This window comes from Nocardia sp. bgisy134 (genome assembly GCF_057708325.1).
Map to the genome: position 1 here is coordinate 114,770 of NZ_JBYIRW010000005.1, position 57,671 is coordinate 172,440.

44 protein-coding genes (2 of these 44 running past the window's edge) are annotated in these 57,671 nt (G+C 68.6%); 27 read left to right on the forward strand and 17 right to left on the reverse strand.

The window, feature by feature from the left end:
* The 20 genes from AC3ERS_RS11405 to AC3ERS_RS11500 all read left to right on the forward strand — a co-directional run.
* Positions 1–392, forward strand: the 3' portion of a protein-coding gene (locus AC3ERS_RS11405; RefSeq protein WP_431966387.1) for a hypothetical protein. 85 nt of this gene lie to the left of the window's left edge; 392 of the gene's 477 nt are visible here — the last part of the coding sequence; the start codon falls outside the window, past its left edge; the stop codon is at positions 390–392.
* A gap of 167 nt (positions 393–559) precedes the next feature.
* On the forward strand, positions 560–1,339 hold the full coding sequence (locus tag AC3ERS_RS11410) for a VOC family protein (protein ID WP_431966389.1): 780 nt from the start codon (positions 560–562) through the stop codon (positions 1,337–1,339).
* A gap of 193 nt (positions 1,340–1,532) precedes the next feature.
* Positions 1,533–1,913: an SDR family oxidoreductase gene (locus tag AC3ERS_RS11415; RefSeq protein ID WP_431966391.1), complete on the forward strand. Its 381-nt coding sequence runs from the start codon at positions 1,533–1,535 to the stop codon at positions 1,911–1,913.
* A gap of 640 nt (positions 1,914–2,553) precedes the next feature.
* Entirely contained in the window at positions 2,554–3,780 is a 1,227-nt protein-coding gene (gene glf, locus AC3ERS_RS11420) for a UDP-galactopyranose mutase (RefSeq protein ID WP_431966393.1), read from the forward strand.
* A 77-nt stretch (positions 3,781–3,857) separates the two neighbouring features.
* Complete coding sequence (locus AC3ERS_RS11425) at positions 3,858–5,789, forward strand: glycosyltransferase (protein WP_431966395.1); 1,932 nt, start codon at positions 3,858–3,860, stop codon at positions 5,787–5,789.
* A 56-nt stretch (positions 5,790–5,845) separates the two neighbouring features.
* Entirely contained in the window at positions 5,846–6,358 is a 513-nt protein-coding gene (locus tag AC3ERS_RS11430; protein WP_431966777.1) for a phosphatase PAP2 family protein, read from the forward strand.
* Position 6,359: 1 nt separating this feature from the next.
* On the forward strand, positions 6,360–7,286 hold the full coding sequence (locus AC3ERS_RS11435) for a decaprenyl-phosphate phosphoribosyltransferase (RefSeq protein ID WP_431966397.1): 927 nt from the start codon (positions 6,360–6,362) through the stop codon (positions 7,284–7,286).
* A gap of 4 nt (positions 7,287–7,290) precedes the next feature.
* Positions 7,291–9,219 carry an arabinofuranosyltransferase AftB family protein gene (locus AC3ERS_RS11440; RefSeq protein WP_431966399.1) on the forward strand — a complete coding sequence of 643 codons (1,929 nt, stop codon included), beginning with the start codon at positions 7,291–7,293 and terminating at the stop codon, positions 9,217–9,219.
* Positions 9,220–9,491: 272 nt separating this feature from the next.
* A complete protein-coding gene (locus AC3ERS_RS11445; protein WP_431966401.1) occupies positions 9,492–10,577 on the forward strand; it encodes an alpha/beta hydrolase in 1,086 nt (361 codons plus the stop codon).
* 300 nt (positions 10,578–10,877) lie between these two features.
* Positions 10,878–11,933 carry an alpha/beta hydrolase gene (locus AC3ERS_RS11450; protein ID WP_431966403.1) on the forward strand — a complete coding sequence of 352 codons (1,056 nt, stop codon included), beginning with the start codon at positions 10,878–10,880 and terminating at the stop codon, positions 11,931–11,933.
* 413 nt (positions 11,934–12,346) lie between these two features.
* Positions 12,347–13,345, forward strand: a complete 999-nt coding sequence (locus AC3ERS_RS11455) for an alpha/beta hydrolase (RefSeq protein WP_431966405.1) — start codon at positions 12,347–12,349, stop codon at positions 13,343–13,345.
* A 58-nt stretch (positions 13,346–13,403) separates the two neighbouring features.
* The gene (locus AC3ERS_RS11460) at positions 13,404–13,631 is read left to right on the forward strand and encodes an alpha/beta hydrolase-fold protein (RefSeq protein ID WP_431966407.1); all 228 of its coding nucleotides are present in this window, start codon (positions 13,404–13,406) and stop codon (positions 13,629–13,631) included.
* A gap of 334 nt (positions 13,632–13,965) precedes the next feature.
* Positions 13,966–15,000, forward strand: coding sequence for an alpha/beta hydrolase (locus tag AC3ERS_RS11465; RefSeq protein ID WP_431966409.1), 1,035 nt, complete (start codon positions 13,966–13,968; stop codon positions 14,998–15,000).
* Positions 15,001–15,175: 175 nt separating this feature from the next.
* Positions 15,176–17,053, forward strand: a complete 1,878-nt coding sequence (locus tag AC3ERS_RS11470; RefSeq protein ID WP_431966411.1) for an alpha/beta hydrolase-fold protein — start codon at positions 15,176–15,178, stop codon at positions 17,051–17,053.
* 101 nt (positions 17,054–17,154) lie between these two features.
* Entirely contained in the window at positions 17,155–17,703 is a 549-nt protein-coding gene (locus tag AC3ERS_RS11475; protein WP_431966413.1) for a DUF732 domain-containing protein, read from the forward strand.
* Positions 17,700–18,683, forward strand: coding sequence for a cutinase family protein (locus tag AC3ERS_RS11480; protein ID WP_431966415.1), 984 nt, complete (start codon positions 17,700–17,702; stop codon positions 18,681–18,683). Before AC3ERS_RS11475 ends, AC3ERS_RS11480 begins: the two co-directional genes overlap by 4 nt.
* Positions 18,684–18,850: 167 nt before the next feature.
* Entirely contained in the window at positions 18,851–19,870 is a 1,020-nt protein-coding gene (locus AC3ERS_RS11485) for an LLM class F420-dependent oxidoreductase (protein ID WP_431966417.1), read from the forward strand.
* A gap of 197 nt (positions 19,871–20,067) precedes the next feature.
* Positions 20,068–21,987, forward strand: coding sequence for a long-chain-fatty-acid--AMP ligase FadD32 (gene fadD32, locus AC3ERS_RS11490; protein ID WP_431966419.1), 1,920 nt, complete (start codon positions 20,068–20,070; stop codon positions 21,985–21,987).
* 110 nt (positions 21,988–22,097) lie between these two features.
* Entirely contained in the window at positions 22,098–27,392 is a 5,295-nt protein-coding gene (gene pks13 / locus AC3ERS_RS11495) for a polyketide synthase Pks13 (protein ID WP_431966421.1), read from the forward strand.
* Positions 27,389–28,936, forward strand: a complete 1,548-nt coding sequence (locus AC3ERS_RS11500; protein WP_431966779.1) for an acyl-CoA carboxylase subunit beta — start codon at positions 27,389–27,391, stop codon at positions 28,934–28,936. The genes pks13 and AC3ERS_RS11500 overlap by 4 nt, the downstream gene beginning before the upstream one ends.
* 67 nt (positions 28,937–29,003) lie before the next feature.
* Here the strand turns inward: AC3ERS_RS11500 and AC3ERS_RS11505 are convergent, their stop codons facing one another.
* Positions 29,004–29,501 (reverse strand): peptidylprolyl isomerase, encoded by a 498-nt coding sequence (locus tag AC3ERS_RS11505; protein ID WP_431966423.1) that lies wholly within the window; start codon positions 29,499–29,501, stop codon positions 29,004–29,006.
* A 146-nt stretch (positions 29,502–29,647) separates the two neighbouring features.
* Here AC3ERS_RS11505 and AC3ERS_RS11510 point away from each other — a divergent pair, with 146 nt between their 5' ends.
* Entirely contained in the window at positions 29,648–32,983 is a 3,336-nt protein-coding gene (locus tag AC3ERS_RS11510; RefSeq protein ID WP_431966425.1) for an arabinosyltransferase domain-containing protein, read from the forward strand.
* 173 nt (positions 32,984–33,156) lie between these two features.
* Here the strand turns inward: AC3ERS_RS11510 and AC3ERS_RS11515 are convergent, their stop codons facing one another.
* The 8 genes from AC3ERS_RS11515 to dprE1 form a co-directional block, all read right to left on the reverse strand.
* The gene (locus AC3ERS_RS11515; RefSeq protein WP_169810867.1) at positions 33,157–33,318 is read right to left on the reverse strand and encodes a hypothetical protein; all 162 of its coding nucleotides are present in this window, start codon (positions 33,316–33,318) and stop codon (positions 33,157–33,159) included.
* Between the two features lie 234 nt (positions 33,319–33,552).
* Positions 33,553–36,807, reverse strand: coding sequence for an arabinosyltransferase domain-containing protein (locus tag AC3ERS_RS11520; RefSeq protein WP_431966427.1), 3,255 nt, complete (start codon positions 36,805–36,807; stop codon positions 33,553–33,555).
* A gap of 88 nt (positions 36,808–36,895) precedes the next feature.
* Positions 36,896–38,734: a glycosyl transferase gene (locus tag AC3ERS_RS11525; protein ID WP_431966429.1), complete on the reverse strand. Its 1,839-nt coding sequence runs from the start codon at positions 38,732–38,734 to the stop codon at positions 36,896–36,898.
* Positions 38,735–38,960: 226 nt separating this feature from the next.
* Complete coding sequence (locus AC3ERS_RS11530) at positions 38,961–40,886, reverse strand: galactan 5-O-arabinofuranosyltransferase (RefSeq protein ID WP_431966781.1); 1,926 nt, start codon at positions 40,884–40,886, stop codon at positions 38,961–38,963.
* A gap of 446 nt (positions 40,887–41,332) precedes the next feature.
* On the reverse strand, positions 41,333–41,761 hold the full coding sequence (locus tag AC3ERS_RS11535) for a PIN domain-containing protein (protein ID WP_431966431.1): 429 nt from the start codon (positions 41,759–41,761) through the stop codon (positions 41,333–41,335).
* Positions 41,758–41,982: a type II toxin-antitoxin system VapB family antitoxin gene (locus tag AC3ERS_RS11540; protein WP_431966433.1), complete on the reverse strand. Its 225-nt coding sequence runs from the start codon at positions 41,980–41,982 to the stop codon at positions 41,758–41,760. The genes AC3ERS_RS11535 and AC3ERS_RS11540 overlap by 4 nt, the downstream gene beginning before the upstream one ends.
* Before the next feature lie 128 nt (positions 41,983–42,110).
* The gene (gene dprE2, locus AC3ERS_RS11545) at positions 42,111–42,890 is read right to left on the reverse strand and encodes a decaprenylphospho-beta-D-erythro-pentofuranosid-2-ulose 2-reductase (RefSeq protein WP_431966435.1); all 780 of its coding nucleotides are present in this window, start codon (positions 42,888–42,890) and stop codon (positions 42,111–42,113) included.
* Positions 42,887–44,374 (reverse strand): decaprenylphosphoryl-beta-D-ribose oxidase, encoded by a 1,488-nt coding sequence (dprE1, locus tag AC3ERS_RS11550; protein WP_431966437.1) that lies wholly within the window; start codon positions 44,372–44,374, stop codon positions 42,887–42,889. The genes dprE2 and dprE1 overlap by 4 nt, the downstream gene beginning before the upstream one ends.
* A gap of 234 nt (positions 44,375–44,608) precedes the next feature.
* Between dprE1 and AC3ERS_RS11555 the strand changes: the two genes are divergently transcribed.
* Positions 44,609–45,136: a GtrA family protein gene (locus AC3ERS_RS11555; protein ID WP_431966439.1), complete on the forward strand. Its 528-nt coding sequence runs from the start codon at positions 44,609–44,611 to the stop codon at positions 45,134–45,136.
* 15 nt (positions 45,137–45,151) lie between these two features.
* Here AC3ERS_RS11555 and AC3ERS_RS11560 read toward each other — a convergent pair whose 3' ends face one another.
* From AC3ERS_RS11560 to AC3ERS_RS11570, 3 genes are all read right to left on the reverse strand, one after another.
* Positions 45,152–45,799, reverse strand: coding sequence for a pyridoxamine 5'-phosphate oxidase family protein (locus tag AC3ERS_RS11560; protein ID WP_431966441.1), 648 nt, complete (start codon positions 45,797–45,799; stop codon positions 45,152–45,154).
* A gap of 218 nt (positions 45,800–46,017) precedes the next feature.
* On the reverse strand, positions 46,018–48,207 hold the full coding sequence (locus AC3ERS_RS11565) for a molybdopterin oxidoreductase family protein (protein ID WP_431966443.1): 2,190 nt from the start codon (positions 48,205–48,207) through the stop codon (positions 46,018–46,020).
* Positions 48,208–48,380: 173 nt separating this feature from the next.
* On the reverse strand, positions 48,381–48,872 hold the full coding sequence (locus AC3ERS_RS11570; RefSeq protein ID WP_431966445.1) for a hypothetical protein: 492 nt from the start codon (positions 48,870–48,872) through the stop codon (positions 48,381–48,383).
* A 255-nt stretch (positions 48,873–49,127) separates the two neighbouring features.
* Here AC3ERS_RS11570 and AC3ERS_RS11575 point away from each other — a divergent pair, with 255 nt between their 5' ends.
* On the forward strand, positions 49,128–49,688 hold the full coding sequence (locus AC3ERS_RS11575; protein ID WP_431966447.1) for a DUF4282 domain-containing protein: 561 nt from the start codon (positions 49,128–49,130) through the stop codon (positions 49,686–49,688).
* A gap of 256 nt (positions 49,689–49,944) precedes the next feature.
* On the forward strand, positions 49,945–50,790 hold the full coding sequence (locus AC3ERS_RS11580) for a helix-turn-helix domain-containing protein (protein WP_431966783.1): 846 nt from the start codon (positions 49,945–49,947) through the stop codon (positions 50,788–50,790).
* A 68-nt stretch (positions 50,791–50,858) separates the two neighbouring features.
* Here the strand turns inward: AC3ERS_RS11580 and AC3ERS_RS11585 are convergent, their stop codons facing one another.
* Complete coding sequence (locus AC3ERS_RS11585; RefSeq protein ID WP_431966448.1) at positions 50,859–51,263, reverse strand: MarR family winged helix-turn-helix transcriptional regulator; 405 nt, start codon at positions 51,261–51,263, stop codon at positions 50,859–50,861.
* A gap of 85 nt (positions 51,264–51,348) precedes the next feature.
* On the opposite strand from AC3ERS_RS11585, the gene AC3ERS_RS11590 reads away from it, so the two are divergent.
* Positions 51,349–52,809 carry an MFS transporter gene (locus tag AC3ERS_RS11590; protein WP_431966450.1) on the forward strand — a complete coding sequence of 487 codons (1,461 nt, stop codon included), beginning with the start codon at positions 51,349–51,351 and terminating at the stop codon, positions 52,807–52,809.
* Positions 52,810–52,888: 79 nt separating this feature from the next.
* Here the strand turns inward: AC3ERS_RS11590 and AC3ERS_RS11595 are convergent, their stop codons facing one another.
* Together AC3ERS_RS11595 and rfbA are read right to left on the reverse strand one after the other, a co-directional pair.
* Positions 52,889–53,437: a dTDP-4-dehydrorhamnose 3,5-epimerase family protein gene (locus AC3ERS_RS11595; protein ID WP_431966452.1), complete on the reverse strand. Its 549-nt coding sequence runs from the start codon at positions 53,435–53,437 to the stop codon at positions 52,889–52,891.
* A gap of 1 nt (position 53,438) precedes the next feature.
* Complete coding sequence (gene rfbA / locus AC3ERS_RS11600) at positions 53,439–54,311, reverse strand: glucose-1-phosphate thymidylyltransferase RfbA (RefSeq protein WP_431966454.1); 873 nt, start codon at positions 54,309–54,311, stop codon at positions 53,439–53,441.
* Between the two features lie 319 nt (positions 54,312–54,630).
* Here rfbA and AC3ERS_RS11605 point away from each other — a divergent pair, with 319 nt between their 5' ends.
* Positions 54,631–55,623 (forward strand): alpha/beta hydrolase, encoded by a 993-nt coding sequence (locus AC3ERS_RS11605; protein WP_431966456.1) that lies wholly within the window; start codon positions 54,631–54,633, stop codon positions 55,621–55,623.
* A gap of 114 nt (positions 55,624–55,737) precedes the next feature.
* Positions 55,738–56,160 (forward strand): hypothetical protein, encoded by a 423-nt coding sequence (locus tag AC3ERS_RS11610; RefSeq protein ID WP_431966458.1) that lies wholly within the window; start codon positions 55,738–55,740, stop codon positions 56,158–56,160.
* On the opposite strand, the gene AC3ERS_RS11615 is transcribed toward AC3ERS_RS11610, so the two are convergent.
* Together AC3ERS_RS11615 and AC3ERS_RS11620 are read right to left on the reverse strand one after the other, a co-directional pair.
* On the reverse strand, positions 56,135–56,836 hold the full coding sequence (locus AC3ERS_RS11615; RefSeq protein ID WP_431966460.1) for a DUF8020 domain-containing protein: 702 nt from the start codon (positions 56,834–56,836) through the stop codon (positions 56,135–56,137). The two genes, AC3ERS_RS11610 and AC3ERS_RS11615, sit on opposite strands and share 26 nt — an antisense overlap.
* A 372-nt stretch (positions 56,837–57,208) precedes the next feature.
* Positions 57,209–57,671 carry the 3' portion of a DUF8020 domain-containing protein gene (locus tag AC3ERS_RS11620; protein WP_431966462.1) on the reverse strand. It continues 257 nt past the right edge of the window, so only the last 463 of its 720 coding nucleotides appear in the window; its start codon lies off the right edge, out of view — the gene reads right to left on this strand; its stop codon occupies positions 57,209–57,211.

Consider the following 57,671-nt stretch of genomic DNA (forward strand, 5'->3'; position numbering starts at 1 on the left):
CGACGCTCGTCGGCCTGCTCGGCATGGTCGGCGTGGCCATCGGCCTCGTCGAGGCGCTCGATGCGAGCAACGACGTGGAGCCCGCCGCGTTCATCGGCATCGGTGTCGGCGCGCTGGTGGCGCTGCTCTGGCTGCTCGGTGCGCTGCTGCTGTTCATGCGGCAGACGGCGGGGCGCGTCATCGTCATCGGGATGTCCTCGATCGCCCTGCTCGGCGCGCTCGTGCTGGTCGCCCTCGGCGGCATCGCGGGCGGACTGCCACTCGTCCTGTCCGCCACCATCTTCGGCCTCGCCGTCGCCAGCCCCACGGGCCGATGGATCGCCGCCCGCCGCCAACCGGCCTACCCGCCCGCGTATCCGCCCTACGGCCACCCGCCGTACCCGTACTACTGAGCGCGAACCGGATTCGGTCATCGAGCGATTCCCGAGTGGATCGCCGGACGATCGAACGACGCGGGTTCCGGATTACCCAATGACGGCCCGCGGGATACGTAGGCTTTGCGGTGCCGATTCCGTCGGCCGGGAGTCGGTCACCGTCGATCCTCGAGAGGAGCCGCGTCATGCCGCAGTTGAGCTCGTACGAACCAGGGGTACCTTGCTGGGTCGATCTCGCCACGACCGACCTGGAAGCCGCCAAAGCCTTCTACGGAGACTTGTTCGGCTGGCACGCACAAACCTCGCCGGATCCGCAGTACGGCGGCTACACCATGTTCACGCTGGAGGGCGCCGAAGGCCACGAGGTCTCCGCCGCGATGCCGACATCGGCGGAGGCGCAGCCGCCCGCGTGGAACAGCTACGTCAGCGTCACCGACGCCGACGCTACCGCCAAAGCTGTGCAATCCGCGGGTGGGCAGGTCGTCATGGAGCCCACGGACATCCCAGATCAGGGCCGGATGGCTGTCTTCGCCGACCCGCTCGGCGCGATGATCAGTGTCTGGCAGCCGCGCGCGTTCCAAGGCGCGGGGTACGTGAACGAACCGAACACCTACTGCTGGAGTGAACTCAACTGCCGCGATATCTCTGCCGCCAAGTCCTTTTACGGCGAGGTGTTCGGTTGGGAGGGCGAGACAAGCGAGTTCGGCGATACCACCTACACCGAATGGAAGGTCGGTGGCCGGTCCATCGCGGGCATGGTCGAGATGAACGAGCAGTGGCCCGCCGAAGTACCGCCGCATTGGATGGTCTATTTCGCGGTGTCCGATTGCGACGCGTCCGCGAACCGAACATCCCAGCTGGGCGGGACGGTCTCGGTTCCCCCGACCGACATCCCGGTCGGACGCTTCGCAGTGCTGGGAGACCCACAGGGCGCGTACTTTTCGATCATCCGCTTGAACGGCTGAGCCACTGAAACGGCGCGCCACCGTGCACGGTCGACTTCAACCCGACCGCCGATGCGAGGATGGCCGCGTGGTTTCGCAATCACTCGCTACCGGATTGCGGTAGCGAGTGATTCTGCCGACGGAGGAGGAGCCCGCTACTTCCGAAGTGCCCGCATCAGTTGGGCTTCGGTGATCGGGGGGACCGGGAGGGGGTGTGCGGCGGGGGCGTCGGCACCGCGCGCTGCTCCCCGCGATGCTCGAGCGCGGCGAAGGCACGCTGCTGTTCTCCTCGGGCTCCTCCGAACACCACCTGCTGCCCTACCTGGCCAACTTCGGCGTCGCCCTCGCCGCGCAGCGCACCTACATCCGTCAGCTGCACGCCGAGCTGCGCGGCACCGGCGTCTACGTCGGCCTGCTCAACATCGGCGCGCTGATCGGCGACAGCAAGGCCGAACGTCTCCTCGCGGAAAACCCCGAGCTCGCGCCGCCCGGCGTCGAAATCCCGCGCATGACCAACGCCGAACTGGGCGAACACTACTGGCGCATGTACACCGAGCGCACCCACGACGAACTCGATGTCGGCTTCCCGTCCTGATCTTGCAGTCCTTCGCTACTCCTCGCAGCGGCCGCAACTTCTGCGAGGAGTCCGCGAAGAGACCGCTCAGGCGGCGCACATGGACTGCATGACTCCCTTTGAGGATCGGCGCGCCGTACGTGGCAGGGGAGAAGGCCAGCGTTTGGATGATCGAGAGCGGTGTGGTCACGCTGGAGGCCACGCCGGTGAAGCCGAGGGTCATGTTGCCCGCGGTGAGCAGCAGGCTTGTGACGTCGAAGGTGAGGGTGGCCAGGTCGAACGCGTGATCGACGCGCACCTCGGCGAGCGGCACGGTGTTCAGCGCGCGGCCCTCGTAGACGCTGAAGCCGAGGTTGGTGAGGAAGGTCGGCGGCCCGTAGTCGATGGCGTGCACCAGCGGGCCGAGCTCCTCGGTGCGACGCGGCAGCGCCAGTTCGGCGACCCGGTTCTCGTTCAGGAACGACCGCACGGCGTCGGCGGCGTGCATGACGGGCCGGTCGAGCGGCAGGTCGGCGGTGTCGAGGTAGGTCCTGGTGCGTTCGACGAGCGCGGCGGTGGTGAGCTCGGCCAGCGGGGTGCAGGTGCCGTCGGCGCGCACCAGGGCGGTCCCCGGCCGCCTTCCCCCCTGACCGCGGACCGACTTCCGATACGCTGGGCTCCCGTGACCGTCGCATCGTCCCCCGGTAACTCCGCCAACCCCTCCGCACAGTTCGATCTGATCGTCGTCGGCTCCGGCTTCTTCGGGCTGACCATTGCCGAACGCGCCGCCAATATCCTGGGCAAACGCGTCCTGGTGCTAGATCGCCGCTATCACATCGGCGGCAATGCCTACTCGGAGCCGGAACCGGAAACCGGGATCGAGATCCACAAATACGGTGCGCACCTGTTCCACACCTCGAACAAGAAGGTCTGGGACTACGTCACCCAGTTCACCGAGTTCACCGGCTACCAGCACCGCGTGTTCGCGATGCACAAGGGGCAGGCCTACCAGTTCCCGATGGGCCTCGGCCTGATCTCGCAGTTCTTCGGTCGCTACTTCACCCCCGACGAGGCGCGCGCGCTGATCGCCGAGCAGGCCGCCGAGGTCGAGACCAAGGACGCGCAGAACCTCGAGGAGAAGGCCATCTCGCTGATCGGCCGCCCGCTCTACGAGGCGTTCGTCCGCGACTACACCGCCAAGCAGTGGCAGACCGATCCCAAGGAACTGCCCGCGGGCAACATCACCCGCCTTCCGGTGCGCTACAACTTCGACAACCGCTACTTCAACGACACCTTCGAGGGCCTGCCCACCCAGGGGTACACGAAGTGGCTGGAGAACATGGCCGCCTCCGAGCTCATCGAGGTCCGGCTGGACACCGACTGGTTCGCGGTGCGCGACGAGGTGCGCGCCCAGAGCCCCGACGCCCCCGTGGTCTACACCGGCCCGCTGGACCGCTACTTCGACTACAGCGAGGGCGAACTCGGCTGGCGCACCATCGACTTCGAGACCGAAGTGCTCGAATCCGGTGACTTCCAGGGCACCTCGGTGATGAACTACAACGACGCGGACGTGCCGTACACCCGCATCATCGAGCCGCGCCACTTCCACCCCGAGCGCGAGTACCCCACCGACAAGACGGTGATCATGCGCGAGTACTCCCGCTTCGCGCAGACCGGCGACGAGCCGTACTACCCGATCAACACGCCGGAGGACCGCGCCAAGCTGCTCGCCTACCGCGAGCGCGCCAAGCAGGAGACCGCCTCGGCGAAGGTGCTTTTCGGCGGCCGCCTCGGCACCTACCAGTACCTGGACATGCACATGGCCATCGGCGCCGCGCTGAGCATGTTCGACAATGTGCTGCGACCGCACCTGGAGTCGGGCGCGCCTCTCGTGGATCAGGAGGCGTAGGTGAGCCACACTCGCGAAGCCCTGCTCATCGAAGCCGACCGGGTGCGGGTGTCCCGCACGGACGCGGAAAGTGCAGAATGACCTCTTCACCGATGTTGGAAGACATGACGACCGAGACCCGCGCGAAATCGCTGCTGCAGCGCATCATCCTGCCCCGGCCGGGTGAGCCCCTCGACGTGCGCACCCTCTACCTGGAGGAATCGGCGACCAACGCCAAGCGCGCGCACGCGACCACCCGCACCTCGCTGTCCATCGGCGCGGAGTCCGAGGTCTCCTTCTGTACCTACTTCAACGCGCTGCCCGCCAGCTACTGGCGCCGCTGGAGCGTGCTGACCTCGGTGGTGCTGCGGCTGGAGCTGGCCGGACACGGCCGGGTGGACATGTACCGCTCCAAGGCCGACGGCTCGAGAATCCACGTGCAGGGCAGCGAGTTCGCGGTCGCGTCGGGCGCCGACTCGACGACGGTGGAGTTCGAGACCGACCTGGCGCCGTTCGAGGACGGCGGCTGGATCTGGTTCGACATCACCACCGACACGGCGGTCACGCTGCTCTCCGGCGGCTGGTACGCCCCGGTCGAGGCGCCGGGCGACGGCAGTATCGCGGTCGGCATGCCCACCTTCAACCGGCCCACCGACGCGGTGAAGACCCTCGGCGCCCTCGGCTCCGACCCGCTGGTGCTGGAGAAGATCAAGGCCGTCATCATCCCGGATCAGGGCACCGAGAAGGTCGTCGACGAGCCCGGTTTCGCCGAGGCCGCCGCCGTGCTCGGCGATCGCCTCGCCATCCACGACCAGCCCAACCTCGGCGGCTCCGGCGGCTACAGCCGGGTCATGTACGAGGCGCTGAAGACCACCGACGCCCAGTACATCGTCTACATGGACGACGACATCGAGATCGAGCCCGACTCGATCCTGCGCGCGCTGGCCTTCTCCCGGTTCGCCAAGTCTCCTGTGCTGGTCGGCGGGCAGATGCTCAACCTCCAGGAGCGCTCGCACCTGCACGTCATGGGCGAGGTGGTCGACCGGAGCATCTTCATGTGGACGGCGGCCCCGAACGTCGAGTACGACCACGATTTCTCCAAGTACCCGCTGCGCGACCGCGACAACTCCAAGCTGTTGCACCGGCGCATCGACGTCGACTTCAACGGCTGGTGGACCTGCGTGATCCCGCGCCAGGTCGCCGAGGAGATCGGCCAGCCGCTGCCGCTGTTCCTCAAGTGGGACGATGCCGAGTACGGCCTGCGCGCCCGCGCCGCCGGCTACCCGACCGTCACCCTGCCCGGCGCCGCGGTCTGGCACATGGCGTGGAGCGACAAGGACGACGCCATCGACTGGCAGGCGTACTTCCACCTGCGCAACCGCCTGGTGGTCGCCTCACTGCACATGCCTGGCGACGGGCGCGGCATGATCGTCAACACCGTCAAGGCCACGCTCAAGCACCTGCTCTGCCTGGAGTACTCGACGGTGGCGATCCAGAACCTCGCCATCCGCGACTTCCTCGCGGGCCCGGAGCGGCTGTTCCAGCTGCTGCCGAGCGCGCTCGGCGCGGTGCACGCGCTGCGCAAGCAGTACCCGGACGCGGTGATCCTGCCCTCCTCCACCGACCTCCCGCTGGCCAGCCACATCGGCGTCGGCGCGGTGGGCGAGCCGCCGAATCCGATCGCGAAGGTCGTCCGGCTGGTCAAGGGCGTGGTGCACAGCCTGCGCCCGGCACACACCGAACACCACGAGACCCCGCAGCTGAACGTACCGACGCTGGACGCGCGCTGGTTCCTGCTCTCGCAGGTCGACGGCGTCACCGTCACCACGGCCGACGGCCGCGGCGTCGTCTACCGCAAGCGCGACCCGCGCCAGGCCTTGGCCCTGTTCAAGGAGGCCATGCGGCTGCGCAAGGAGCTCGCGGCCCGCTTCCCCGAGATGCAGCAGCGCTACCGCGCCGCGCACCCGCGGCTCACCAGCACCGCGGCGTGGGAGAGCGCATTCGGCATCGAGCAGGACGGAACCAAGTAGTGAGTGCGGTCAACCCCAGCCTCCAGGATTCGGCCGGCAGGCCACCGGAGGTCGCGATCATCAATGCCGTGCAGGCGAGCATCGGCACCAACCCGACGGTCGTCTCGGCCGCGCGCGGCATGTCGCACTTCGGCGAGCACGCGCTCGGCTGGGTCGGCATCGCGGCCGCCGGCTGGTTGCTCGACAAGCCGCGGCGGCGGCAGTGGGCCGGGGTCGCGGTGGGCGCGGTCGGCGCGCACGCGGCCTCCATCGTGATCAAGCGCGTGGTCAGGCGCCCGCGCCCGAACGATCCGTCGGTGCAGGTCAACGTCGGGACGCCGAGCAAGCTGAGCTTCCCCTCCTCGCACGCCACCTCCACGACGGCGGCTGCGGTGTTGCTCGGCAGACTCACCGGGCTACCCTTGCCTGCGGTGCTCGTACCACCGATGTTGCTCTCCCGAGTCGTACTCGGGGTGCACTATCCCTCCGACGTGCTCGCCGGATCCGCGCTCGGTGCCGCGTCCGCCGCTGCCTTGCTAGCCGCCGAAAAGAGACTTGATAGTGACCGCACACGAAAAGGCCTTGGTTGACATGAGTGAAGAGCCGACCGGCGCCGATCTGGCCGAGGCCGTTGTCAAGGGTCCGCCGAAGACGCTGGCGGGCGGTCTTATCAAGGCTTGCCGGCCGCGTCAGTGGGTCAAGAACGTCCTCGTGCTCGCCGCCCCGCTCGCCGCGGGCTCGGTGACCGAGATCGACGTGCTCGCCCATGTCGGAGTCGCCTTCGTGGTGTTCTGCATGGCGGCCTCGGGCATCTACCTGGTCAACGACGCGCTGGACGTGGAGGCCGACCGGGCCCACCCGACCAAACGGTTCCGCCCCATCGCGGCGGGCGTCGTCCCGGTGAACCTGGCCTACGGCCTGTCCGCGGTCCTGCTGATCGGCTCGATCGTCGGCTCGTTCCTCGCGGCCTGGCAGCTGGCGGTGGTGATGGCGGTCTACATCGCCATCCAGCTGGCCTACTGCTTCGGGCTCAAGCACCAAGCGGTGCTGGACATCTGCATCGTGTCGAGCGGCTTCCTACTGCGCGCCGTCGCGGGTGGCGTGGCAGCGGACATCCCGCTCTCGCAGTGGTTCCTGCTGGTCATGGCGTTCGGTTCGCTGGTCATGGCAGCGGGCAAGCGCTACGCCGAACTGCAGATCGCGCTCGCCACCGGCGCCAAGATCCGCAAGTCGCTCGAGTACTACACGCCCACCTACCTGCGCTTCATCTGGACGCTGGCGGCCACCGCCGTCGTGGTGTTCTACGGGCTGTGGGCCTTCGAGCAGGATCGAGCAAACGACACCACCTGGTTCGCCATCTCGATGATCCCGTTTACCATCGCAATCCTGCGTTACGCGGTCGACGTCGACGGTGGCGAGGCCGGAGAACCCGAAGAGATCGCGCTGGGGGATCGCGTCCTCCAGTTCCTCGCAATCGCCTGGATCGGAGCGGTAGGTGTCGCTGTCTATCTCACCTGACGAGATGTTGGTAGAGGGAGCGGAGCGAACTGAAGACGAGGCGGAACGCCCTGCCAACGCGCAGGCGAGCTCCGCCTCGTCGTTCGACCGCCTATCCCGAGCCACGTTCGTCGGTGGGATCGCGCTCACCGCGGCGCTCTTCGCGGTCGGCGGCTGGCAGCGGCGCTGGATCGCCGACGACGGCCTGATCGTGCTGCGTACCGTGCGCAACCTGATGGCGGGCTACGGCCCGGTGTTCAACATGGACGAGCGGGTGGAGACCAACACCAGCACGGCGTGGACCTACATCGTCTGGTTCTTCAGCTGGCTGACCCAGGCGCGCCTCGAGTACGTGGTGCTCGGCATCGCGCTGACGCTCTCGGTGGCCGCGATGGTGTTCGCCATGCTCGGCACGGCCCGCCTGTGGGGCGGCACGAAGTCGGCGCTGCTGCTGCCCGCGGGCGTGCTGGTCTACATCGCGGTGCCGCCCGCCCGCGACTACGCCACCTCCGGTCTGGAGAGCGGCCTCGTCATCTGCTGGCTCGGCGCGCTGTGGTGGTTGATGCTGCGCTGGGCGCAGGCCGAGCGGGTGCGGCTCGCCGGGCTGTTCGGCCTGGTGTTCTTCGCCGGACTGGCTCCGCTGATCCGGCCGGAGATGACGCTGGTCGGCGCGCTGGCGCTGCTGATGATCTTCTTCGCGCCGCTGCCCGAGACCCGGTTCCGCCCGATCGTGCTGCGCGCGGGCATCGTCGCCGTGGCGGGCCTGGTGCCGCTGGGCTACCAGATCTGGCGAATGGGCTACTACGGCCTGCCCTACCCGAACACCGCTGTCGCGAAGGACGCGGGCGGGGCGAAGTGGAGCCAGGGCTTCACCTATCTCTGGGACCTGGTAGGCCCGTACTTCCTGTGGATTCCGCTGCTCGTGCTGTTGATCGTCGGCGTCGTCGCGGCGCGCGCGACGGATGCGCCGCCGGCGAGCGGTGCGTCGGCCGCGGCGCAGGGGCGGCTGAGCCGGTTCAGCGCGTGGCTGCGCTCGCCCGCCGCGGTGGTCACCCTGGTGCTGGTCAGCGGGTTCCTGCTGACCGTCTACGCGCTGCGGGTCGGCGGCGACTTCATGCACGGGCGGATGCTGCTTCCGCAGCTGTTCCTGCTGCTGCTTCCGGTCGCGGTGATCCCGTTGCGGCTGCCCGAGGGCGGGCTCAGCGCGGTGAACTGGTCGTTCGCGGTGATCCTGATCGCCTGGCTCGGCACGCTCGGCTGGGCGCTGTTCGCCTCAGGCACCACGGCCATCAAGACAGGCACCAAGATCAGCGCGTCCGGCATCGTCGACGAGCGCGTCTACTACGTGCTCAACACCGGCCACGACCACCCGATCCGGGCCTCGGACTATCTCGACTATCCGCGCATCCGGGCCATGGTGAACAACATCCAGGAGACGCCGAACGGCGGCCTGCTGCTGAACTCGCCGTCCTTCATGTTCTGGTACATCGCGCCGCCGCCGCAGCCCATCCCCGACGGCGGGACCGGGCACACGGTGTACTTCCTGAATCTCGGCATGACCAGCATGAACGTCCCGCTCGACGTGCGCGTCATCGACCAGATGGGCCTGGCCTATCCGCTGGCCGCGCACACCGAGCGCCTGGTGGACGGCCGCATCGGCCACGACAAGAGCCTGTACCCGGACTGGGTCGTCGTGGACGCGGGCATGGTCGACAGGAAGCCGTGGATGCCCTGGTACCTGGACGAGAAGTGGGTCACCCAGGCTCGCACGGCGATGTCCTGCCCGGAGACCCAGGCGCTGCTGGTGTCCTCGCGCGATCCGCTGACGTTCGAGCGCTTCCGGCACAACCTGCGCAACGCGCTGTCGTTCGCCAAGTACCGGATCGATCGGGTGCCGAAGTACGAGATCGAGCGCTGTGGGCTGGTCGATCCTTTCCCGCAGCCACCGAACTGAGCTCGCGAGTCACACCGCGCTGGGGAGTCACACCGATCTCTAGAGCCACACTGGGCCCACGGATGACCGTGGGCCCAGTGCTTTCTGGTCAAGTTCTCATCAACGTGGCGTACAACGCTCTATCTCTTTTTGATAACGCCCTGGCATCGATGGCGGGTTAGGCTCATCCGGTACGCCCGCCGGGGTGTCCACTCGTCGTGGACGAAGACCGGCGGTCTCCGTCGAGTCGCGGCCCTCTTCGGTCGCATATACAGGGAAAGGCCGAATACAAGATGCGAGGCGTGATCGGGCGCAACACGCGGGCTGGTCGCCCGCGTGCTCGAAGAGCCGGTGGATGGCTCAAGAAGTCGGTATTGGTCTCGATGGCCATCGTGCTACCGCTCGGGGCGTCGGTGGCAGGTGGGGGCGCCACCGCATCCGCGGCGTTCAACCCGGAAGGATTCGACTTCTGGGTCGACTCCAGCATGGGCCCCATCAAGTCGCGCATCTTCCGCGCGGCCGACGGCAACACCAATCGCGTGGTGTACGCGCTGGACGGTATGCGCGCCCGCGGTGACCTGAACGGCTGGGAGATCGACACCGAGGTCGCCCGCGAGCTCAGCAAGTGGAACATCAACGTGGTCATGCCGGTCGGCGGCCCGTCGAGTTTCTACGCGGACTGGAACGCGCCGAGCACCTTCCTCGGCATCCCGACCGGCTCGGGCCCCACCGGCTCGTCCGCGGGCTCCTCGATGACCGGTTCGTCCGGCTGGAACGAGACCCTCGGCAAGGTCAACACCTACAAGTGGGAGACCTTCCTGACCGAGAACCTGCGCTGGGCCCTGCGCGACCGGCTCGGTTTCAGCCCGAACCGCAACGGTGTGTTCGGTCTGTCGATGGGCGGCAGCGCCGCGTTGACGTTGTCGGCCTACCACCCGGATCAGTTCAGCTTCGCCGGTTCCTACTCCGGCTACCTGAACGTCTCCGCACCCGGCATGCGCGAGGCGCTGCGCGCGGCGATGCTGAGCGCCGGTGGTTACAACATCGACGCGATGGCGCCGCCGTGGGGCCCGCAGTGGCTGCGGATGGACCCGTTCGTGTTCGCGCCGCAGCTCAAGGCCAACAACACCCGCCTGTGGATCGCCGCGGGTAGCGGCCTGCCCGCCGCGGGTGACGTGAACACGCCGCTGGACGTCGTCCAAGGCGTGCCGCTCGAAGCGCTGGCGCTGGTGAACACCAGGGCGTTCCAGGTACGGATGGCGACACTGGGCGCAAGCAATGTGACCTACAGCTTCCCGCCCGTCGGCATCCACAACTGGCGCAACTGGGAGTCCGAGGTCTACCGGATGATTCCGGACCTCTCGGCCAACATCGGCTGATTCGACGTTCGACCCGAAGCCGCCCGGCGCCACCGCGCCGGGCGGTTTTTTTCGTGCGCCGAGCGGGCCGCAAGCGGGGTCGACAACGAATCGGCAGCGGGGAAATCACGAATCCTTGTGGCTTGTATCACTTTCCAGCAACATAGAAGCATCCGTTGTCGATTGATACACAGAGAGCATGCACAGAGGTCGAAGCATCCGTTTTCAGCGCGGACGGGTGATCTTGGTGCCTGATGAGGGGGCCGGTCGAGTTGCTTGCTGTTTGCCCTCGTCCGGTCGTCGAGGGAAAGGTCTAGTCGAATGCGTAATGTCCGCTGGAAACGCGCCCGTAGAACGTCGTCCGGATCGTGGACGCGGAAGTGGGCACTCGGAATCGCGGTCGCGATGTTGGCGCCCCTGGGGGTTTCCGTAGCGGGCACCGGGGCGACGGCCTCGGCGGCCTTCGATCCGGCGGCCTTCGACTTCTGGGTCGATTCGGGCATGGGCCCGATCAAGTCCCGCGTCGTGCGCGCCGCGGACGGCAACACCAACCGGGTGGTCTACATCCTCGACGGTATGCGGGCTCCCGAGAGCCTCAACGGCTGGGAGATCGAGACCGGCGTCCCCGCGCTCCTGGCCAGCTGGAACATCAATGTCGTGATGCCGGTCGGCGGCATGTCCAGCTTCTACGCGGACTGGAACGCGCCGAGCGAATTCCTCGGCATCCCCGCGGGTTCCGGCTCCAGCTCCGGCTCCGGCGCGATGAACGCGCTCGCGGGCGGTCCCGGTAAGAGCTACCGCTACCAGTGGGAAACCTTCCTGACCCAGAACCTGCGCTCGGCGCTGCGCGACCGGCTCGGCTTCAATCCGAACCGCAACGGTGTGTTCGGTCTGTCGATGGGCGGCAGCGCCGCGCTGACCCTGGCGGCTTACCACCCGGATCAGTTCAGCTTCGCCGGTTCCTTCTCCGGGTACCTGAACAACTCCGCCCCCGGCATGCGCGAGGCGATCCGCGTGGCCATGCTCGACGCTGGCGGCTACAACGTGGACTCGATGGCGCCGCCGTGGGGCCCGCAGTGGCTGCGGATGGACCCGTTCGTGTTCGCGCCCAACCTGATTCGCAACGGCACCCGCCTGTGGGTGGCGGCGGCCAGCGGCCTGCCCTCGGCCACCGATTCGCCGAGCTTCAACACCCTCAACGGCATGGGGCTCGAGGCGCTCGCGCTGGTCAACACCCGGGCCTTCCAGGCGCGCATGGCGACGCTCGGTGGCGGCAACGCCGTCTACTCCTTCCCGGCGTACGGCATTCACGCCTGGAACAACTGGGCCGAAGAGGCGAACCGCATGCTTCCCGACCTGTCCGCGAACATCGGCTGAGCGCTACGCAGAGGACCGCTCGGAGCCACCTGGCTCCGGGCGGTCCTTTTGTTTTCCGCGTTGGCTGAGCGGTCGCCAGCGGATGAACGTCTACCGACTCCCGCACCCGTAAGCGTCCCCTGCGGGGGCGAACGGGCCGATGTCCGGTTTTGGTCACGATCCGATATCGCAGCGCGTCTCGGGGGCCTCTGCTTCGAATACCCGCATATAGAAGAGCAGTACCGCCGAAACCTGCGCTCCTCCGGTTCTCGGCGCCGAGTGGCGATCCTCATGCACGACGGTTGCGGTCAACGGTGACCGCGCGGGCGAAAGGTCTGGTCGATGCGAGTTGACGCGATGAGTGAATGCAGTGAGCGAATCATGTACCGGCGGGCCGCGCGCATGCTGGAGCCGAGCGTCAGCGAGGCGCAGGCATGAGCGGTGCGGTTGCCGGGGTACGGACTTCACAACGGTGGTTACGGCGCTCGGTCGCCGGTCTGGCACTCGCCCTCGCGGTGCCGTTCGGCGCGGCCAGCGCGGGGCTGAGCGCCCCGGCCGCGGCGAGTTTCGATCCGGCGGGCTTCGATTTCTGGGTCGACTCCAGCATGGGCCCGATCAAGAACCGGATCTTCCGCGCCGCCGACGGCAACACCCAGCGCGTCGTCTACGCGCTGGACGGGTTGCGCGCCCGCAACGACCTGAGCGGCTGGGAGATCGACACCGACATCTCCCGCGTCCTCACGCAGTGGAACATCAACGTGGTGATGCCGATCGGCGGCCAGTCCAGTTTCTATTCGGACTGGATCGCGCCGAGCAACACCAACGGCCAGGCGATCACCTACGCCTGGGAAACGTTCCTCACCGAGAATCTGCGCTGGGCGCTGCGCGACCGGCTCGGTTTCAACCCGAACGGCAACGGCGTCTTCGGTCTGTCCATGGGCGGCAGCGCCGCGCTCGCCTTGGCCGCCTATCACCCCGACCAATTCCGTTACGCGGGTTCGTATTCCGGATATCTGAACATTTCGGCGCCCGGCATGCGCGAGGCATTGCGGCTGGCGCTCCTCGACGCGGGCGGTTTCAACATCGACGCCATGTGGGGGCCGCCGTGGGATCCGCGCTGGCTGCGCCACGACCCGTTCATGTTCGCACAACTGTTGCGGCAGCACGGAACTCGGCTCTGGATCTCGGCGGGAAGCGGCATGAGCGGCCCGCGTGACGTGATCAATGCTCCGATCGACCTGTATCACCTCAACAACGCCAGGGCGCTGGAGACGCTCGCGCTGGCCAACACCCGCGCTTTCCAGTCCAAGATGGACAGCCTGGGCGGTGCGAACGTGATCTACAACTACCCGGAGATCGGCGTGCACAGCTGGCCTTACTGGAACGATCAGGTGCTCGCGATGTTGCCCGATATGAGCGCGCATATTGGATGACGTAACAAATGCGACGTCGGGGGGCGACCCCCGACGGTCGCCACCGCCGCTCCGGTGCATGCCCCGGTACCGCGTGCGCCGGGCGGGCGGCGGGCTCTCGGCGAGCGGCAGCGCCGCGCTGTCGCTCGCCGCGCCGCATCGCGGTCGGTTCGAGTTCGCCGGATCGTTCTCGGGTGTGCTCGATCTCTCGAGGCCCGGCGTGCGCGAAGCGATGCGCCCGGCAATGCTGCCGGATCGCACGCCGTACGGCGGCGTTCTGTCGGCCCATTTCCGCCCGCGCGGGTAATCCTTCGGTGACGGACGATATCGATCACTTCTGGATTACGTAACAAAATCGACGGTCGGGGACGACATCACTGCTGGAACGCGGTAGGGTCACCGCACGATCACAGATTGTGCGCGGGCGGATTTCGGCCACCCGGCCGACCGCAGCCTTGCTAAGGATTCGGACGTCGAATATCCTCCTGCGAGCGCAAGTGTGACCAGATCGTTGTAGCGCCGTCGATTGATGCCGGAATGTCGGGAACCGGCATGGGTGTGACGCGCGTCGTTGGCAGCACGGGTGTCGTCTCGCCGGATCGGCATGGCGACACCGCAACAGCAGAAAGTGAGCAGGATTCATGCGTTTCGGCAGGGCCGCCGCGCCGAGTGTCAAGTCGGGTCGGCAAGGCGCACCTCGTGGTTGGCGTCATCGAATTCTGGGTGTCGGTGCGGCTGCACTGGCGCTTCCGATCGCCGCCGGATTGGCTTCCCCGACCGTCGCCACCGCGGCTCCCGTGCACGCGCCGGTGCTGCGCGCGCCCGCGGGTGGCTACGAAGAGCTGATGGTCCCGTCCCAGATGGGTCCGATCAAGGTCCAGGTGCAGTGGGCATCGCGCGGCGGCAACGCGGCGCTGTACATGCTCGACGGCCTGCGCGCTCGTGACGACCGCAATGCCTGGTCGTTCGAGACGAACGCGATGGACCAGTTCAAGAACGACAACATCACCCTGGTGATGCCGGTCGGCGGCCAGTCGAGCTTCTACACCGACTGGTACGCGCCCAGCAACACCAACGGTCAGAAGACCACCTACAAGTGGGAAAGCTTCCTGACCAACGAGCTGCCGAACTTCCTCGCGGGCTACGGCGTCTCCAAGAACAACAACGCGGTCATCGGCCTGTCCATGGGCGGTAGCGCCGCGCTGGCCCTGGCCGCCTACCACCGCGACCAGTTCAAGTTCGCCGGCTCCTACTCCGGCTACCTGAACATCTCGGCGCCGGGCATGCGCGAGGCGATCCGCATCGCGATGCTGGACGCGGGCCGCTACAACGTCGACTCGATGGCCGCGCCGTGGAGCCCGCAGTGGCTGCGGATGGACCCGTTCGTGTTCGCGCCGCAGCTGAAGGGCCTGCCGATGTACATCTCGGCGGCGTCGGGTCTGCCCGGTCAGTTCGACCGGCCGAACTCGCCGGTCGGCCTGTTCAACACCGGTAACGCGATGGCGCTCGAGGCCCTGTCGCTGGTCAACACCCGCGCGTTCCAGGTTCGCCTCGGCTCGCTCGGCATCCCGGCCTTCTTCGACTTCCCGGCCGCGGGTACCCACTCGTGGAAGTACTGGGAGGGCCAGCTGTGGAACTCCCGCAAGGGCATCCTGGACGCCACCGGCGCCTGGTGATCTCCGCGCACTGAACAACGGCACGGCGCCGCCGCTTCCTCGTGGAAGCGGCGGCGCCGTCGTTTTCGCCGGGCCGCCCGACACGCCGTAAGGCAACCGGAGAAATCAGACACCCCGGTTTGCTACGGGCGCGTCTACCGGGAACTGGGGGTTTGCCGGAGTAGAAACACCTCTCGTGGCTGAAGTTGCGTGTGGTAAATGGGGGAAGGCACGTCGTCGCGGCGGACGCACGACGCGCGGCCGATTCGCCCTGCTCGCCACCGCCCTGGTGCTACCACTCGCCGCCGGAACCACCCCGCTGACCGCGCCCGCCGCGGCCCAGCCCGCGACCGTGCCCGCCGCGGCCTCGGTGCAGAACGTGATCTGGCTCGGTGACCGCCGGGTGGCGCTGTGGGTGAACTCGCCGTCCATGGGCGCGCCGGTGCAGGTGCAGCTGCTGCTGGCCAGGGAATGGAACGCTCGGCCGGACGCCAGGTTCCCCGTGCTGTTCATGCTCGACGGCCTGCGCGCCACCGAGGACGAGAGCGGCTGGACCAAGGACGCGGGCGCCGTCGACTTCTTCACCGACAAGAACGTCACGGTGGTGCTGCCGATCGGCGGCCAGTCCAGCTTCTACTCCGACTGGCTGCAGCCGGACAACGGCAGGAACTACAAGTGGGAGACGTTCCTGACCAAGGAGCTGCCGCCGCTGCTGGAGAGCCAGTGGCGAGCCACGGATGTGCGTGGCATGCAAGGTCTTTCGATGGGCGGCACGGCGGCGATGTTCCTCGCCGGGCGCAATCCGGGTTTCGCCAAATACGCCGCCTCGTACTCGGGCTTCCTCACCACGACCACGCTCGGCATGCCACAGGCCATCGAGTACGCCATGCGCGACGCGGGCGGTTTCGACTCGGCCGCGATGTGGGGCCCGCCGACCAGCCAGGAGTGGCAGAACCACGACCCGTACACGCTGGCCGACCGGTTGAAGGGCATCAGCCTCTACGTCTCCAGCGGCAGCGGCACGACCGGGCCGTTCGATCAGGCCGCGGGCATCATCCCCGGCGTGAGCACCAACTACGCGGGTATGGGCCTGGAGGTCCTGTCCCGGCTCACCTCGGAGAACTTCGTCGCCAAGCTGGCCCAGCTGTCCATTCCGGCGCAGGTCAACTACCGCGCCTCGGGTACCCACACGTGGCCGTACTGGGATTTCGAGATGCGCCAGTCCTGGACGCAGGCGGCGTCCGCGCTCGGGGTGGAAGCGAGCAAGCCCGCGTGCGCGCCCGCGGAACCGATCGGCGCCGCGCTGGCCGCGAACGGCTGGCTGGGCGAGTGCCTCACCGCGGAGTACCAGGTGCCGGGTGGCGTCGCGCAGGAGTTCCGCGGTGGCCGCATGTTCTTCTCGCCGGAGACCGGGGCACACGCGGTCGCGGGCATGATCGGCGGCGGTTACCAGGCCGCGCACGGACCCGCGGGCCCGCTCGGGCTGCCGACCGGCGCCGAACGCGCGCTGCCCGACGGCCGCGGACGGTTCCAGCCGTTCCAGCACGGCTCGCTGTATTGGACGCCACAGACCGGCGCCCAAGTGGTGCGCGGCGCGATCCTCGACGAATGGGGCAGACAGGGCTTCGAGCGCGGACCGGCGGGCTATCCGACCGCGCCCGAGGTCAAGACGCCGAACAAGGACGGCGCGGTGCAGGCGTTCGAAGCCGGCCCGTTCTACTACAGCGCCAAGACCGGCGTGCACCGAGTGCAGGGCCTGATCCTCGCCAAGTACGCCGAGCTGGGTTACGAGAACAGCTGGCTGGGTTTCCCTGCGGAAGAGGAACTTCCGCTGAAGGATCTCGGTCGCTACAGCCGATTCGAGGGCGGCAACGTCTACTGGAGTCCGCTCTCCGGCGCGTGGGCGGTGCGCAACGGACCCGTGCTGGACGCCTGGCAAGGCGTCGGCTTCGAGCACGGCAAACTCGGCTATCCGATCAGCGACGAATTCGCGATTCCCGGCGGGGTGCGGCAGAACTTCCAAGTCGGGTTCATCACGGTGCGTGATGGCAAATCGGAGGTTCACGGCCTTTGATTCCGACCGGTCTGTCGGGTGACTGACGGCGGCTGGCCGGTCGTTGCCATTACCCTGGGGGCGACCGATCCCCCTTGCCGACAGATCGAGGACAGAAATTCATGCATCGGACCCGTGGAAAGGTACTGGGCGTTGCCGTGGCGATCGCCGCTACCGGCCTGCTCGCCGCTTGCGGTGACAACGACTCGACCGCGACGAGCACGCCGAGGCTGACGCCGACCACGACTGCGTCGCAGCCTGCCGCCGCGACGACCAGTCCCGCCGAGGGCAGCCACGAGGGCCACCAGAGCACGCCGGCCCCCGCCCCCGAGCAGGCACCGCCGCCCGCCGACACCGCCGCGCCGGAGCGCCCGCAGCCGGTGCCGACCAACGAGGTGCCGCCCGCGGACACCTCCAACCTCACCGAAAAGGACCGCAAGTTTCTCGACGCGCTGAAGGCGCAGGGCGTGACACCGTCCAGCCCGGACATCGCGCTGAGCATCGGCAGCTATGTCTGCCAGGGTGTCGCCGCGGGCGCTTCCGAGGCTGATCTGACCACGTTCGTCAATGCCATGGCCGGTTCCGATCCGTCCTTCGACCCGGCCAAGATGTCGGTGGAGCAGGCCGGGCAGATCTACATCCAGACGGCCAAGCAGAACTACTGCCAGTGAGTGCGCGTCGCGGTTCGAGACCCCGCCGGATAGGGCCGGCGGGGTGCCTGGTGTTACTCGCGGTCATCGCGTTGATCGTCGTCGTGGTGATCCTGCTGTGGTTCCTGCTGGCCGGACGGCTGCGGGTGCCGAAACCGGGACCCGAGCCGCCGACGCCGCCCACGTCACAGCCCGCCACCTGTCCGGACGTGCAGATGATCTCGGTGCCGGGCACGTGGGAGTCGAACAGCACGGACGACCCGCACAACCCGGCGGCCAATCCGCTGTCGCTGATGCTCAACATCTCCGGTCCGGTGCAGCAGCAGTTCCCCGCCGAGCGGGTCGACGTCTACACCGTGCCGTACGTGGCGCAGTTCTCGAACCCGGTGGCGATCCCGCCGGACGGCCAGCAGTCCTACAACAACAGCCGCTCCGAGGGCGCCCAGCGGATGGTCGACGCGATGACCGAGCGGGCCCGTGAATGCCCCTTGACCACCTACGTGATCGCCGGGTTCTCGCAGGGTGCGGTGATCGCGGGCGATATCGCCGCGCAGATCGGGGCGGGCAAGGGTCCGGTTCCGGCCGATCGGGTGCTCGGCGTCACGCTGATCGCCGACGGTCGCCGCGTCGCCGGCGCCGAACCCGGTGGGGCCATCCCGGTCGGTACGCCGCCGCCCGGCGTCGGCGCCGAGGTCGCGCTGGCGGGCCTGAAGGTACCGGGCATCACGATGACTGGTCCGCGGGGCGGTTTCGGCGCGCTCGCCGACCGCACATACACCATCTGCGCCCCAGGCGATTTGATCTGTGATTCACCGCAGCAAGCGCTGAATCCGGTGAACTGGATTCCCAGTGTGGTCACGCTGGTGCGCGCGGTCGGGAATCCGGTGCACGCTCTCTACAACGGATTCGTGGTGGACGGAAACGGCACCACGGCGACGCAGTGGACGGCGGGCTGGGCGAGCGGTCTGATCGAGGGAGCCCCTCGACCGCCGCATTCGTGAGATGGCACAAACCACGCGGACGCAGGCGTGTGTTCGGCCAGTCCGTGCCGCCGCAAACGCACGGGAGTTCGTCGGTACGTTGTAAAGTGCGCTGATGATCGCGACTACCCCCCAGTATCGGGGGCGGGATTCGCGCCGCATTTCCTTACAGCCAGGAGCATGAGTTCATGACACAAGCCGCCGCCACGGCCGGTGAGCTGACCGCATTGGGCACCCCGTTGCGTCCTTTTCGCTTCGCGGCTGCGGGCGAGGGGAACAAGCAAGAGGGCGGAGCCCGCAAGTTCGTTCAGACGGCGCAGCAGGCCGAGGAGTACGGCTACGACACCTTCGTCGTGCCGGATCACCTCGGTGACCAGATCGGTCCGATCGCCGCGCTCGGCGCACTGACCCAGGCCACCGAGAAGATCCGCCTCGGAACCTCGGTGCTCGCCAACGGTTTCCGGCACCCCGTGGTGCTCGCCAAGGATCTGGCCACCATCGACGTGCTGTCGAAGGGCCGTCTCGAGGTGGGCCTCGGCGCGGGCTGGAAGCAGGACGAGTACCAGGCCGCGGGCTTGGTCTACGACTCCCCGGGCGTGCGTCTCGCCAAGCTCGACGAGGCGCTGACCATTCTGGATGTGCTGCTGCGCGGTCAGGAATGCACCTTCGAGGGCAAGTACTACCAGGTCAACGGCATCAAGGGCACCCCGCGTCCGCGGCAGGGCCCGCGCCCGCCGATCTGCACCGGCGGCGGCGGACCGAAGATGCTGCGCCTGGCCGCCAAGCACGCCGACATCATCTCCGTCGTTCCGGTCACCACCAAGAACGGCAAGGGTCTGCTCTCCGGCATCACCATGGAGAAGACCATCGAGAAGGTGAATCTGATCAAGGAGGCCGCGGGCGAGCGGTTCGATCAGATCGAGCTGAACTGGGCCATCACCGCGATCGTCATCACCGACGATCGGGAGAAGACCGCCGAGATGGCGCTCTCGGCCATCGAGCGCGGTCTGCACCCCGATCTCGAGGTGGACACCAAGCTCTCGGTCGAGGACATTCTGAATTCGCCTTACGTGGCGATCGGAACGTTCGAGGAGATCGCCGAACAGATCCGTCGTGTGCGACAACTCACTTCGATGTCGTATGTCGGGGTGTTCCCCACCCAGATGGACGCGTTCGCACCGGTTATCCCCCTGCTGCGGGACGAGTGACCCGGTCTTCTCTGTAACATGACTCTGGTTTGAGAACATTTAGCCGATAGCGGTCACCGCGCAGACCGCGTGAAAATCTGCAGGTTCGGCTCTAAGACGAAGAGCACCCGCGGGCGAAAGCGAGTCGGGGCCTCACAGGTAGGTGACGGGCGGCGGTGCCGCCGTCTTGCTGCGTGTGCCTCGGAGGAGAAGAAGGAATGGACGAGACTTTCGACGACTACCTGGACGAGACCGGGAACATCCGTATTCCCGAGGATCACACCCTGGTCGATCACGTCGAGAAGCACACCCGCAACGACGCGAACACGCTCGCGTACCGCTACATCGACTACTCGCGGGAACGCGATGGTGAGGTACACGAGCTGACGTGGCAGCAATTCGGTGTCCGGCTGCGCGCGGTGGCCGCCCGACTGCAGCAGGTGACCAAGCGGGGCGACCGTGTCGCGATCCTGGCTCCGCAGGGCCTCGACTACGTGGTCTCCTTCTTCGCCGCCATCTACGCGGGCACCATCTCGGTGCCGCTGTTCGACCCGGACGAGCCCGGCCACACCGACCGCCTGCACGCCGTGCTCGGCGACTGTGAGCCCTCCGCCATCCTGACCGCGAGCTCCTCCGCGGCCGGGGTGCGTCAGTTCTTCCGCGCGCTACCCGCCGCGCAGCGCCCGCGCATCATCGCCGTCGACGCGATCCCCGACAGCGTCGGCGAGACCTGGGTGCGCCCGGACATCAAGATCGACGACATCGCCTACCTGCAGTACACCTCGGGCTCGACCCGGGTACCGGCCGGCGTGGAGATCACCCACCGCGCCGTCGGCACCAACCTGCTGCAGATGGTCCACTCCATCAATCTGGACTGGAACTCGCGCGGCGTCACCTGGCTGCCGCTGTTCCACGACATGGGCCTGCTGACGGTGATCCTGCCCGCGGTGGGCGGCAAGTACATCACCATCATGTCGCCGAGCGCGTTCGTGCGCCGCCCGTACCGCTGGATCAAGGAACTGGCCGCGGTCTCCGACGGCGCCGGAACCTTCGCCGCCGCACCGAACTTCGCCTTCGAGCACGCCGCGGCGCGCGGTCTGCCGAAGCCGGGCGAGTCGCTGGATCTGTCGAACGTCATCGGCCTGATCAACGGCAGCGAGCCGGTCACCACCTCCTCGATGCGGAAGTTCAACGAGGCCTTCGCGCCGTTCGGCCTGCCCAAGACCGCCATCAAGCCCTGCTACGGCATGGCCGAGGCGACCCTGTTCGTCTCGGCGACCAAGGCCGAGGACGAGGCCAAGGTCGTCTACGTGGACCGCAACGAGCTCAATGCCGGCCGGATGGTGAAGGTCGAGCAGGACGCCGAGGCCGCCATCGCGCAGGTGTCCTGCGGTTACGTGGCCCGGTCGCAGTGGGCCGTGATCGTGGACCCGGAGACCGTCGAGAACGACGGCGGCGGCCACGAGCTGCCCGACGGCCGGGTCGGCGAGATCTGGCTGCACGGCAACAACATGGGCATCGGCTACTGGGGCAGGCCCGAGGAAACCGCGAAGACCTTCCAGAACAAGATCACCGAGCCGCTCGTCGAGGGCAGCCACACCGAGGGCGCCGAGTCCGACGCGCACTGGATGCGCACCGGCGACTACGGCGTGTACTTCGAGGGCGAGCTGTACATCACCGGCCGCGTGAAGGACCTGGTGATCGTGGACGGCCGCAACCACTACCCGCAGGACCTCGAGTACTCGGCGCAGGAAGCCAGCAAGGCGCTGCGCCCCGGCTTCGTCGCCGCGTTCGCGGTGCCCGCCAACCAGCTGCCCGCCGAGGTCTTCGAGCAGGGCAGCCACTCGGGCCTGAAGTCCTTCGACGCCGACGACGCCTCCGAGCAGCTCGTCATCGTCGGCGAGCGCGGGCCTGGCGCGGGCAAGGCCGATCCGCTGCCGATCGCCGACGCGGTGCGCGCGGCGGTCTCGCAGCGCCACGGCGTCACCGTGCGCGACGTGCTGCTGGTGCCCGCGGGCTCGATCCCGCGCACCTCCAGCGGCAAGATCGCCCGGCGCGCCTGCAAGACTGCTTATCTGGAGGGAACCTTGCGGGGCGGTTACACCCAGCAGGCTTTCCCCGATGCACCGGAAGAGTAATTGCCCAGGGTGAGTTAGAGGCCGATCATCGACGCTCGGCGCGGATCTCATCCACGCCGAGCGTCAATCCACGGCGCGCCCGGTACGCAGACAGGTAGCTTGAGGAATTGATGGCTGACAACGAGGGCACGCCCACCCAGACGACCGAAACCGCGTCCGCCGCCACGGAAGGCACGGCCGCGCCCGCCACCGCCGACATGTCGGTGAACGAACTGCGAGAGTGGTTGCGCCGCTGGGTCGCCGACGCGACCGGCCAGCCGATCGAGCAGATCACGGTGGATCGGCCGATGGAGGAATTCGGGCTCGCCTCGCGCGACGCCCTCGCCCTCGGCGGCGACATCGAGGAACTCACCGGTGTGGTGCTCACGGCGACCGTCGTCTACCAGCACCCGACCATCGCGTCGCTGGCCGAGGTCATCGTCAACGGTGAGCCCGAGGCGCCCGAGGAGTCGGCCGACGACTCTTTCTACACCGCCGGCTACACCCCCGGCGAGGCGCACGACATCGCGATCGTCGGTCTGTCCACCAGGCTGCCCGGCGCGGGCGACACCCCGGAGTCGACCTGGGAGTTCCTGATCAATCGCGGCGACGCGATCCGGGAGCTGCCGGAAGGTCGCTGGGAAGAGTTCACCGCCGACCCGAACATGAAGCAGATCGTCGAGGGGAGCAACACCCTCGGCGGCTACCTGGATCAGGACGTGGTCAAGGGCTTCGACGCGGAGTTCTTCGCGATGTCGCCGATCGAGGTCGAGCGGGTCGACCCGCAGCAGCGCCTGATGATGGAGCTCACCTGGGAGGCGCTCGAGCACGCCAGGATTCCGGCCAGCGAGCTCAAGGGCGAGTCGGTCGGCATGTTCGTCGGCTCGTCCACCCAGGACTTCCAGTTGATCGCCGCGCTCGGTCTCGGCGATCGTGACCCGAACCTGCCCATCTCGGCGGAGGCCTACGCGCTGCTCGGCGCGTCGACGGGCATCATCGCCAACCGCGTCTCTTACTTCTTCGACTTCCGCGGCCCCTCGGTCACCGTCGACACGGCGTGCTCGTCCACGATCGTCGCCGTGCACCAGGCTGTGCGCGCGCTGCGCGACGGCGACGCCGACCTGGCGCTGGCCGGTGGCGTGAACATGATCCTGGCTCCGGTGGCCACGCTCGGCTTCGAGAAGAACGGCGCGATCGCCGCGAACGGCCGGATCAAGGCTTTCTCCGCCGACGCCGACGGCTTCGTCCGCTCCGAGGGCGCCGGCCTCGTGGTGCTCAAGCGCGTGGCCGACGCCGAACGGGACGGCGACAAGATCTACGCGGTCATCAAGGGTTCCGCGGTGAACAACGACGGCCGTTCCAACGGTCTGTTCGCGCCGAACCCGGACGCCCAGGCCGACGTGCTGCGCGCCGCCTACCGCGACGCGGGCATCAAGCCCTCCACCGTCGACTACATCGAGGCGCACGGCACCGGCACCCTGATCGGCGACCCGATCGAGGCGGACGCGCTCGGCCGGGTGGTCGGCCGCGGCCGCGACGCCGACAAGCCCGCGCTGCTCGGTTCGGCCAAGACCAACTTCGGCCACCTCGAGTCCGGCGCGGGCGTGCCCGCCCTGGCGAAGGTGGTGATGGCGTTCCAGCACAACGTCATTCCGCCGAACCTCAACTACGCGGGCCCGAACCCGTACATCCCGTTCGAGCAGGCGCACCTGAAGGTGGTCGACGCGCCGACCGAGTTCCCGCGCTACAGCGGCGTCGCCACCGTCGGCATCTCCGGCTTCGGTTTCGGCGGCACCAACGCGCACGTCGTGCTTCAGGAATACGTGGCGGCCGCTGCCGCGCCCGCACTTCAGGAGGACGTGGCGGCCGCTGCCGCGCCCGCTGAGGCTGCGTCCTCCGAGCTTTCTGCTGAGCAGAACCTGGACGACGAGACCACCGACGTGGTCGCGGAGGCCACCGAGATCGTCGCCGAGGCCGGGGCGGAAGCCGCGGAGGCGCCCGCCGAGTGGTCGACGGACCGCGAAGAGCCGCTGCCGGTGATCCTCGCGGTGTCCGGCTACCTGCCCTCCCGGCGCAAGCGCGCCGCCGCCGTGCTGGCCGACTGGCTGGAGTCCGGCGCGGGTCGCGACGTCCCGCTCGCCGACGTGGCCCGTTCGCTGGCCAAGCGCAGCCACTGGCGTTCGCGCGGCGTCGTGCTCGCCAAGACGCACGAGGAGGCGATCGCCGGTCTGCGCGCCATCGCCGCGGGCAAGCCGGGTACCGGCGTGTTCACCGCCGACGCTCCCGCCGCGCAGGGCCCGGTCTGGGTGCTCGCCGGTTTCGGCGCGCAGCACCGCAAGATGGGCAAGCAGCTCTACCTGGAGAACGCGATCTTCCGCGCCACCGTCGACGAGGTCGACGAGCTGGTGCAGGACGAGGCCGGTTACTCGGTGCGCGAGCTGATCCTGGACGACGCCCAGGACTACAACGTCGGCACCTCGCAGGTCGGCATCTTCACCATCCAGATCGGTCTCGCCGCGCTGCTGCGCGCGCACGGCGCCGAGCCCACCGCCGTCGTCGGCCACTCGATGGGTGAGGTCGCGGGCGCGTACATCGCGGGCGGCCTCGCGCTCGAGGACGCGGTGCGGGTGATCTGCGCCCGTTCGCGCCTGATGGGCGAGGGCGAGGCGATGATCACCGACGCTGACGTGCGCAACATGGCGCTCGTCGAACTGAGCGCCGCGGACATCGAGGCCATGCTGCCGGAGTACCCGGACGTGGAGGTCGCGGTGTACGCCGCGCCGACCAACACGGTGATCGGCGGCCCGACCGACCAGGTGCAGGCGATCGTCGCCAAGGTCGAGGAGGCGGGCAAGTTCGCCCGCGTGCTCCAGACCCGCGGCGCGGGCCACACCTCGCAGATGGATCCGCTGCTCGGCGAGCTGGCCGCGGAACTGGCGGGCATCGAGCCGACCCGCATGAAGGCGGGCCTGTACTCGACGGTGAACAAGGAGCAGTTCTACCGTCCCGGCCACGACCCGATCCACGACGAGGACTACTGGGTCAAGAACATGCGCCACAGCGTGTACTTCACCAACGCGGTGAAGCTCGCGGTGGACTCCGGGCACACCACGTTCCTGGAGCTCGCGCCCAATTCCGTTGCGCTGATGCAGGTTCTCGGCACCACCTTCGCGGCCGGGCTGCACGACGCGCAGCTCATCCCGACGCTCAAGCGCAAGGAAGACGAGCCTGCGGGCGTGATCTCCGCGCTGGCCCAGCTCTACGTGCACGGCCACGCCGTCGACCTGTCCTCGCTGCTGCCCGCGGGCGAGTACGCCGATGTGCCGCGAACGGTGTTCGTGCGCAAGGAGTTCTGGCCGCAGAGCCGGATGTCCAGCGGCAGCGGCAACACCAGGGTTCCCGGTGCGCACGTCGCGCTGCCGGACGGCCGCCACGTCTGGGAGGTGCAGGCGGGCGTCGTCACCGATCTGGCCGCGCTGGTGAATTCCGCCGCGGCGCAGGTGCTCAGCGATGTCGCGGTGGGTGCTTCGATCACCCACGCCGCGCTGCCCGCCGCCGGAACGCTGACCACCACGCTGACCCCGCACCTCGGCGGCGCGTCGGCGCAGGTACACGCCAAGGAGGGCAACGCCTTCCGCCTGCTGTTCGAGGCCGTTGTCACCTCCGGCGCCGCGCTGCCGGAAACCGCTGTGGCGCAACCGGTCACCGAGACCGCTGTGGCGACCGTGGCGGAGGCCGAGGTCGTGGAGACCTTCGGCGACCGCTGGGATCCCCACGGCAGCCAGACCATCGAGGATCGGCTGGCGATCATCGTCGCCGAGTCCATGGGCTACGCCGTCGAGGACCTGCCGATGGAGATCCCGCTCATGGAGCTGGGTCTGGACTCGCTGATGGCCATGCGCATCAAGAACCGCGTCGAGTACGAATTCGACATCCCGCAGTTGCAGATCCAGGCCGTGCGCGACGCCAACCTCAACGAGGTCGGCAAGGTGCTGCGCTACGCCATCGAGCACCGCGACGAGGTGCAGGCCATCGCCGACAAGCAGGCCGCGGGTGAGGAGATCGCCGTCGACGGCAATGTTCTCGCGGCGGCGCGTTCGGCGCTGGAGTCGGGCGTTGACCCGGCCGCGGCGGTGAAGGCCGCGGGCGCGCCGGTGCCCGGGCTGGACGCCGAGAACACCACGGTCCAGGCCGAGGCGGAGAAGATCGTCGCCGAAGCCGAATCGGCCGCCGCGGCGCCGCAGGCCGCTCCTGCCGCCGCGGCGCAGCAGGCGACCCCGGCCGTCGCTCCTGCCGAGGCGGCCGCGGTGTTCGGCGGCCAGACGGAGAGCTCCGCCGCCGACGACGATGTGCCGCCGCGCGACGCCGCCGAGCGGTTGACCTTCGCCAGCTGGGCGGTCGTCACCGGCAAGTCGGCGGGCGGCATCTTCAACACCCTGCCGATCCTGGAGGAAGAGGTCGCCGAGAAGCTGGCGGCTCGCCTCACCGAGCGGGTCGGTGCCGAGGTCACCCTCGACGACGTGCTCGACTGCGAGACGATCGAACAGCTGGCCGACGTGGTGCGCCAGCTCCAGGACAGCGGCGCCGACGTGGACGGTTTCGTCCGGCCGCTGCGTGCGCGCGCCGAGGGGTCGAACGCGGTGCCGGTCTTCGTGTTCCACCCCGCCGGTGGCAACACCCTGGTGTACGAGCCGCTGCTCAAGCGGCTGCCCGCCGACACGCCGATGTACGGCTTCGAGCGAGTCGACGGCTCCATCGAGGAGCGGGCCCGCCAGTACCTGCCCGAGCTGCGCAAGTTGCAGGGCAACGGACCGTACGTGCTGTACGGCTGGTCGCTTGGCGCGGTCCTGGCGCTGCAGGTCGCGCAGCTGCTGCGGGCCGAGGGCGCGGACGTGCGGCTGGTCGGCCTGATCGACCTGGCGATCCCGGTCCAGAACGAGGACAACAGCCCCGCCGAGCGGGTGCGCCGGATCGAGCGTTTCCAGGTCTTCGCCAGGAAGACCTACAACGTCCCCGGCGAGCTGGATCGCGGGCAGATCGAAGAACTGGCCGCCGCCAGTGACGAAGAGCAGTACAAGATGATCACCGACCTCATCAAGATGAGCGGTGCGAAGATTCCGGGCGGCGTACTCGAACACCAGCGCACCTCCTGGATCGAACAGCGGGCGCTGCAACAGATCCAGCCGAGTCGCTACGACGGCGACGTCGTGCTCTACCTCGCCGATCGCTACCACGACGGCGCCATCGAGCTGGAGCCCCGCTACGCGGACCGGCGCCCGAACGGCGGCTGGGACGAGTACATCGAGAGCCTCGAGATCGTGCACATTCCCGGTGATCATTTGCAGATCGTCGACGAGCCGCGGATCGGCAGGATCGGTACCGACCTGACCGCGAAGCTCGGGGAAATCGAGGCGAAAGGCGCATAGTGAGCACTACTGCCGAAAAACTCGCCGACCTGCGTAAACGTCTCGAACTGGCGCAGGAACCGGCGGGGGAAGCGGGAGTCGCGAAGCGGGCCAAGAAAGGTATTCCCAGCGCCCGCGACCGGATCAACATGCTGATCGATCCGGGAACCTTCGTGGAACTCGGCGCGCTGGTGCGCAAGCCGGGTGATCCCGCCGCGCTGTACGGCGACGGCGTCGTCACCGGACACGGCCTGGTGGACGGTAGACCGGTGGCGGTGTTCTCCCACGACCAGACCGTGTACGGCGGGTCGGTCGGCGAGATGTTCGGCCGCAAGGTCGCCTACATCCTGGAGTACGCCGCCAAGGTCGGCTGCCCGGTCGTCGGCATCAACGACTCCGGCGGCGCGCGCGTCCAGGAGGCCGTCACCTCGCTGGCCTGGTACGCGGAACTCGGTCGGCGCCAGGAGCCGCTGTCCGGCCTGGTGCCGCAGATCTCGATGATCCTCGGCAAGTGCGCGGGCGGCGCGGTGTACGCCCCGATCAACACCGATGTGGTGGTGGCGACCGAAGAGGCGTACATGTTCGTCACCGGACCGAAGGTGATCCGCGAGGTCACCGGCGAGGACGTGAGCCTCGAGGAGCTGGGCGGCGCGCAGAGCCAGGCCGAGTACGGCAACATCCATCACGTCGCCAAGGACGAGACGGCCGCGTTCCAGTGGGTGCGCGAGTACCTCGGCTTCCTGCCGACGAGCTGCCAGGAGCTGGCCCCGATCGTGAATCCCGGCCTGGAGCCGGAGCCCACCGACACCGATCGCGAGCTGGACTCGCTCGTGCCGGACTCCGACAACGCGGGCTACGACATGCACGAGATCCTGCTGCGCATCTTCGACGACGGCGATTTTCACGAGGTCGGCGCGAGCGCGGGGCGCAATATCATCACCGGCTTCGCCCGGGTGGACGGCCGCAGCGTCGGCGTCGTCGCCAATCAGCCGATGGTGTACGCCGGTGCGCTCGACGCCCGCGCCTCGGACAAGGCGGCGCACTTCGTCCGGCTCTGCGACGCCTTCGAGCTCCCGCTCGTCTTCGTGGTCGACACGCCCGGGTTCCTGCCCGGCGTGGAGCAGGAGAAGATCGGCGTCATCAAGCGCGGCGGACGCTTCCTGTTCTCCTTCGTGGAGGCGACCGTGCCCAAGGTCACGGTGGTGATTCGCAAGTCCTATGGCGGCGGCTACGCGGTGATGGGCTCCAAGCAGCTCGGCGCCGACGTGAACCTGGCCTGGCCGACGGCCCGCATCGCGGTGATGGGCGCGGAGAGCGCCGTGAGCCTGATCGGGGCGAAACAGATCGAGGCCGCGCCGGAGGCGCAGCGCGCCGCGGTGCGCAAGCAGATGATCGACTTCTACAACGCGACCGTGGCGACGCCGTGGGTGGCCGCCGAGCGCGGATACATCGATGCCGTCATCGAGCCGTCCAGCACCCGGCTGGAGCTACGCAGGGCGTTGCATCTGCTGCGGGACAAGCAGCTCGCGCGCAACCCGCGCAAGCACCATCTGCTGCCGCTGTAATTCGTGGTGAACTGGAATCGGGCCGTACTCCCTGGGGAGACGGCCCGATTCGCGTTTCCTACGGTCGTCAGCCGATCTTCGCGGACGTGATGACAACCGAGTCGAGCGGCACGTCCTGGTGCATACCCGCCGAGCCGGTGGCCACGCCGGCGATCTTGTCGACCACCTCGGTGCCCTCGACGACGGAGCCGAACACCGTGTAGCCCCAGCCGGACGGGGTGGGAGCCGAGTGGTTCAGGAAGTCGTTGTTCGCGACGTTGATGAAGAACTGAGCGGTGGCCGAGTGCGGGTCGTTGGTGCGGGCCATCGCGACCGTGTACTTGTTGTTCTTGAGGCCGTTGTTCGCCTCGTTCTGGATGGGGGCGTTGGTGCCCTTCTGGCGCATGTCGGGCTGGAAACCGCCGCCCTGGATCATGAAGTTCGGGATCACGCGGTGGAAAATCGTGCCGTCGTAGTGGCCGGCGTTCACGTAGTCCACGAAGTTCTGCACCGTCTTGGGCGCCTTCTCCGCGTCCAACTCCAGGACGATCGCTCCGAAATTCGTCTCGAGATTCACCTTGGTCATACCCACACCTTTCCATTCACCGGGTATTGGGTCACCAAGTCGGGTCCACTTTCGGGGCGAAAAGTACCCTCGGCCCGAAATTCGATGAACTCGTCGCGCGCTTCCGGGACCCGTCGTCGTCCCGTTACCCGCTAGCATTGCGAACCGTGCCCGACGTCGCTACTGCTGTCTTGACGAAGCCTCCCGCCGCACCCGAAGTCCGACCGAAGGATTTTCGGGCGGCGCGAATAGTCGCGCTGGTGGCCGGTGTGCTCGGGGCGCTGCTGGCGCTGGCCACGCCGTTCCTGCCCGTCGAGCAGACCACGGCGGTGCTGAAATGGCCGCAGGGCGGCACGCTCGGCAACGTGCAGGCGCCGCTGATGTCGCAGGTGCCGACCGACCTGCGGGCGAGCATCCCGTGTTCGTCGGTGGCGGCACTGCCCGAGCAGGGCGGCATGCTGCTGGCGACCGCGCCGCCGCAGGGCGACCGCGCGGCGCTGGAGGCGATCTTCGTCCGGGTCTCCGATACGTCCGTCGACGTGGTGAACCGCAACGCGGTGGTGGCCTCGGCCGAGCGGGCACGGATGGGCGAGTGCTCCTCGATCGTCATCACGTCGGATCACCACCGCACCTTCGCCGCGTTCCAGGGCATGATGCTGAAGGTCGACCGTCCCGTCGAGGGCGGCGCGCCCGGGCAGACCGAGACGGTGCAGGTGCCCGCCGAGGGCCAGATGCCCGGTGATTTCCGGCCGCAGGTGGTCGGCGTCTTCTCGGATCTGAAGGGCGCGGTGCCCGCCGGTCTGTCCTTCGACATGACCGTCGACACCCGGTTCAGCACCAGCCCGACGCTCGTCAAGCTGATCGCGATGATTGCCGCGGTGCTCTGTACGCTCGTCGCCCTCGCCGCGCTGGCCCGCCTCGACGGCAGCGATGGCCGCGGCCACCGCCGTTTCCTGCCCGCGCACTGGCTGAAGCCGACCTGGGCCGACGGCGCCGTGATCGGCACCCTGCTGCTGTGGCACTTCGTCGGGGCCAACACCTCCGACGACGGCTACATCCTGAGCATGGTGCGGGTGGCCCCGGACGCGGGCTACATGGCCAACTACTTCCGCTGGTACGGCGTCCCCGAGGCGCCGTTCGGCTGGTACTACTACGTGATCCAGGTGTTCGCGGAGATCTCCACGGCCAGCCCGTGGGTGCGCCTGCCCGCGCTGTGCTGCGCCATCCTCTGCTGGATGGTGATCAGCCGCGAGGTGGTGCCCCGCCTCGGGCGCGGCGTGCGCACCAACAAGGTGGCGCTGTGGACCGGCGGCCTGGTGTTCCTCGCCTTCTGGCTGCCGTTCGACAACGGTTTGCGCTCGGAGCCGATCGTCGCGCTCGGCGCCCTGCTGACCTGGGTTTCGATCGAGCGCGCCATCGCGACCAGCCGCCTGCTGCCCGCCGCGGCGGCGGTGCTGATCGCCGCCTTCACGCTGGCGGCGGCGCCGACCGGTCTGATGTGTATCGCCGCGCTGCTCGCCGGTATCCGGCCGCTGGTGCGGGTCGTGGTGCGCCGTCACCGCGAACACGGCGCGCTGCCGTTGCTCGCGCCGATCGCGGCGGCGGGCCTGCTGGTGTTGACGGCGGTCTACAGCGATCAGACCTTCGCGGGCATCCAGGAAGCGAACCGGGTCCGTCAGGCCACCGGCCCGAACCTGGCCTGGTACGAGGACTACCTGCGCTACTACTACCTGTTCGTGGAGACGGTGGACGGCTCGCTCTCCCGCCGCTTCGCCTTCCTCGTCATGCTGCTGTGCCTGTTCACCACCATGCTGGTACTGCTGCGGCGCAGGCGGGTGCCCGGCATCGCGAGCGGCCCGACGTGGCGGCTGATGGGCATCGTCCTCGGCACGATCTTCTTCATGATGTTCAACCCGACGAAGTGGACCCACCACTTCGGCGCGTACGCGGGCATCGCCGGTTCGCTGGCCGCGGTCACCGCGGTCGCGGTCTCGGCCAGCGCGTTGCGGGCCCGTAAGAACCGGGCCATCTTCCTCGCGGGTCTGCTGTTCGTGCTGGCGATCGCGTTCTCCGGCATCAACGGCTACTGGTACGTCTCCAGCTTCGGCGTGCCGTGGTTCGACAAGCAGATCTCGCTGAGCGGCTACTCGTCGAACACGCTGATGCTTGTTCTTTTCGGTCTCGCGCTCGCACTGGTCGCCTGGTTCGCGCTGCGTGAGGACTACACCAAGCCGCAGCCGTCGGCGAGAACCGTGCGCGGCAGGCGAATCCGCAAGTTCGCCGCGGTCCCGCTGACCGTCGTCGCCGCGCTGATGGTGTTGCTGGAGGTGGCGTCGCTGGCCAAGGGCGCCTACTCGCAGTACCCGGCGTACTCGCTGGCCCGCTCCAACTTCGACGCCCTGGGCGGCAATATGTGCGGCCTGGCCAACGACGTGCTGGTGGAGACCGACCCGAACGGGGGCAGGCTGACGCCGATCATCGATCCGGCCAACCCGCCCGCCAACGACGACGCGCTTGGCGGCGGCAAGCCGGTGGGCTTCGATCCCAACGGCGTGCCGGACGACCTGTCCGCCGACAGCGTCGAGGTGAAGCCGGGCACCGGCAACACCTCCACCCAGTCGGTCGGCGCGGCCTTCGCCGAGGGCGAGAGCGCGGGCACCGGCGGCGGCCAGGGTGTGCGTGGCGTGAACGGCAGCACCGTCGCGCTGCCGTTCGGCCTCGACCCCTCGACGACCCCGATCATGGGCAGCTACCAGGAAGGCATGCAGCAACCGGCCGCACTGACCTCGAGCTGGTACGAACTGCCCGCGCGATCGGCCGACCGCCCGCTGGTGGTGATCTCGGCCGCCGGACGCATCATGTCCTTCGACGACACCGGCGCGATGAAGTACGGCCAGTCGCTGACCGTGGACTACGGTCGCCGCCTGCCCGACGGCTCGGTGGAGAAGCTCGGCACGTACCTGCCGCGCGATATCGGCCCGTTCCCGTCCTGGCGCAACCTGCGGGTGCCGCTGGACGAGATCGCGCCGGAGGCCGATACCGTGCGCATCGTCGCCGAGGACCGGATTCTGATCGGTGACCAGTGGCTGGCGTTCACCCCGCCGCGGATGCCGAAGCTGAAGTCGCTCAACGACTTCCTCGGTTCGCAGCAGCCGATCCTGCTGGACTGGGCCGTCGGCCTGCAGTTCCCGTGCCAGCGGCCGTTCTACCACGAGAACGGCGTGGCCGAGGTGCCGAAGTTCCGCATCCTGCCGGACCGTCCGCTGGCCATCAGCTCCACCAACACCTGGCAGGCCGAGGAATTCGGCGGTCCGCTCGGCTTCGCGCAAATGCTGGCCAAGTCGACCACCATGCCGACCTACATGAAGGACGACTGGGCGCGCGACTGGGGTTCGCTGGAGCGCTACGACCAGTACGACCCGAACGCGAAGCCCGCCCGCCTCGAGACGGGCACCGCGAACCGGTCCGGCATGTGGTCGCCGGGAGACATGCGAGTGTTCTGACCGGACCCGAACAGTAAGCAGGGCCGTGGCGTCGGTGAACAACCGACATCACGGCCCTGTGATGTATGGGGGGGAGTGTTCCAGGAGTCTCGGTAGCGAAGGTTTTCCGGGCAGTCTGCTGAACACGGCTTTTCGGCGTCAGCCGCGTTGCCGTGGGGGTAGGTGGGTTCGGCTCAGACCTCGAGCATGCGGCGCCCGAGTTCGCGGCGCAGGACCTCCTGGGAAGGGAGGCGGCCGAGCACCCGCTGCACCGCAGGGCGTATTTCGCGCTTTTCCTCGTCGGTGAGCAGATCGACGAGATCGCGCAGATCCATGTCATCGAAGGCTGCTGTCATGCTCACAAGATTACGGTCCGAACGCGCCCGCGTCTCGTATTCGAATCATCGGTTACGGAGGTGTCACCTCGCCGAAACCGACAGTGCGTCAGCGGGTTTCGCGGGCGCCCCGAGACGAGGGGTCGCGGCAGGACGGCGGTTCGAAACCGACCGTCCAGCCTCCCCCTTCGGTAGGCGACCCGCGACCCGTTCGGCGTCCGGCTCGCCGTTATCGCGGCGGATTCCCGGCCGGGTTCAGCGCACCCGGATCGGGTCGTCCTGCGCGAGCCCGCCGCGCGTCACCTCGGTGACGCCGATCTGGGCGGGCACGGCGTCCGGGGCGTAGGGCGTGAACTGTTCCAGCGAACCCCAATCACGGGCCCAGTCGTGGTCCAGATAGCTGGGCACTGTCTCGGCCTTCGTCAGCAGTCCGGTCCAGCCGAGTGGGCCGCCGCCGATGTCGTCCTGCCAGGCGTTGGAGGCGTCGGAGCCGACCCGGTCGGGCAGGATGCGCCACTTGGGCGTCTCGGCGACGCCGTCGTGGTGGTCGAACGGCCGCTGGCACGGGAACGCCAGCCCGACGTGCCAGTCCAGCAGTACCGGATCTGTCTGTCCGACAACCGAGTTGAGGGTCGACAACCGGGGCAGGCGGGGCGGGGTGACAGCGAGCCACTGCTTGGAGGTGATGTCGTTGTCGACGGCGACCAAGCGCACCGCGTTCGCTTCGACGGGCAGCTGATCCAGCGGCACACGGAGGTTGCGCCAGGAGGGGGCCGGGCCGATGTCGAGCGGTTGCACCGAGCCGAGCGTGGTCACCGCCCCCTCGGGGCCGCGGGTGCCGTACTCCAGCTTCAGGTCCTGGCCGTAGGTCACCACGCCGTCGGCGTCCACCGTCCTGATCCGGCCCGCCGCGGTGATGGCCAGCACCCGGTAGGCGGGGTCGTTTCGCATGCTGTCGGTGAGGTCGAGGCGGTACCACTGCGAGGTCAGCGAGGACTGCTGCTGCTCGCCCTCCCGGTAGGAGCCCATGACGGGGGTGCGCGCGGGGTCGAGTCCGAACGGCAGCGCCACGGAGCTGCCGTTGATGCCCGCCTGCTGTGTGGAGCCGCCGCCGGTGCCCGCGCCGGTGGTGTTGGTCGTCTTGTTCTTCGAGTCCTTGTCCACCGTGTTCGCGCCGCCCGTCGTGGTCTCCTCCGCGTCGGCGGTGAGATCGCTCGCGACGCCGTTGGGGGAGAAGCCCTTCGACTCGGCGTTCAAGCCGTCGGCGGGCGCGCCCTCGTAGGGCAGCAGCAGCGAATCGGCGGTGTCGGTCTCGACGAGCACCTCGTCGGCCAGCGCGCACGGATTGCCGCGCAGCGACTCGACATTCGACTTGGCGATCGAGTACGCCGGGTACTGGGTGGCCGCGGCCTTGCCGAGCGAGGCGAACTCGAACAGCACGAGCAGCGCGGCGGCGACGGTCAGCGGCGCGGAGGCCAGCCGGTCGAAACCATTGACGGGCGTCGTCCTTTCGCGCCGATAGGGCTCGCGGTAGTGGAACCAGAGCGCGAGCAGCAGCGCGACGCCGGTCAGGCCGAGGAACAGCGTCGAGATGCCCTTGCCCGCCACCAGCGGCGCCTTGTCCCACCACGGCACGCCGTAGCTGGACACGTACCACCACCCGTTGGAGCCGGTGAAGGTGATCGCGAGCAGGAACAGCACGGCGGCGGCGAACAGCGCGCGGTTGCGCGCGGAGCGAATCGCCGCGGTGCCCACCGCGACAGCGGCCAGCGCCGCCAGCGATCCGGCCAGACCCGCGTACACGCCGAAGTGGTGGGTCCACTTGGTCGGCGTGAACATCATCAGGAACAGCGACGCGAACACGATGCCGAGGATGCGCACCGAAGGACCGCGCGAGGTGCCGGGGATGCGGCCCTTGCGCAGCACTTGGAGCACACAGACCAGCAGGCACAACAGCATGATCAGCACGCCGAAGCGCCGGGACAGCGAACCGTCCGGCGCGAGCATCAGCAGCGAATCCCAGCGGGTGCGCTCGTCGAACCAGGCCACGTTCGGGCCGACGATGGTGCGCACCCGGGTCGCTTCCATCACGGTCGCCAGGGTCTGATCGGCGAAAACCGCGATCAGCACCAGGGTTCCGGCCGCGAGACCGGGAAACAGCAACGCCGACCAGCGGAACACCTTGGCGCGCACGGTGTCCGTGTCCGTGCCGCGCGCCCGCTTGACGATGATCTCCAGCACCGGCCGCGATCCGGCGATCAGCGCGGCGACGCAGATCAGGCCGGTCGGACCGGCGGCCAGCGAGAAGGCCGCGATGAGCACCGCGACGGCGGCGGGCAGCAGCCTGCCGGTGGCGATCGCGCGCTCGATGGAGCACCAGGTGAGCAGCGCGCCCGCGGCGATCAGCGGTTCCGGGCGCAGTCCGTTGTCGTAGGGGAGCCAGAAGGCGAGGAAGACCAGTCCCGCGGTCCACAGCGCGACCTGGTCGCGGCGTACCCGAGCGCCGAGGCGCGGCAGCACCTCTCGGCTGATCACCAGCCAGCAGACGATTCCGGCGAGCAGCGTGGGCAGGCGCATCCACGGGCTGGCGTCGGAGATCTTGGTCATCCAGGCCAGCACCTCGTAGGACCAGCCGAACGGCGCCTCCGGCACCGCGAACCAGCGGTAGTAGTTGGCCATGTAGCCCGAATGCTCCGAGGCCCTGGCCATATTGAGGATGTATCCGTCGTCGGAGGTGTTCGCGCCGATGACGTGCCAGACCACCAGGGTGCCGAGGACGACGCCGTCGGCGGGGGTGAACCGCCACCAGTGCGCGGGCAGGAAGCGGCGGGCCCGCCTGCCGTCACCGGTGTCGAGCAGGTGCAGTGCGACGAGCGCGATGATCGTGCAGACCGCGGCCGCGATCATCGCGGCCAGCTTCAGCGCGCTCGGCGTGGAGGAGAACCGCGAGTCGATGTCGGCGTGCAGCCAGGCGCCGCCCAGCTGCTCGGCGGACAGGTCGGTGAACACGCCGACCAACTGCGGGCGGATGTCGCGGTCGATCGTGTTGCGGAAGGCGGTGCCGTCTTCGCGTCGGACTCCGGTGAATTCGACGGTGGTCGCGGCCGCGGTCGAGGAGATCTCGATGCCTCCGCAGGATCCGATCTCGACCACCGGCGCGGACAGCAGCGGAATGTCGCGTTGCAGCACCGAGAGCGTGCCGCCGGCGACCGAGACCACCAGGCCCTTGGGGCTGGCCTGGCCGGAGGCGACCGGGATGGTGGACAGCAGCGTGCTCGCGCCGGATTGCAGGGTCGAGCACGGCAGCGTGGCGTCCAGCCGCAGCGGGACGTACGACACCAGCGGCGCCTCGACCTCGGCGGCGCTCGGCTGGGGCCAGTCCAGCGTCGCCTGGTCCTGCCGCACCGGCAGCAGCGGTGTGAGCAGCGCCAGCACGAATCCGAGAAGTCCGGAGACGAGGGCGATCAGGCGGTATCTGGTGAACGCTCGAGAAGATCGGTCCGGTCGCACGGTCGTTCATGCTATCCACCCCGCGATCGTGACTCTCGGCACCGAGGGTGCGGTGGCCCGCGCGCCGTGGCGGCGGAGCCCGGCGGGTTCAGCGCACGGCGCGCACGTCCCAGACCCACACGTCGTCGACGCGCGTCGGGGCGAAGCCGAGCAATTGGGTAACGGTGCTGGTCAGCACGTCGGAGTGCTTCGTGAACGGGAGTACCAGGACGTCCGCCCGCCAGAACCGCAGATCCGCCAGCGCCGCGGCGCGTTCGTCGTCACCGATCGCCGGCACCGTTCCGGTGTCCTGCGCCTTCACCAGCAGCGCCGCGGTCTGCCGCGCCTCCGGACCGTAGCTGCCCTTCTTCTCGACGCCCGTCGGCCCGACGAAATATCCGCCCGCCAGCGGGAAGGAGAAGTCCGCGTCGGCCTGCCAGCGCAGCGCTCGGGCATCCGGAGGCCGGGGCGGCGGAATCATGACCACCGAACCGTCGCGCACGTACTCTCGCACCGTCCCGTCGGCGAAGAATCGCGGCGTGGGCGCGCGCTCGGTCACGGGCAGGACCGTCGGCGCCAACGGCAGCAGCGCGAAGGTCAGCGCCGCGAACCAGGCCAGCGGCTTCCAGTCCGTCGCCGACTGCTTCCACGAGGCCGCGGCGCGATTGGAGGCCAGCGCGAGCACCGCGGCGATGGCCGGGACGGCGGCCATCGTCAGCCGGGTCTCCAGCACCGAATTCAGCAAGGGAATCTTCTCGGCCAGCGCCCACGGCAGTTCGATGCCGGTGGGTCGCTTGCCGACCGTGGCCACCGCACCGAGCGAGAGCACGCCGAACACCGCGATCACCGCCGCCGCGGCGCGCACCACCCGGTCGCGCCAGAGCAGCGCCACGGTGGCGGTGAGCACCAGCAACAGCGGCCAGCCGAAGTAGGCGTTCTGTTCGGTGTCGTTGATGGCCACGTATTGGCCGGGGGCCCACGCGCCGCCCAGGGATTCGGACGGGAACTGCACGAGGGTCTTCAGGTCGTTGCCCATCGGACCGTGGTCGATGGAGTGATAGCTCTGCGGCCCGAAGAACTGCCACCACAGCGGGACCGCGGTGAGCAGCAACGTGAGGCCCGCGGCCGCGGCGATCGTGGGGGCCAGCGCGCGCAGCGCACGCACGCCCTGCCGCGGCTGGTGCAGGTGGTAGACCACCGCGAACAACCCGAAGGCGAGCGCGAAGATCAGCAGCGGCTCCTCGCCGAGCGCGATCTGCGACGCGACGAGCACGGCGAGCACGATCGCGTCCCGCAGCCGGTTGCGCGGCGCGGCCTGCGCGTCGAGGGCCGCGCGCGCCATCCGGATCAGCAGTCCGGCGATGATCGGGAGCAGCGCCAGCGCGACGAAGTTCGGGTGCGCGTTGGCGTGCGAGATCATCGCGGGGGCGAAGCCGCAGAACAGTCCGCCGATCGCCGCGGCCGCCCGCGACGTCACCAGCTCGCGCGCGAACAGCCGGTACCAGGCGTAGGCGGTCGCGGCCAGGCCGAGGGTGAGAGCGAGCACGAAGGTGACCGTCGGCCCGAAGAGCAGGGTGATCGGGGTGAACGGGACGCCGACGCCGAACATGGCCGTATTGGCCATCATGTTCACCCCGGCGGGGAAGTTCTGCAGGTTCGTCCCGAGCGGGTTCTCCAGGTGCGCGACCGAATGCGCGGTCACCGCGAAGAACCACTCCCACATGGTCTGGTCCTGACCACTCTTGATCAGGTAGCCACTGCCGGTGTCGCGCCATTGCCTGGAGAGCACGGCGGTGGCCAGCGCCAGGTAGGCACAGCCGACGAGCAGGTCCGCCCGGTGGACGCGCAACCGTGCGATCGCGGGGCGCTGGAGCAGTCCCGGCCGGGTGGCCGTGATACCTCCCGCCGATCGCTGTGTCGTCTCCCGATCGGCGCTGTCCAACTGCACGCGCGAACTCTCCCTCTGCCCTGCCGGAAATCAGCCGCCCACGATATAGCGATGGCGGCTGAGAGCGGGCGCCCACCGAGCCTGTGCGCCGGACGGCGCTGCCGAACGGAGTCCGTCCACAGTGCGCGCGCGGCCGGAGGTACGCCCAGTGCGTCGGTTATCCAGAAACGGCCCCGCCGACACATCTGTTTCGCGGCCGGGTCGGTGACCTGGGGTTTTGCCGGTGTCAGCGACGGACGGTGACGAGGGTGAAGGGTCCGATGTCGGTTTTTGTGAAGGCGGGGTCGTCGAACAGCTGCTTCGGGAAGCTCACCGTATAGCGCCGCACGTTCGGGTCGTTCGGGTAGACGTCCTCGGCCAGGCGCAGGCTGTACGCGTCGTCGCCGCGGCGGAACAGGAAGGCGTCGGGCGCGCGCCACGGGCTGTGCGCCATCGCGTCCAGCAGCTGCGCGGGCGAATCCAGCGCGCTCCAGTCCTTGATGGTGGCCGCCCGGCCGGGGAAATCGGCGAGCTGGTTCGCGTAGTGCGAGGTGAGCGCCTGGAAACCCCAGTACGGGTAGAAGGAGAGGAAGCTGGTGTCGGCGGTGAGGACGACCGTCTCGTCGCGCGGGCGGCCGGTCTGGGCGAGTAGCGCGGCGTCGATCTCGCGGTAGTACGAGACCGCCGAGGCCGGGCGCTTGTCGGCGCGGTTGCCGTCGCCGTCGGTGTCGGTGTAGGCGGTGGTGATCTCCGGGGTCAGCACGTGCGGGATGTCCTGGACGAAGGCCAGTGCGCCGACGATCGCGATCGCGACCACGGCGGGCCGGAATCGTGGGGGCTCGCCGAACGCCTGGTACACGGCGCGGGTGCCCTCGACGAGACTGAACGCGCCCGCGGCGGAGAGCAGCACGAGCAGCGGCGCCTCCAGCCGGAACGACAGCAGGGTGGTACCCGCCGCCGTCGCCAGCATGGACAGCAGCGTCCACAGGTAGATCGCCACCACACCGATGCCGAGCGCCTGCGCGCGCCGCGACGAACCCGCGCGCACCACCAGCCACACGGTTCCGATCAGGCACAGTCCGCCGAGCAGCGTGAACTCGGCCATCGGCAGCGGAAGCTCCGCGCCCGACTTCGGCAGGTAGTGCAGTGCCGTGCCGGAGCCCGGTGTCTTGGTGGTGAGCGACTTCACCAGGTACGGACCCCAGCACACCAATGCGATCAGCCCGGAGATCGCGGCGATCGCCAGCAGGCGCACCAGCGGCGGCACCGCGGCCCGCCACGTCCGCCGCTGCCGGATCTCGAGCCCGGCGGCCAGCAGACCCATCAGCGCGATCGCGAAGGCGGCGACGAGGAAGTGCAAGGTGTAGAAGGTCGCGGCGATGCCGAGGAACAGGCCGGTGCCGATCACCGCGCCCCAGCCCCCGGCCGTCCTGATCCCTCCCGCCTGCGGGCCGGGCGATGCCCCGTCCTCCAGCGGTCGATACAACGCGCCCCAAGCCAGCACCAGCGCGGGCGGAAGCAGGAGCACGATCACGCAGCTGTACGGCTCGGGCGAGGCGTAGGTCAGCGCCACCGCGGTCGTCGCCGCCGTGACCGCCACGGCCCAGTCGGCCCGGATCAGCTGGGTCCACAGCACGAGCGCGAGCACCGCCGCCACCGCGAGCGAACCGATCGCGTACGGCTTGAACGCCTCCCAGCCGTCTATCCCCAGCACATTCGCCACGCGTCCGCCGACCCAGAACCACCCGGCCGGATAGAACGGCGGCAGATCCATGTACGTCATATCGCGCAGCGACGCGCTGTCGGTGAGCCGCGTCAAGTACTCGGTGCGGAACTCCTGATCGACCGACACGCCGAACAGGTACAGCTTCGTCGCCGCAAGCGGCATCCCGAGCGTCACCGTCACGAACGCCGAAATCCCGGCCCAGGACAGCACTTTCGCCACCCGAGGCCACTTGTGCGCCCGTAACAGCCAGACCGCGGCGATCAGCATCGCGGCCGCCGCGACCTGCCCCGCCGTCGTCAACGCCCGAGTCACATTGGAGGAGTTGAACGCAGGCCAGGACACCAGCGAAAAGGCCACCAGCCCAACCGCGGCGACGACCGCGGCCACCAGCGCGGCGAGCAGACCCTCACCGAGTCCGGCTCCCACCTGCCGCAGGAACAGCGACATCCGCCCCGGTGGGGTCGCGGTGCTCTGTTCCGTGACAGTGGTGCTCATAGCGCCTCCGGTTCCAGTCGTCGGCTCTGCGCTCGGCACCCACCGACCGCCGCCCCTGATTCGCACCGCACGCTAACAAACTCCCCGCACACAGGCAGGAGACTGGGTCTCACCGCCGCCGCGCGAGCGGGCCTCGCCGGGATCGCGTGCAGCCCGGTATCGCACGCGATCACTCGTGACCGCCGAGCTCGCGCCGGAGAACATCTTGCGAGGTGGACGCGAAATCCGGCGGAGCGTCGATTTTCCGGCAAATGACAGACGGCGGCCGCAGTGCTCACCCGACTCCGGCGCGAAGAGATCTACGTTGTTGGCAACGGCCCCTGGCGCTGCGGGCAGATCGTCCGCGCGAAGTCGCAGTTTCCACGGCCGAGAATCCGCATCGTCGCCGTAGGTCACCGTCAGACCGACTCTGGATTCGGTCCTTCGTGCACGTTCACCTGCCGAAGTTCGGTCGCCAGTCGCGCGGCGGTGACGAAGTCGGCGTCGTCATGAACGACCACCAGACCGTGGTATGCGGCGGTAGCGCAGATCTGCAGGTCGACACTGGACAGACAGCCGTGGTTCCCGCGTTCGGCCGCGCGATCCTGCAAACCGGCGATCCACGTTCCGGCCGATTTCGGCACCGCGGCATCGCTGTACAAAGCGTCATACATGCCGCGGAACGCGGAGTACTCCTTCAGATTGCGCGCCGACCGGAGGAATTCGGCCCGCTGCGGGTAGCAGGACCGCAACTCCCCGTCCGTCGTCGGTGTCCGCCAGAGTTCGTGGACAGCCTCGTCTCGCAGGATGCGCCACAGCGCCGAGGAATCGAGCAGGTATCCGATCACCTGGCAGGTGGCTCCTTCTCCGCTCGGTGGGCGGCCTCGGCCCCTTCGATATCCCAGCCGCGAGCCAGCTCGAAGTAGTGGTCGTACGCCGCGGCGCGGGACATCCGCTTGTTGTATTCGGTTAGCGCGGCGGCGACGGCCGCCGTCTTTGTCCGGTGCCCGCCGAGTCTCTTGGCTTGTTCCAGAGCTTCGTCATCGATCTCGATATGGGTGAGGGACATGTGCGCCTCCTGTACATAAAGTCCGCGCCTGCTCGCTGAAATTGTACATTCACCCCTGGTGATCGGGATATAACGAGAACTGCCGCGGCATCGGGGATGGCGCGGCAGTTCTGGGTTCGAGGCAATGCTCAGAGGGGGAGCTTGCGGAAGATCGGGCGGGGGATGTGGCGCAGGATGGACATGAGGAAGCGCACGGGGCCGGGGGCCCAGATGAGGTCCTTGCCCTTTTCGGAGGCCGAGACCGCGAGCGCCGCCACGTCTTCCTTGTCGACGGTGAACGGGGCTTCCTTGGCGCCGGTGGCCTTCCAGTGGTCCAGGGTGGTCGTGGTGCGCACCTGGCCGGGGCGGATGACGAGGACGCGCGGGCCGAACGGGCGCAGCGCCTCGCCGAGGCCGAGGTAGAAGCCGTCCAGGCCGGCCTTGGTGGAGCCGTAGACGAAGTTGGAGCGGCGCACCCGCTCGCCCGCCACCGAGGACATGGCGATGATGCGCCCGTAGCCCTGCGCCTTCATCTTCTCGCCGACCAGCACGCCGACGGAAACCGCCGCGGTGTAGTTGATCCCGGCGACCTGCACGGCCTTGCGCTGGTCCTGCCACAGCTGCTCGGCGTCGCCGAGCACACCGAAGGCCACGATGGCGACGTCGACGTCACCGCCGGACCACGCCGCGTCGATCACCTTCGGGTGCGAGTCGGTGTCGAGCGCGTCGAAGTCGACGACCTCCACCTTGTTCGCGCCCGCGGCCTCCATCTGGGCCACCGCGCCCTCGCGCAGCGGATCGTTGGGGAGGGTGGCCAGAACGATCCGCGCCGGCCCCTTCTTCAGGTACTCGGCGCAGATCGCCAGTCCGATCTCCGAGGTACCGCCCAGCAGCAGGATGGTCTGCGGGTTGCCTACGGCATTGATCACTGAAGCTCCAGCCTTCTCGCCATGTCGGACATGAAAACGCCTGTGGGATCGACACTCCGGCGGACCTTGATCCACTCGTCGATCCGCGGGTACATCTTGTGGAAGGTCTCGGCCGTGGTGCGCGAGTCCTTTCCGGTGTAGAGCCGCCCGCCGAATTCGAGCACCCGGCGGTCCAGATCGGTGACGAACTCGTTGAGGCCCGCCGAGATCGGGAAGTCGACGCAGATGTTCCACCCGGGCATCGGGAAGCTCAGCGGCGCTTGGTTACCCGGTCCGAAGAGCTTGAAAACATTGAGGAACGAGTAGAACCCGGACCGCTGGATGTCGATGATGATCCGCTTGAACTCCTCCACCGACTCCGGCGGCACCACGAACTGGTACTGCAGGAAGCCGTTGGAGCCGTAGCCGCGGTTCCACTCGCCCAGCATGTCGAGCGGGTGATAGAACTGCGTCAGGTTCTGCACCTTACCGCGGTAGGTGCCCGACTTGCGGTACCAGAGCTCGCCGATCGGGGTGAAGGTGTACTTGTTGGCCAACCCGTTCGGGAACACGTCCGGCAACGTGAAGAACGTCTTGCCGTTGAACCGTAGCGGATCCTTCTGCAGCTTCTTGGGCAGCTGATCCAGCTTGGCCAGGTTGCCGCGGGAGATGGCGGCGCGGCCCAGCTTGGGTTCCGGGCTGATCGCGTCGAACCACGCCGAGCTGTACTCGTAGCGGTCCTCCGAGCCGTCGCTGTGGAAGGCGATGGTGTCGTCCAGGGTCGGCGTCACGTCACCGTCGGCGATGAAGTACGCGGTCTCCGTCGGCGTCATCTCGATGGTGGCGCGCAGGATGATGCCCGTCAGGCCGCAGCCGCCGATGGTGGCCCAGAACAGCTTGGCGTTCTTCTTCGGCGTGATGTGCTGCACGGTGCCGTCGGCGGTGAGCAGTTCCATCGAACGCACGTGGTTGCCGAAGCTGCCCGCGCTGTGGTGGTTCTTGCCGTGGATATCGGAGCCGATCGCACCGCCGATGGTGACCTGTCGCGTGCCGGGCAGCACCGGGACCCACAGGCCGAACGGCAGCGCGGCCTTCATCAGCTGGTCCAGGTTCACGCCCGCGTCCACGTCGACCAGGCGAGTGTCGCGGTCGATGCGGTGGATCTTGTTCAGCGCGGTCATGTCGACGACGAGGCCACCCGCGTTCTGGGCGTTGTCCCCGTAGGAACGGCCGAGGCCGCGGGCGATCACGCCGCGACGTAGGTGGGCCGGCTTGCCGTCGTTGTCCTCGGCGACCATGGCCACGGCCTTGGCGATCACTTCCGGATCGCTGGTCGAGAGCACTTCGGCGGAGGTCGGTGCGGTGCGACCCCACCCGGTCAGTGCCCGGGTCTCGGTCGGCAACGCGAAGCCGTTGGCGCTCGCAGCGCCGTTGTCGGTGCTACCTGCGGTCCCGCTGTCACCGTTCGCGACGGTGGCGGTCGAAGCTTTCGTTGACATCGGCATAGAGGCTACAGGCATGACGGCCGGAGGGGTTGTTGTCTCCGTACTCACCAGTATGGAGACGGTCACTACCGCCCCGCGGACCCGCGCCCCTCACCCGGCCGCGCCGGTCTCCGCCTTCACTCCGGGTCGTGCGCGATGCGTCCGGGTGCGCGAGTTGAGGCACCTCCCCTGCGCGCCGACCCTGCGCGGGCCGAGGAGGGGCGGGGTCGGGTCGCGCCCGTTACGCTCGTGCGCGTGCAAGCCGAACCCCACCTGCCGCTCCCGGCCGAATTGCCGCTCGTCGACGAGCCCGTCGGCGCGAACGACGGGCCCGAAGGAGGCAGCCTGCGTAACCACGAAGGGCCCCGAGAGCGCCGAGTCGACGACAGCACCGAAGTCGACCTCAAGACGCAGATCATCCGGTTCACACTGACCGGCGGCCTGTCGGCGATCGTGGACTTCGGGTTGTACGTCCTGCTGCTGAACGTGCTCGGCCTGCCCGTCTCGGTCGCCAAGTCCATCGGGTTCATCGCGGGCACCACCACGGCCTACCTGATCAACCGCAGGTGGACCTTCAAGGCGCCGCCGAGCCGCGCCCGCTTCGCCGCCGTCGTCGCGCTGTACGCCACGACCTTCGCGGTGCAGGTCGGCATCAACCAGGTGCTGTACTACGCGATCGGCGAGCAGTGGTGGCGGGTGCCGCTGGCGTTCGTCGTCGCGCAGGGCACCGCGACCGTCATCAACTTCGTCGTGCAGCGCCTGGTGATCTTCAAGATCCACTGAGGCGCCGCACGCCGCTCATCTGGCCAGCGCGGGGGCCGAGCCGGGCACGTCCGCGAGTTCGGCGCGGGCCTCCGCCTTCACGCCGAAGTAGTCGCCGCCCTTCGCCCGCGTATTGTCCGTGCCCCAGTCCCGCTGCTCACGTTCCGCGGGGACGAGGTGCGGAATGTGTTTGCGGCAGTGGATGTAGGCCTCCTCGACGTCGACCACGACCCAGAGTTCCGCGGCCCTTCCCTTGACGTTCTCGGGTAGCTCGGGAACGCTGCGCCGCAGCGTCGCGTCCTCCACGATGCGGGCGGACCCGTTGATGTGCAGGCCGATGAGGTCGCGCACGAAATCGATTAGCAGGATGCCTACGTGGGGATTCTCCAGAATGTTGCCGAGACTCGCCATCACGCCGTTGCCGCGGTATTCGGGATAGGCGACCGTTCGCTCGTCGATCACGTGCAGAAATCCGGGGGGACCGGCACGGAAGCTGTTGTCGCATTCGCCGTGTTTGTCGGCGGTGGCGACGAACGCCATGTCCATCCTGCCGATGAACTCGATCATGGTCGAGTTCAGCCGATCTCGCATCTGATCTGCGTAAAAACGATCGGCCCTGCCCTCTGTGCCGTACCTTTCCTGTAGTTCGCGCTCGCCATCACTGCCACAACGTGTACCGGGCATCGCGCCCCCTCTGGTCGCCGGAATCCGGGGTACCGCGCGACTCCACGTTGAACCGCGACTTGACCGAAATCCTGTCCATTTTAATGGGTTCGGGCATGGCAGATCTACGAAACCGCCATTGAGGATGCACCGAATGTGGCGTTAGCGCAAGGGTTTCCGTGAGTTTGCTGAATTCCGACCGGCCGGAATGATTTCCGGCCGGTCGGCAGGGTGTCGTCTCACGCGGGCGTCAGCGTCACCGGCACGCCGTTGAACACCGCGTTCCCCGAGGGCACGTCGACCACCGAATCATCGGTCAGCGCATTGGCATTCACCCCGGCATTGGCCTTGGCCACCGTCTGCGAGCTGCCGTCGTGGCCCCATCCGTGCGGCAGGCTCACCACGCCCGGCATGATCGCCTCGGTCGGCTCGAGCGGCACGGTCAACATGCCGGCGGCCGATTTCACCACGGCCTGGTCGCCGAGGCCGAGCCGGTTCACGTCGTCGGGGTGGATCTGCAACGTGCACCGGTTGGTACCGCTCACCAGGGTCGCGACATTGTGCATCCAGCTGTTGTTGGAGCGCAGGTGCCGCCGCCCGATCAACACGAAATCGGGCGCGTCCTCGGCCAGTTTGGCGCGCAGCCGCGCCACGTCGGCGAGCAGCGGTGCGGGCGCGAGCTCCACCCTTTTCGACGCGGTGCGCAGCGCCTCCGGCAGCCGGGGTCGCAACGGGCCGAGATCGATGCCGTGCGGGTTGTCCAGCAGCTCTTGCAGATTCAGGGTGCCACCGTTCCACTCGCCGTAGGGCCCGAGCCGCAGCATCAGGTCGATGCGCTGCTCGGTGCTGGTCTCACCGTGCAGTTCCGGCCTGCGCTCGGGAATGCCCGCCTTGTGCAGCATGCCCGCGATGACCAGCTCGTCCACCATGGTCAGCGGGTCCTGGTCGCCGGTGCCGTTGTGCGGCCTGCCGGTGAGCGCCGCGCCGAGCCGGGCCAGCACACCCGCCTCCGACGGGCGGTCGCCGAGCGGCACCAGCGGGCGCGAATAGCGGGTGTAGTTGCGCACCGCGAACTGGAGCAGCGCGAAATCGTAGTGCGGGGACTGCAACGGGCGCGGCGGCGGCAGGATGACGTCGGCGTGCCGCGTCGTCTCGTTGACGTAGCGGTCCACGCTCACCATGAACTCCAGCCCGGCCAACGCCGCGTCCAGCCGCGCGCCGCTCGGCGCGGAAAGCACCGGGTTGCCCGCGACCGTCACCATCGCGCGTACCTGCCCCTGGCCCGGCGTGCGGATCTCGTCGGCGAGCGTGGCGACGGGCAGCTCGCCCATCGACTCGGGCAGCCCGCGCACCCGGCTGGTCCAGCGGCCGGTGCGGAACGGTTTGGTGCGCGAGATGCCGCCCGCGGCGGCGGTGGCGAACATGGCGCCGCCCGGCGAGTCCAGATTGCCGGTGAGCACGTTGAGCACGTCGACGAGCCACTGGGTCAGGGTGCCGAATTCGGCGGTGCAGGTGCCGATCCTGGCGTACACGGCCGCCGTCGGGGCCGCGGCCAGCTCGCGAGCGATGCGGACGACGGTCTCGGCGGCCACTCCGGTGCGGGCCGCGACGACCTCCGGTGTGAAATCGGCGGCGGCCGCGCGCAACTCGTCCAGCCCCGCCACCTCGACCCGCACCTCGGTCAGTCCTTCGGCGAAGAGCGTGTGCACGATGCCGAACAGCAGGTAGGCGTCGGTGCCCGGCCGGACGAACAGGTGCTCGTCGGCCAGTTTGGCGGTGCGCGTCAGGCGCGGATCCACCACGACGAACCGGCCGCCGCGGCGGCGCAGCGCCTTCAACCGACCGGGGAAATCCGGCGCGGTGCACAGCGATCCGTTGGACTCCAGCGGATTGGCTCCGAGCATCAGCAGGTAGTCGGTGCGATCCAGATCCGGCACCGGCACGGTGAGCGGATCGCCGAACATCAGCCCGCTGGCCACCTGCTTGGGCATCTGGTCGGCGGTGCTCGCGGAGAACAGATTCTTGGTGCCGAGCGCGCGCATCAGCACGGGCAGGTACAGCGCGCCCGCCACGGTGTGCGCGTTCGGATTGCCCAGATAGAGTGCGGCCGCCTGGTTCCCGTGCTCGGCGAGGATCGGCGGGAAACGTTCGGCGATGTAATCGAAGGCCTCGTCCCAGCCCGCCGTGCGCCACGTGTCGGTCGCTCGATCGCGGATCAGCGGTTCGGTGACCCGGTCCGGGTCCTCGTCGAGGTGGCCGAGGCTGGCGCCTTTGGGGCAGAGGAAGCCCTTGCTGAAGGGGTCTTGCTTGTCGCCGCGGATCGAGGTGACGTGGTCGTCGCGGTCGAGGGTGATCTCCAACCCGCACACCGCTTCGCACAGCGGACAGGTGCGCAACAGGTTGCGAGAGAGGTCTGTGATCGGAGCCATATCCCATCTTGACCCGGCGGTCGGCCGGAGGGAAGGCAAATTTGCGACATTTTTGGAAGATGTCCCATAGTCGCGAGCGGTGCCGGAGAGACGAGGACGACCGGCATCCGTCCAACGGATGCCGGTCGTTCAGGGCCGGTAGTGCGGGCCGTCCCCTCCTCCGGGGAGTCGTTTCAGCAGGCGACGCTGGTCAGCTGCGTGCGGCGCCGGGTGGTGGCCGTAGCGGCCGAGCGCACGGCGGCGCTGATCGCGACCACCGGCGGCACCCAGCGGGCCTCGTGCGGGGCGACGCCCCAGCAGGCCGACCCGGCCGAGAGCTTGCTCGGCGGCAGCGGGATGCCCGCGCCGTCGGTGTAGACGGTGGCGCCCGCCTCGCGCAGCGCCTCCAGCGCCATGGCGGCCTTGCGCAGACCGGTGACGAGGTGGATCTCGCGACGGTCGGCGCCGGGGAACTCGATCACCGGGCCGGACAGGTTGTTGGCGCGCAGGAAGCGGCGGACCGCACCGGCCAGCTCGCCGCTGACCTCGATGCCGGAAATCTCGTCATCGGTGATCAAGCAGATCCCGTTGGCCGTTTCGGCAACCGTCCATCCACGCTGGATGTAGTCCTGCGCCGCGGCATCGATGTCGGCCGCGGAGACGGAAGTCGGAAACGAGGTGCGCACTGTTTTTCTCCATTCCCCGGTAGATCTGGGTCCTGCGTTCATGGGTCGTATCGAGGGGCGGTGGCCCCGGCGTTACGCGATTCGCGAAAGTTTCTTGAACTGTGGACTACGTCTCATCCGGCAGGGGTCCGGTCGGGGTCGTTCGGGTCGCTGACAGGGCCAACTTTCGAGCACGTGGCTGTCGGGGCGCTGTGTCGCCGCTGTGAGGTTCCTGGGGGCTGGTTCGGGACGCGAAATGCGGGGAGGATTCGGCGCATGACCGATGAGTCGAGCGGGATCGCGCTGCCCGATCCGGAGGAGTACGAGACCGAATCTCGTTGGATCGCTTGGAAAGCGTCGGCCACCAGGCGCTTCGCCAAAGCGGCCGAGCGCGACGAGGAGCCCGCCGAGCCGTTCCGCAGCCCGCGCGCCTTCCGGCAGTGGAGCGCGGAGACCGCCCGCGCCCTGATCGACGTGCAGTTCCACCGGACCGCGACCACCACGCTGCTGCCGCTGGCCTACATGCTCGGCCTGATCTTCGCCTTCGCGGTCCCGATCAGCGTGACGGTGTGGATGTGGCAGGTTTCGGCGGTGCTCGGCGTGCTGGCGGGCCTGGTCGCGGTGCCGCTGGGTCTCTCGATCGCCGCCGCCGTGCGCCTGGTGCTGGAATTCCTGGTCAATGCCTCGCGGCTGGCCACGCGGGTGGAGCACATCAGCGAGCTGGCCGACGATCTGTTCCAAGCGCTTTCGGATGTCGCCGAGCCGGTGAACCAGCTCTCCGAGGACGTGCGCGCGGTGCAGTTCTGGCGCTTCGGCAGGCGGGGTTCGCGCAAGTAGGCAATCCGACAGGGTTGCCATGGGATGACCACGTCGAACCTGATTGTCTCTCTCGAGCCATTGGCCTGCCTGAGCCAGCAATCCTGCGCTATGTCAGTTTTGCTGTGAAACAATGCTGTTCGAGCGTTGGGGAAGGTTCCGGATGCTCGGTAGGGAGCGTCGGTATCGGCGGCACGAGGGGTCTTCGTCGTGTCACCTCGACGCATGGCGCGAGGGGGAAAGCATGGCTTTACCGCAGGGAACAACCGGATCGACCATGCCGCGTCGGCAACTCGGCCGACACCTCCGCGACCTCCGCAACCGCGCCAGGATGACCACCAGAATGGCTGCCCAGCAGCTGGAGTGGTCGGAGGCGAAGATCTGGCGGATCGAAACCGGGCAGACCTCCCTGCGCAGCCTGGACGTCGAGGCGATGTGCAAGATCTACGGCGCCCCCGGCGATCTCGTCGGCCCGCTCACCGCGCTGGCCAAGGAGACCAAGGCCAGGGGCTGGTGGACCGCCTACAGCGATGTGCTCGGCGAGGGTTTCGAGATCTACATCGGTCTGGAGGAGGCGGCGCGTCAGCTGTCGACCTACGAGAACGAGCTGGTGCCAGGGCTTTTGCAGACCGAGGCCTACGCGAGGGCGCTGCTGAGCGCGGCGCGACCGGACGCCTCGCCCACCGAGATCGAGCGAAGGGTCCAGTTGCGGCTGGCCAGGCAGGCATTGGTCACGCGTGGCGAATCGCCGGTGCAGCTGGACGTGGTGATCAGCGAGGCGGTGCTGTGGCGGCGCGTCGGTGGCGCGGATGTGACGGCGGACCAGCTCGAGCACCTGCGGCGCATGAGCGAATTGCCGAACGTGCGGATCAAGACGGTGCCGCCGGAATCCGGGTACCACGCCGGGATGGAGTCGGGCCGGTTCGTGATGCTCGAATTCCCCGAGGGGCGCATGGGTGAGGAGCCCGAGCCCCCGGTGATCTACGTCGAGGCCTTCACCGGACCGGTCTACCTGGACAAGGACAGCGAAATCGACCGGTACCGGAAGGCTTTCGCCGACATCAAGTCGGTCGCGGTGGACGCGCGCCAAGTCCTCGACGAGGCGCGGGCCGCGCTCGCCTGATCGGACGAGTTCCGCGCGGCCGGAGTGTTTCGCGGGCCGCGGGCTGCCTACTGCGAGGTGCGGCCCGGCTACTGCCAGGTGCGGCCCAGCACTTCGCGGTGCGTCGGTAGCGCTTGGTTGTAGACCCGCCTGCCCTTCTCTGTCAGGCAGACGAAGACCGCGCGCCGGTCGTCGGAGCACATGCTGCGCTCGACGAGTCCGTCGCGCTCCAGCCGCGCCACGGCGCGGGACAGCGCACTCTGGCTCAGGTAGATGTCGTTGGCCAGATCGCTCATTCGGTAATTGCCGCAATCGGCATCGACCAGCCGGTCCAGCGTCTCGAACTCGCTGAGCCCCATCTTGTGCCTGCCCTGCAGCTCTTTCTCCAGCGCGCAGCTGACGGTGGCGTGCCGGTCGAGGAGCTCGCGCCATTCGCCAACCAGCTCGGTGGGCGCGATGGTGCGCCGAGCGGTCTCAGTGGTCGGCTTCGACATGGCCCCATCTTAGTGGTGCGGGTCGATGCATGCAACCACATTTAATGTGTTGGCATTTAATGCGTGCGCATGTAATGTCCTCCACATGACTTCACCAGCAACGCTTTCGGCCGCCGCCACGGCGATCGATCCGACCAGATGGTCCGCCCGGCTCTGGGGCATGCTGATCACTCTCTGCATCGTGTTGTTCCTCGACGGTCTCGACGTCTCGATGATCGGTGTCGCGCTGCCGTCCATCGGCGCCGAACTTGATCTGTCCACCTCGACCCTCCAGTGGCTGGTGAGCGGTTACGTGCTCGGTTACGGCGGCCTGCTGCTGCTGGGCGGCCGCACCGCCGACCTGCTCGGGCGGCGCAAGGTCTTCCTGATCGCGCTGGCGGTCTTCGCCCTCGCCTCCCTCGCGGGCGCGCTGGTCAGCTCCGGCCCGCTGCTGATCCTGACCCGTTTCGTCAAGGGCCTGGCCGCCGCGTTCACCGCGCCGACCGGTCTGTCGATCATCACCACCAACTTCGCCGAGGGCCCCGCCCGTAACAAGGCGCTGTCCATCTACACCGTGTTCGGCGCGGGCGGTTACTCGTCCGGCCTGCTGTTCGGCGGCCTGATGACCGGCGTCGGCTGGCGCTGGACCTTCCTGCTCCCGGTGCCGATCGCGATCGCCGCGCTCGCCGCCGCGTGGGTGCTGGTGCCCAAGGACAAGCCGGCCGAAGAGGGCGGCCACGACATCCTCGGCGCCGTGTTCTCCACCGCCGCCATGCTGCTGCTGGTCTACACGGTGGTCACCGCACCCGAGGCGGGTTGGGTCTCGGCGCGCACCATCGGTTCGTTCGTCGCGGTGATCGCGCTGTTCGCCGCCTTCCTCGCCGTCGAGCGGCGGGTCGCGCACCCGCTGGTCCGCCTCGGCATCCTGCGCAAGTCGTCGCTGATCCGCGCCAGCCTCGCCATCGTCGCGGTCGCGGGTTCGTACTTCAGCTGGCAGTTCATCGTGACCCTGTACATGCAGGACACGCTCGACTGGTCGCCGCTGAAGCTGGCGCTCGCGCTGCTGCCGGTGGGCCTGCTCGTCTCGCTCTCCGCGGTGTTCTCCGACAAGCTGGTCGATCGCTTCGGCACCGGCCCGATCATCGCCGTCACCATGGTCGTGATGGCCGTCGGCTACCTGCTGTTCCTGCGGCTGAACACCGACCCGTCCTACCTGACGGTGATCCTGCCCGCGGTCCTGCTGATCGGCATCGGCTGGATCGGCTTCCCCGCTATCAACATCCAGGCCACCAACGGCATCGATGACGAGGAGCAGGGGTTGGCCGCAGGCGTGCTGCAGACGTCCATGCAGGTCGGCGCGGCCATCGTGCTCGCGGTGACCACCGCGATCATCTCCTCGGGCGGCCACAGCGCTTCGCCCGCGGACATGCTCGACACCTACCGTCCCGGTTTGGAATTCGCCGCAGGCGTCGCCATCGTCGGCGCGCTGGTCGCCCTGCTCGCCTTCGTGCCGAAGCGCGGCAAGCGGGAGCAGGTCGCCGAACCGGAGCTCGAACTCGTCGGCTGATCCGCAGCGGTCGACGACAATCGGAAGCCACGTCCGGCGGCACGCGCCGCCGGACGTGGCTTCCGGCATGTCGGAGAACTCAGGGGAACGGCGGCGCTGCGGCGTCTTTGGGGGAGCGCAGATAGGTCAGCGGTGCGCCGTCGCGGCCGACCTTCGGCCATTCGATGCCCAGCCGGGGATCGAAAGCGTCCAGGTCCCTGTCGAATTCGGGGGTGTACTCGATGGAGCACAGGTAGGTGACCGTCGACTCGTCCTCCAGCGAGAGGATGGCGTGGCCGAGCCCCTCGGACAGGAACACCGAACGCCGGTCCACGTCGTCGAGCAGCACGCTGTCCCAGCGGCCGTAGGTCGGCGAACCGGGGCGCAGATCGACGACCACGTCCATGAAGGCGCCGCGCACGCAGGTCACGTATTTCGCCTGGCCGGGCGGGTCCTCGGTGTAGTGGATCCCGCGCAGCACGCCCGCGGCCGAGACCGAGCAGTTCACCTGGTGCAGCTCGAACGGCCGTCCGGTCGCCTTCTCGAACTCGGAGGCCTTGAACGACTCGACGAACGTGCCGCGCTCGTCCTGGAACCGGCGCGGGGTGACGACCCAGGCGCCTGGCACCGCGAGCTCCCGAATCTCCATCTCACCAATCCCGTCCGCGTTCCAGCAGATCGAGCAGGTAGCCGCCGTAGCCGGACCGGACGAGCGGCTCGGCGCGGGTGCGCAACTGCTCGTCGTCGATGTACCCCATCCGCCAGGCGACCTCCTCGGGCACGCCGATCTTCAGACCCTGCCGCTCCTCGATGGTGCGCACGTAGTTGGCGGCGTCCAGCAGCGAGTCGAAGGTGCCGGTGTCCAGCCAGGCGGTGCCGCGGGCGAGCACGTCGACGCGCAGCCGGTCCTGTTCCAGGTAGGCGCGGTTGATGTCGGTGATCTCGTACTCGCCGCGCGCCGAAGGCCGCAGCCCGCGGGCGATCTCCACCACGTCGTTGTCGTAGAAATACAGCCCGGGGATGGCGTAGTTCGAGCGCGGGACCTTGGGCTTCTCCTCGATCGACACCGCGCGTCCGCCGGTGAACTCGACGACGCCGTAGGCGCTCGGGTCCGACACCCAGTAGGCGAAGACCGCGCCGCCGTCGATCCCGGCGAACCGGTTCAGGCTGGTGCCGAGGCCGGGCCCGTGGAAGATGTTGTCGCCGAGCACGAGCGCCGCGCACTCGGTGCCGATGTGATCCGCGCCGAGCACGAAGGCGCGCGCGAGACCGTCCGGCTCGGGTTGCACCACGTAGCTGATCGAGATGCCGAACTGGGAGCCGTCGCCGAGCAGCCGGGCGAACGCCTCGGCGTCCTCCGGTGTGGTGATCACCAGGATGTCCTTGATGCCGGCGAGCATCAGCGTGGACAGCGGGTAATAGACCATCGGTTTGTCGTAGACCGGCACCAGCTGCTTGCTCACTCCGCGCGTGATCGGGTGAAGCCGGGAACCGGTGCCGCCCGCCAAGATGATTCCGCGCATGCCCTGGAGTCTGCCAGTTCGGCCGCTCCGGGATTCGGGGAGGTTCCGACTAGCGCACGAATTGATCACGAACGTTTCGCCGCCCGGCGCGCCGGGCGATTGATGTTGCAGGGATCACACTTTTCGTGGTCTTCTGAAACACGCTGCGACGTGAGCGACGGGCTCGGAGGCGGTAGCCTGCGTGACCACGCAGAGTCCCGGGAGCGTCGCGAATGCGCGCAGCGTGAGATGTCAGCGCTGACTCTCGCCCGCGGCCCCCGCTGATCAGGCTCGGTTCCGCCAGGTCGGGTTCGGCGCGCCAGGGTGAGGTAGGTGCGCGATGACGGCGACCACGGTCGACGGCTCCGCCGTCGTGATGAATCCGGACGGCCCCAGCGCCGCGGCGCGGCTGCTGCTGGCGACCTGCCGCGGCGTGGTGCGGCCGATGCTGCGGGTCGCCCCGATCACCCGGGCCACCATCCCGGTCGGCGCGTTCGCCATCGACGGGCTGGCCCGGTTGCGTCCCGCCCCGCACGGCATCGACCGCGAGCAGGTCCGTCTCGGCGGTTTCCGGATGGAGATCGTGCGCCCGTCCGGCGCGGCGCGGGCCCTGCGGCACGGCGCGGTGCTGTACATGCACGGCGGCGGCTTCGCGGTGTGCGGGCTGGAGACGCACCGGCCGGTCGCGGCCAGCTTGGCCAGGCGCATCGGTCTGCCGGTGGTCAATGTCGACTATCGCCAGCTGCCCGCGGGCAGCATCGGCCAATCGATCGAGGACTGCCTCACCGCCTACCGATGGCTGCTTCGGCACGGCGCCGATCCAGCGCGGATCGTCTTCGCCGGGGATTCCGCGGGCGGCTACCTGAGCTTCGCGACCGCGCTGCGCGCGATATCGGCCGGACTGCCCGCGCCCGCCGGACTGATCGGACTGAGCCCGCTGCTCGACCTGGACTACGCGGCCAAACGCGACTACGTCAACGTCGCGCGCGACCCGTACATCCCGCTGTCGGCGCTGGAGGCGGTCGTGAAACTCGGCGCGGAGATCGACGGCGCGCTCGATCCGCTGCTCTCGCCGGTCAACGGCGCGCTCACCGGACTGCCCCCGGTGCTGATGATCGCCGCCGAGGACGAGGTGCTGCGCTACGACTGCGAGCTGATGGCGCGGCGGCTCACCGCGGCGGGCGTGCCGCACGCGGTGGAGCTGTGGCGCGGCCAGGTGCACGCGTTCATGAGCATCGCCCCGAACCTGCCCGAATCCCGGGCGGCGCTCGGCCGGGTCGCGCGCTTCGTGCGCACCAGGTTCGAGCAGTTGGAGCAGGCTCGGACGGCCTGATCACGGTCGGCCGGACGAGTCGCATCCCGCCCCGGGTCGCGCCCGGGGCGGGATACTCGGCGCATTACCCCTCGGATAATCGACTCCGGCGCGGTGTTTCGGCAGGCTGAGGCCATGGTGGCTTTCGAGACGACCCCGCGCCGCACGACACTCGACCGAGCGCTTTCGGCGCTCGCCTACGGCCGCATCGCGCTGGGCGCTACCGCGCTCGCCGCTCCGGACACGGCGGCGCGCCTCGCGCTCACCCGGCCGACTCCCGAACTCCGTTACATGACCCGGATCTTCGGCGCCCGAGCCATCGCGCTCGGCCTCGGATACCTGACCGCCGCGCCCGGCGACCGGCCGCGCTGGCAGCGCCTCGCCCTGATGGTCGACGTGCTCGATACGACGAGCGGGTCGGCGCACCTGGTCCGCGGCGACATCCCTCGCGGCGTCGTCGCCGCGTTCGTCGGTCTCACCGGCGGCTACGCGACGATCGGCGCGCGCCGGTTCCTGCGTGACCGGCGCGCGCTCACCTCGCGGGGAACGGCGCGTTGATCGTGGTGAAGTACTGGGCGACCGCCGCGATCGCGACGGGCGCGGTCACGAACAGCTGACCGGCGACCGCGCCGAGCGGGCCGACCGTGGCGACGCCGCCGAGGCAGCCGACCACGGCCGCGGGCAGGAACGGCCCGAACAGTCCCGCGAGGGTGGCCGCGGCCACGGTCGCGCCGACGATGCCGCCGAGCACGCAGCCGACCGCCGCGCCGCCCAGGCCACCGAGCAGCGCGCCCATGCTCACCCCCAGGCCGATCGTGCTCGTCATCCGCGACCAGGCGGCCTGCTCGCGCTCGTACTCGGACTTCCACGGGGCCTTGTCCTCGAAGGGCAGGGCGACCGGCTCGTAGACGGCCTTGTCCATGGACAGCTGCGGGGTCAGAGTCGCGGTGCGGCCGGCGATCTCGGCGGCGATGGGGAACTCGAAATCGTCGACGCGGAACTTCAGCGGCGTGCCCGCGAGGACCGCGCCGTCGTCGGCCCTGATCTGGAGGACGTCGCCGGCGATCGCGAATGCCCCTGCGTCGAGGTCGATTACGGCGGCGTCGGGAGTGGCGCTCGCCGTGAAACCCACCTGCCCTGCCCCGGGGTGATCGGTCGCGGCGGCGGTGCCCGCGGTGCTCGCCACGACGGCGACCAGCAGCCAGGCGGTTGCGGCGAATTTCCTCATCAGCATTTGTCCGTATCCCTTATTCGCAGTGTGCCGGGAATTTCGCGGGGAAGTCGAAAACAATTGGTAACCTTGCGAATCGGTAATGTTAAGATTGTGTTCACTCGGTCACTGGTCCGCTCGAGCAATTCCCTGTTCGAGGCCGTTTGGTCTCCGGCTCCACGTCGACGTTAGAACCTGAACTTTTGTTCAGGTCAAGCGCGCGGTGGCTCGGAGCGTGTCTGGCGTCGAGCGGGTTGCGGGAAGTGTGCGTCGTGGCATGTCTGCGTGCGGGTAACGCCGCCAGGCACGCGAAAGCCCCGCCCGGTCGAACCGGGCGGGGCTTTCTGTTTCGCGACTCAGTCGCGCGTGTTCAGTTGTGCGGCAAGCCGTTCGGAATTACTTGGCCGGCGCCGGAGCCACGAACGGCTGGTTGATGGTGGTGAAGTACTGGATCGCAGCACCGATGGCCACCGGGGCGGTGACGAAGATCTGACCCGCGAGAGCACCCAGGGCGCCCACGGCCAGGATGCCGCCGATGCAGCCGAGGGCAGCGGCCGGGATGAACGGACCGAACAGGCCGACGATGGTGGCCGACGCGACGGTCGCGCCAGCGATGCCGCCGAGGACACAGCCGACGGCGCCGCCGCCGAGGCCGCCGACCAGGGTGCCGATGGTGGCGCCCATGCCGATGGTGTCCTTCATGCGGTTGAACGCGGCGAGCTCACGGTCGTACTCGTTCTTCCACGGCGCCTTGTCCTCGTAGGGCAGGGCGACCGGCTTGTACACGGCCTTGTCGACATCGAGCTGCGGGGTCAAGGTCGCGGTGCGGTCGGAGATCTCCGCGGCGATCGGGAACTCG

Coding starts and splice junctions, on each gene's coding strand:
- AC3ERS_RS11410 (WP_431966389.1), top strand. CDS start 560: ATGCCGCAGTTGAGCTCGTACGAACCAGGGGTACCTTGCTGGGTCGAT.
- AC3ERS_RS11425 (WP_431966395.1), top strand. CDS start 3,858: ATGACCTCTTCACCGATGTTGGAAGACATGACGACCGAGACCCGCGCG.
- AC3ERS_RS11435 (WP_431966397.1), top strand. CDS start 6,360: ATGAGTGAAGAGCCGACCGGCGCCGATCTGGCCGAGGCCGTTGTCAAG.
- AC3ERS_RS11440 (WP_431966399.1), top strand. CDS start 7,291: ATGTTGGTAGAGGGAGCGGAGCGAACTGAAGACGAGGCGGAACGCCCT.
- AC3ERS_RS11445 (WP_431966401.1), top strand. CDS start 9,492: ATGCGAGGCGTGATCGGGCGCAACACGCGGGCTGGTCGCCCGCGTGCT.
- AC3ERS_RS11450 (WP_431966403.1), top strand. CDS start 10,878: ATGCGTAATGTCCGCTGGAAACGCGCCCGTAGAACGTCGTCCGGATCG.
- AC3ERS_RS11455 (WP_431966405.1), top strand. CDS start 12,347: ATGAGCGGTGCGGTTGCCGGGGTACGGACTTCACAACGGTGGTTACGG.
- AC3ERS_RS11460 (WP_431966407.1), top strand. CDS start 13,404: ATGCCCCGGTACCGCGTGCGCCGGGCGGGCGGCGGGCTCTCGGCGAGC.
- AC3ERS_RS11465 (WP_431966409.1), top strand. CDS start 13,966: ATGCGTTTCGGCAGGGCCGCCGCGCCGAGTGTCAAGTCGGGTCGGCAA.
- AC3ERS_RS11475 (WP_431966413.1), top strand. CDS start 17,155: ATGCATCGGACCCGTGGAAAGGTACTGGGCGTTGCCGTGGCGATCGCC.
- AC3ERS_RS11485 (WP_431966417.1), top strand. CDS start 18,851: ATGACACAAGCCGCCGCCACGGCCGGTGAGCTGACCGCATTGGGCACC.
- fadD32 (WP_431966419.1), top strand. CDS start 20,068: ATGGACGAGACTTTCGACGACTACCTGGACGAGACCGGGAACATCCGT.
- pks13 (WP_431966421.1), top strand. CDS start 22,098: ATGGCTGACAACGAGGGCACGCCCACCCAGACGACCGAAACCGCGTCC.
- AC3ERS_RS11505 (WP_431966423.1), bottom strand. CDS start 29,501: ATGACCAAGGTGAATCTCGAGACGAATTTCGGAGCGATCGTCCTGGAG.
- AC3ERS_RS11515 (WP_169810867.1), bottom strand. CDS start 33,318: ATGACAGCAGCCTTCGATGACATGGATCTGCGCGATCTCGTCGATCTG.
- AC3ERS_RS11530 (WP_431966781.1), bottom strand. CDS start 40,886: ATGTCGCTGTTCCTGCGGCAGGTGGGAGCCGGACTCGGTGAGGGTCTG.
- AC3ERS_RS11540 (WP_431966433.1), bottom strand. CDS start 41,982: ATGTCCCTCACCCATATCGAGATCGATGACGAAGCTCTGGAACAAGCC.
- dprE1 (WP_431966437.1), bottom strand. CDS start 44,374: ATGCCGATGTCAACGAAAGCTTCGACCGCCACCGTCGCGAACGGTGAC.
- AC3ERS_RS11560 (WP_431966441.1), bottom strand. CDS start 45,799: ATGCCCGGTACACGTTGTGGCAGTGATGGCGAGCGCGAACTACAGGAA.
- AC3ERS_RS11565 (WP_431966443.1), bottom strand. CDS start 48,207: ATGGCTCCGATCACAGACCTCTCTCGCAACCTGTTGCGCACCTGTCCG.
- AC3ERS_RS11575 (WP_431966447.1), top strand. CDS start 49,128: ATGACCGATGAGTCGAGCGGGATCGCGCTGCCCGATCCGGAGGAGTAC.
- AC3ERS_RS11580 (WP_431966783.1), top strand. CDS start 49,945: ATGCCGCGTCGGCAACTCGGCCGACACCTCCGCGACCTCCGCAACCGC.
- AC3ERS_RS11585 (WP_431966448.1), bottom strand. CDS start 51,263: ATGTCGAAGCCGACCACTGAGACCGCTCGGCGCACCATCGCGCCCACC.
- AC3ERS_RS11590 (WP_431966450.1), top strand. CDS start 51,349: ATGACTTCACCAGCAACGCTTTCGGCCGCCGCCACGGCGATCGATCCG.
- AC3ERS_RS11595 (WP_431966452.1), bottom strand. CDS start 53,437: ATGGAGATTCGGGAGCTCGCGGTGCCAGGCGCCTGGGTCGTCACCCCG.
- rfbA (WP_431966454.1), bottom strand. CDS start 54,311: ATGCGCGGAATCATCTTGGCGGGCGGCACCGGTTCCCGGCTTCACCCG.
- AC3ERS_RS11605 (WP_431966456.1), top strand. CDS start 54,631: ATGACGGCGACCACGGTCGACGGCTCCGCCGTCGTGATGAATCCGGAC.
- AC3ERS_RS11610 (WP_431966458.1), top strand. CDS start 55,738: ATGGTGGCTTTCGAGACGACCCCGCGCCGCACGACACTCGACCGAGCG.
- AC3ERS_RS11615 (WP_431966460.1), bottom strand. CDS start 56,836: ATGCTGATGAGGAAATTCGCCGCAACCGCCTGGCTGCTGGTCGCCGTC.